Source organism: Microbacterium oleivorans (assembly GCF_013389665.1).
In the GTDB taxonomy this organism is placed as follows: Bacteria; Actinomycetota; Actinomycetes; order Actinomycetales; family Microbacteriaceae; genus Microbacterium; species Microbacterium oleivorans_C.
Genome location: NZ_CP058316.1, coordinates 1,417,836 through 1,474,734, shown reverse-complemented (window position 1 = coordinate 1,474,734; position 56,899 = coordinate 1,417,836). Strand labels below are relative to the sequence as shown.

Here is a 56,899-nt window from a genome sequence, read left to right as displayed (position 1 = left end):
CGGCGCGGGTGAAGTTCAGCGGTGCGATCGTCGTGCTGCCCGACGACGACGTCGCTCAGGCCATCGAGGAGCTCGGTCGCGTGCGCGGCCTCGTCGTGGCCGTCGTGGGGCGCTCTGCGCTGTCGACCGTGCTCCGGCGCGGCGTGGCGGGAGCACGCGAGATCGGCGGCAACGAGCTCTTCGACGTGCGTACCCGGCTGCAGCAGACGGTCCGGTTCGTCTGATTCCGCTCAGTCGATGAGTCCCCAGAGCTCGAGGGGGTGGCTCAGACGCCACCACCCGTCGGGGTCGGGGAGGTCGCCGGCGAGGGTGAGCGGTGTCGTGGCCGTTCCCAGGGGGCCCGACAGGGTCAGCTCGCCCACGGAATCACCGGCGGTCCGGTCGTCGCCGAGGTCGAACGCCGCGGCGGCCTGCGCGCCGTCGCCGTTCCAGAGGGCGACGCGCACGTCGGCCTCGGTCACGATGTCGGCCGTGGCCCCCCACGACGTCGTCGCCGTCCCCGCCAGCGTGCCCGCGGCGAGCGTCGGCGAGGCGGCGACCTCGGCCAGCGTCCGCTCGAGCAGGGCCGCCGTGGCCGCGTGCCGGGTGTCGTCGTCGGGCTGCCCGAGCACGACGGCGTAGGCGCGCACGGGCGTTCCGTCGAACACGGCATCCTGGGCGGCGACGAGGTTGAACGAACCGAACAGGCTGCCGGTCTTGACCCCGACGACAGCGGGATCGGCGAGCAGCCGATTGGTGTTCTCGACGAGGCCCGCCCCGGGGAGCTCGACCGACCGCTGCGCGACGATCTCGGCGATCACCGGGTGCCCCATCGCCACGCGGCCGAGGGCGACGACGGATGCCGGGTCGGCGAGATTGCCGGGATCGATGCCGCTCGAGTCGACGACCGTCACGCCGGCGAGCCCGTGCTCCCGCAGCCAGGCGCCGGCCGCGTCGGCGTAGACGTCCTCGTTCGGCCACAGCTCGGACACGAGCCGGTCGGCGTAGTTGTTGGCCGACCCGATGAGCACGCCCTGCAGCAGCTGGTACTGCGTGAGCGTGCCCCCCACGGGGACGTCGAGAGCCGACTGGTCGTCGGCGAGGTACGAGCGGTACTCGCGGCGATCCGCGGCGGTGAAGGCGAAAGCCGGGCCCTGCTCGCCGGCGCCGAGAGGCATCTGGTCGAGGACCACCAGGGCGGTGACCAGCTTGGTGATGCTCGCGATCGACGCGGCGTCGTCACCGGTGGACACCGTGGCGCCCAGCCCGTCGACGGCGGTGGCGCCGGCACCCTCCGCCGGCCAGGCGGGTGCGGCCGCGACCGCGGCGGGAGCCGCGACCATGGCCGGCAGCACGTCGGGAGCGACGGCGTGCAGCGGCCACAGCAGGGTCGCGGCGGCGTACCCGCCGGCCACGAGGGTCGCCACAGCCGCGACCGGCAGCGCGGTGCTCGCCCGCACCGGCGAGCGGCGGGGCCGCTCGACCAGCAGATCGGCGTGCGCCAGCGCGTACGGACCCGCCGACGCGGCGAGCTCGCGGCGAGGGCTGCGCCCCGCGACATCCTCGTCGTCGACCCATGCGAGCGCGGTGCGGGCGGGCGTGGTGCTGCGCTCGCGTGACGCACGCCGCGTGGCCGCGGGCGCGTCGGGAGAACTCACCCGCCCAACGTACCTCCCCGTCGCGACGTATACTTCATCCACAACCACGGGAGTCCGGTGAGCCGGGCTGAGAGGAAGCGACCCACGCTTCGACCGTCGAACCTGATCCGGATCATGCCGGCGCAGGGAGGAGAGAACATGAACGCTGCTGCGTCCACGACGACCGGGCCCACCGGCCACCGCCCCGCCACCACGGGCCGCTTCCGCTGGCGGGTGGTCGACATCGTCATCGCGAGCGTGATCGGCGTGGCCTGCGCCGCGGTGTTCCTGCTGTGGAACGTGGGCTACGAGGCGCCCTCGTCGCTGCTCACCCCGCTGCTGCCCGGGGTGCAGGGCCTGCTCGCCGGCCCGTGGCTCATCGCGGGCGTTCTCGGTGCGCTCATCATCCGCAAGCCGGGAGCGGCCATCTACACCGAGCTGCTCGCCGCGGTGATCTCCGCGCTCGTCGGCAACCAGTGGGGGCCGCTGACGATCGTCTCGGGCATCGTGCAGGGCCTGGGCGCCGAGCTCGTCTTCCTCCTCTTCCTCTACGCGTCGTGGCGCCTGCCCGTCGCCGTGCTCGCCGGCGCCGGGGCCGGGCTCGCCTGCGGCATCAACGACCGCGTGCTGTGGTACCCCGGTGCCGACACGCTCTTCACCTCGGTCTACATCGCCTCGACGACCGTCTCGGGTGCCGTCGTCGCGGGCCTCGGTGCCTGGCTCATCACCCGCGCCCTCGCCCGCACCGGAGCGCTCGGTCGATTCGCCGCGGGGCGCGAAGCGACCACGCGCGTCTGACGGTGACCGGACCGGGGGCGTCGCGGCCGGCCGTCCTCGAGGCGCGCGACTGGGGATGGCGCTATGCGACCCGCCGGGCCTGGGCGGTCCGCGACACGACGTTCCGCATCGAGGCCGGCGAACGGGTGCTCCTGCTCGGCGCCTCAGGCTCGGGCAAGTCGACGCTTCTGCAGGGGCTGGCCGGCGTGCTCGGCGGAGCGGACGAGGGCGAGCAGCTCGGCACGCTGCACATCGACGGCCGGCCGGCCGCGGCGGCGCGGGGGCGCACCGGGCTCGTCCTGCAGGATCCCGACAGCCAGACCATCCTCGCCCGGGTCGGTGATGACGTCGCGTTCGGGTGCGAGAATCTGGGCGTCCCGCGCGACGACATCTGGCCGCGCGTGCGTGAGGCGCTCGACGCGGTCGGACTCGAGGTCGCGCTCGATCGCGGGACCTCGGCGCTCTCGGGCGGCCAGAAGCAGCGGCTCGCGCTCGCCGGAGTCGTGGCCATGCGTCCGGGGGCGCTGCTGCTGGACGAGCCGACCGCCAACCTCGACCCCCGCGGCGTGACCGAGGTGCGCGACGCCGTGGCGCGCGTGCTGGATGCCACCGGCGCCACGCTCGTGGTGATCGAGCACCGGATCGGCGCCTGGCTACCGCTCGTGGACCGGGTCGTCGTCCTCGGCGAGGGAGGCGGGGTCGTCGCCGACGGCACTCCCGCCGCCGTGCTCGAGGCGCGCGGACCGGAGTTGGCGGCGGCGGGGGTGTGGGTGCCCGGGATCCGGCCACCGTTCCCGGCGCCCCCGGTCGCCACGCCGGGTGCGGCGCTGGTGCGGACCGAGGCGCTCGTCGTCGGTCGGGACCGACCGGCCGCGGGGCCGATCGACCTCGAGGTCCGCGCCGGCGAGGTGCTGGGCGTGGTCGGTCCGAACGGCGCGGGCAAGTCCACGCTCGGGTTGACGCTCGCCGGGCTGCTCCCGGCCCGGGCGGGCACGGTCACGGCCGCGCCCGAGCTCGCCGCCGGCGCCGCCATCGCGGGCTCGCGGTGGGGACGGGGGCGGGGACGGCGCCGTGCCGGCGCGGCCGACCGCGCCGATCCGGCCGCGTGGACCTCGACAGCGCTGCTGACCCGGATCGGGGCTGTGCTGCAGGAGCCCGAACATCAGATCCTCCGCACCACGGTGCGGCACGAGCTCGAGGTCGGTCCCCGCGCTCTCGGTCTGCCCGAGCCCGAGATCGCCGCCCGTGTCGACGACCTCCTGGGCCGGCTGCGGCTGGACCGGCTCGCCGCGGCGAATCCGTACACGCTCTCGGGAGGCGAGAAGCGCCGCCTGACCGTCGCCGCGGTCCTGGCCGCGCGGCCCCGTGTGATGGTCCTCGATGAGCCGACCTTCGGCCAGGATGCGCGCACGTGGGCCGAGCTGGTCGCGATCATCGCGGCGCTGCGCGACGGTGTCGACGACCGCGGCCCGCTCGCGATCGCGGCCATCACGCACGACGCCGCGGTCCTCGACGCCCTCGCGGCCCGCCGATTCGAGCTGCGCACCCCCACGGCGCCCGGTGGTCTCCGGGGAGTGCGACGGTGAGCGCTGTCGCACCGTCCGCCGAGCCGTCCCTGCGCCGCGGTCGCGGCGTCGCGTCGCTGAACCCGGTCGCCAAACTCGCCGCCGCGCTCCTCATCGCGCTGCCGCTGGTCGTGACGATCGATCCGGTGTCGGCCGGCGTCGCCCTCGCGCTCGAGCTCCCGCTGCTGCTCGCCGCGGGGGTGGGGGTGCGCCGCTTCTGGCTCCGTACCCTGCCGCTGTGGCTCGCCGCGCCCGCGGCCGCGGCGACGATCACGCTCTACGGCCAGCAGAGCGGCACGGTGCTGTTCTCCTGGCTGTTCGTCACCGTCAGCGAGGGGTCGCTCGCCCTCGGCCTGGCGGCGGGGCTCCGGGTGCTCGCGATCGGGCTGCCGGCCGTGGTGCTGTTCGTCACCGTCGACCCCACCGATCTCGCCGACGGCCTCGCCCAGATCCTGCGACTGCCCGCGCGCTTCGTCGTGGGCGGGCTGGCCGGCATGCGGATGCTGGGGCTGCTGGCCGAGGACTGGCGCTCGCTCGCCCTGGCGCGACGAGCCCGCGGCGTCGCCGACAGCGGACGCGTGCGCCGGGCGGCGGGCATGGCCTTCGCGCTGTTCGTGCTGGCGATCCGGCGGGGGTCGTCGCTGGCCACGGCCATGGAGTCGCGAGCGTTCGGCGCGCCCACCCCGCGGACCTGGGCGCGGCCCTCGCGCCTCGACGCCGCCGACGCGGTCCTCATGACGGCCGGACTGGCGATCTCGCTGATCGCGCTCGGAGTGTCGGTCGCCGTCGGTGCCTTCCACCCCGTCTTCGGCCCCGCCTGATCGGCGCCCCGCCTCGCCGGTCAGGCGGTGCCGGCGGTCTCCACCACGCGCCGGGCGACCGATTCCTCGACGACGAGCTCGGTGATCAGGCCGGCCGCGAGCGCGCCGCGCAGCGCGTCGATCTTCGACAGGCTCGACACCGCGCACAGCCGCCGAGGGATGCGGCGGATGGCCTCGAGGGTGGGACCGCTCGACCGTGCGTTCAGCTCGATGCCGGTCGCCGAACCGTCCAGGCGGTAGAAGACCGTCGCGCAGTCGCCGACGACGCCGTCGCGCAGCAGGGCGCGCAGGTCCTCTCCGGTGAGGTATCCGCCGGCGTACACGTGCGAGGGCACGTCGGCGTGCGGTGATCCGAGTCCGAACACGAAGACCTGCACGCGCGACTGGGCGTCGAGCACGCGGCGGATGGAGCGCTCGCGCCACAGCAGCTGCTTGGTCAGCGGGTCGTCGAAGAGCGCCGGCACCGGGAACTGCTGCACATCGGTGCCGAAGGCCTGACCGAAGCGCTCGAGGATCGCGCCGGAGTACGAGATCCCCGACGTCGACTCGTTCGCCGCCCCGTTCATCTGCACGATCTGCGAATCGTGCAGCCGCTTCGTCGGAAGGTGGCGTGCGATCGCCGAGACGGTCGCCCCCCACGCGATGCCGATGCTCGCGTCCGGGTCGAGCGTCGACGAGAGCACGTGCGCGGCAGTGCGCGCCGTGCGTTCGAGACGCTCGGCATCGGCCGCACGCGGCGGCGTGCTCACGACGTGCACCGAGATGCCGAAGCGCTCGGCGAGACGGCGCGCGACCACCGTGTTCGCCTCCTGCGGCGAATGAACGGTGATCTCGACGAGCCCGATGTCGCGAGCATGCGCGAGCAGCCGCGACACCGACGAGCGCGACAGCGACATCTCGGCGGCGATCTGGTCCATCGTGCGATCCTGCACGTAATACAGCTGAGCGGCACGCAGCGCATCCTGCGTACGTGCCTCGGCCTCGGTGTCGCCGCTCATCGCTCTCCGTCCTGCACGTTCGTGCACCGCCGCGAGGTTCCTGCACGTTCGTTCACGCACGTTGCGCATCCGTGCGGCGGCACCCAGTGTAGAGGTGACGAACCTGGAAGAGGATGCATGATGACCGAGTCGACGCCGACCACCCGATCGAACATCCAGGCCCTGCGTGCGCGGCCGCACGCCGAGGTCCTCGTCATCGGGGGCGGCATCAACGGCATCGCGACTTTCCGCGACCTGGCGCTGCAGGGCGTCGACGTCGCACTCGTCGAACGCGGCGACTACGTCAGCGGCGCCTCGTCGGCCTCGAGCCACATGATCCACGGCGGCGTGCGCTATCTCGAGAACGGCGAGTTCCGCCTGGTCCGCGAGTCGGTGACCGAGCGCAACCGTCTCGTGCGCAACGCCCCCCACTTCGTCAAGCCGCTCCCCACGACCATCCCCATCCACCGCACGTTCTCGGGCATCCTCGCCGCCCCCTTCCGGCTGCTGGTGACCCACGGCCGCGGCAAGCCCCGGGAGCGCGGGGCACTGCTGATCAAGCTCGGGCTCGTGATGTACGACACCTTCTCGCGCGACGGCGGGGCGGTGCCGCGACACAGCTTCCACGGACGCACGGTCTCGCGTCGGCAGTTCCCCGGGCTGGACGATCGCTTCCGCTACACCGCGACCTACTACGACGCCTCGATGCACGACCCCGAGCGCCTCGCGCTCGACGTCCTGCGCGACGGCATCCGCGAAGACTCCGCGCGCGCGGCGAACTACGCCCCCGTCGTGGGGGCGGACGGATCGTCGGTGACGATCCGCGACGACGTCACCGGCGAGGAGTTCGCCTTCACCGCCGACGTCGTCGTCAACACCAGCGGTCCGTGGACCGACATCACCAATGCCGCCCTCGGCTCGCCCTCACGGTTCATGGGCGGCACGAAGGGATCGCACATCGTCCTCGACAACCCGGCGCTGCTGGCGGCCACCCGCGGCAACGAGATCTTCTTCGAGGCCGCCGACGGCCGCATCGTGCTGATCTACCCGCTGAAGGGGCGCGTGATGGTCGGCACGACCGACATCGACGCCGATCCCGCCCACGAGACCGTCTGCACCGACGACGAGATCGACTACTTCTTCGGTCTGATCGCGCAGGTGTTCCCCGACCTCTCCGTCGATCGCTCGCAGATCGTCTACACCTTCTCGGGCATCCGCCCGCTGCCGCGCCACGACGACCTGGCTCCGGGGTTCGTCTCGCGCGATTACCGCATCGAACGCGACCGCCTCGCCGGCGTGCCGGTGCTCAGTCTCGTCGGCGGAAAGTGGACGACGTTCCGCGCGCTCGCCGAACACCTGACGACCGATGTGATGAGCATCCTCGGGCGCCCGCGGCGCGTGGGCACGACCGATCTCGCGATCGGCGGCGGCGCCGGGTACCCGCGCACCGACGCCCGGCGCACCACGTGGATCGAGGCGCACCGGGGCGCCCACGCGGTCGCGTTCGCCGACCGCATGCTCGAGCGCTACGGCACCTACGCGGCCGAGGTGCTCGCCGCCCTGCCCGTCGAGCAGCGCCCGCTCGAACACGTCCCCGGGTACTCGGCCGAGGAGATCGCGTTCCTCGCCGAGCGCGAGGAGGTCGTGACCCTCCTCGACCTCCTGCTCCGACGCACCCACATCGCCTTCGTCGGCGGGGTCACGACCGAGGCGCTCGTCGAGGTCGCCGACGCGGCCGCCCCGGCCCTCGGGTGGGACGCGGACGCGGTCGCGGCTCAGGTCGACGAGACCGCGGCGGCCTTGCTCGCGTCGCACCGCATCGACGTGCGTACCTCGGGTCTGGCTCCCTTGGGCGCCTGACACCGTCCGAGCGCACCGGCGAAGCCCGACGCCGGCATCCGTTCGGGCACCCTCCGTCGCGCCCTCCGGCGTGCGCGTGATCCTGCAGAAAGGTCAATGTCGACATGCAAGACGTCAACCTGGGGCTCTACTTCGTCTCCGAGCTCGTCGGGACGGCGATGCTGCTCCTTCTCGGCGGCGGCGTCGTCGCCAACGTCCTCCTCGCCAAATCCAAGGGCCAGGGCGGCGGCACCCTGATGATCAACTGGGGCTGGGGGCTGGCGGTGTTCGCCGGCGTGCTCGTCTCGTCGTACTCGGGGGCGCAGCTGAACCCCGCGGTGTCGATCGGACTGCTGGTGGGCGGCAAGATCGGCCTCGCCCCGTTCTTCGTCGCGATCGCCGCGCAGATGGTCGGAGCCTTCGTCGGCGCCGTGCTGTGCTGGCTGGTCTACCGCGACCATTTCGACGCGGAGCCCGACCCGGCCAACAAGCTCGGAGTGTTCTCGACCGGTCCGGCGATCCGCTCGTACGGGTCGAACCTCGTCACCGAGATCATCGCGACCTTCGTGCTGGTCTTCGTGATCTTCGCCTTCGCCGACTACGGCGACATCCAGATCGGCGTGCCGGGCGCCCTGGGGCCCCTCACGGCGGTCCCCGTGGCCCTGCTCGTCGTCAGCATCGGAGCCTCGCTGGGCGGTCCGACCGGATACGCCATCAACCCGGCCCGCGACCTCGGGCCGCGCATCGCGCACGCCGTGCTCCCCATCAAGGGCAAGGGCTCGAGCGACTGGTCGTATGCGTGGGTGCCCGTCGTGGGCCCGCTCATCGGCGGTACGCTCGCGGCACTCGCAGCTTCGGCCCTGCTGGGTCTCGCCGCCTGACCCGGCCCCGCAGACACACCCCTGATCCGACCCTCACAGACAAGGACGTCACACCATGACCGAGTACATCATCGCCCTCGACCAGGGCACCACCTCGAGTCGCGCGATCATCTTCGACAAGAAGGGATCGATCATCTCCGTCGGGCAGAAGGAGCACGAGCAGATCATGCCGCGGGCGGGCTGGGTCGAGCACGACCCGATCGAGATCCGCGACAACATGCGCGAGGTCATCGGCATCGCGCTCGGCCGCGCGAACCTCACCCGCCACGACATCGCCGCGATCGGCATCACCAACCAGCGTGAGACCGCTGTCGTGTGGGACAAGAACACCGGCACCCCCGTCTACAACGCGATCGTCTGGCAGGACACCCGCACGCAGTCCATCGTCAACCGCCTGGCCGGCGACGAGGGCGTCGAGCGGTACAAGGACATCGTCGGACTGCCGCTGGCGACCTACTTCTCGGGCACCAAGATCGTCTGGATCCTCGAGAACGTCGAGGGTGCCCGTGAGAAGGCCGAGGCCGGTGACCTCGTCTTCGGCACGACCGACACGTGGGTGCTGTGGAACCTCACCGGCGGCCCGAAGGGCGGCATCCACGCGACCGACGTCACGAACGCGTCGCGCACGCTCTTCATGGACCTCGAGACCCTCGAGTGGCGCGACGACATCCTCGCCGACTTCGGTGTGCCGCGCTCGATGATGCCCGAGATCCGCTCGTCGAGCGAGGTCTACGGCGAGGCGCGCGACACGTCGCTGCTGCGCGAGACGCCGGTGGCCGGCATCCTCGGCGATCAGCAGGCCGCGACGTTCGGTCAGGCGGCGTTCGACGCCGGTGAGAGCAAGAACACCTACGGCACCGGCAACTTCCTGATCTTCCAGACCGGCACCGAGATCGTGAAGTCCGAGAACGGTCTGCTCACCACCGTCGGGTACAAGCTCGGCGACGGGCCCACCCACTACGCGCTCGAGGGATCGATCGCCGTCACCGGCTCGCTCATCCAGTGGCTGCGCGATCAGCTCGGGATCATCTCGACGGCACCCGAGGTCGAGCAGCTCGCGCTGTCGGTCGAGGACAACGGCGGTGTGTACTTCGTGCCCGCCTTCTCGGGGCTGTACGCGCCGTACTGGCGTCCCGACGCGCGCGGCGCGATCGTCGGGCTCACGCGCTACGCCAACCGCGGCCACCTCTCGCGCGCCGCGCTCGAGGCGACGGCCTTCCAGACGCGTGAAGTGCTGGATGCCGTCAACGCCGACTCGGGCGTCGATCTGGCCGAGCTGAAGGTCGACGGCGGCATGATCGCCAACGACACGCTCATGCAGTTCCAGGCCGACATCCTGGGGGTCCCCGTCGTTCGGCCGGTCGTCGCCGAGACGACCGCGTTGGGTGCCGCTTACGCCGCCGGCCTCGCCGTCGGGTTCTGGAGCGACCTCGACGAGCTCCGGGCCAACTGGCAGGAGGACAAGCGCTGGACCCCGAACGACGACGCCCCGGAGCGCGAGCGCCAGCTGCGGCTGTGGAAGAAGGCCGTGACGAAGTCGATGGACTGGGTCGACGACGACGTCCGCTGACGACTGAGGCCGCCGCGTCGTGTCAGAGGGGGAGGGCGAAGCACACCGAGCGCGGCATCGTCTCGGCGTAGGGCTCATAGACGGGGATGCGGCTGAACCCCATCGACGTGTAGAGCGCGAGGGACTCGGGCTGCTGGAGCCCGGTCTGCAGGATCACGCGTTCCGCGCCGTCCCCGCGTGCCGCATCGAGCGCCGCCGACATGAGTCCGCGCGCGATGCCGAGCCCGCGGAACGCGGGCGCCACGATGAGCCGCTTGATCTCCCACTCGTCGCCGAGCCGGCGGAGGATGACGTGCCCCGCGGGGGCCTCGTCGGCGCCGGCCCGGGCGACGAGGGCGATCAGCGTCGCGACGATCTCGTCGGGGTGCGTCGCCAGCGCGCGGGCGCGGGCGCGGCGTCGCTCGTCGGGCTCGTCGCCGTGGAAGCCGTCGTAGCGAGCGCCGAGGTCGTCGTCGAGCTGTCGGCGCAGGTCACGGGCGCGGGGATCGTCGTAGGGGACGTCGATGATCCGCCAGGTCAGGTCTCGTTCCACAGCGACCGATAGTAGGCCGGATCTGGCTGTTCCGTCGCCAGGACAGGGCAGGACTCGGGGCGGCTTGGGACCGGGATCCTGCGGCTCAGCCTGTTGACGGCACGCGCGACGACCGGCCGGACGCCGGCCGCGGGCGTTCTAGGGTGGAGGGGCGAGTTCGAAGGAGAACACATGCAGATCGCCGGAGCCTCCGCCCTCATCACGGGCGGCGCCAGCGGACTGGGCGCGGCCACGGCACGCCGCCTCGCCGCCGCCGGCGCCCACGTCACGATCGTCGACCTCCCGGGATCGCCCGGGCCCGAGGTCGCAGCCGAGATCGGCGGACGGTTCGCTCCGGCCGACGTCACCGATCCGGCCGAGGTCGCCGCGGCCGTCGAGACAGCTGGCCGCAGCGCGCCTCTGCGGATCGTCGTCAACTGCGCCGGGATCGCGCCGCCCGCCAAAGTGCTCGACCGAGAAGGTCACCCGACCCCGCTGCCGGACTTCGAGCGCGTCATCCGCATCAACGTCGTCGGCACCTACAACGTCGTGGCGCAGGCTTCGGCGGCGATCGCCCGCACCGACCCGACGCAGACCGGTGCTCGCGGCGTCATCGTCAACACGGCCTCCGTCGCGGCCTTCGACGGCCAGATCGGCCAGCCCGCCTACGCCGCGTCGAAGGGGGCGGTGCACGCGATGACCCTGCCGATCGCGCGCGAGCTCGCGCGTCACGGCATCCGCGTCTGCACCATCGCCCCCGGAATCATGCAGACCCCGATGATGGCGGGGCTACCGGATGCCGCGCAGCAGTCCCTCGGCGAGCAGGTGCCGTACCCGCAGCGCCTGGGGACACCCGAGGAGTTCGCCGCCCTCGCCGCGCACATCGTCGACAACGACTACCTCAACGGCGAGACGATCCGTCTCGACGGCGCGATCAGAATGGCACCACGATGAGCGACACCTCACCTGCGACCGACACCGTCCTGCTGAGCCGCGAGGGACCCCTCGCCCGCATCACCCTGAACCGACCCATGTCGCTGAACGCCATCGACGCGGAGATGGCGGAGCGGTGGCGCGAGGTCGCGACCGATGTGGCCGCAGACGAGACGATCGGCGCCGTGATCCTGGATGCCGCGGGCCGCGCCTTCTGCGCCGGCGGCGACGTCGTGTCGATGTCGACGTCGGGGCTCGGCGGCGAGGAGGTCACCGCGATGGCGCGGGTGATCACCGACGGCATCGCGGCACTGACCGCGAGCGCCGTTCCCATCGTGGCCGCCGTGCAGGGCGCCGTCGCCGGCGGCGGGCTCGGCATCATGCTGGTCGCCGACTACATCGTCGCCGCGCCGTCGGCGGTGTTCGTCAGCAAGTACGCCAACATCGGCCTCACGCCCGACCTGGGCGTGTCGACGCTCCTGCCGGCCGCCGTCGGACAGCGGCGCGCACTGCAGCTGCTGCTGCACGACACCGCCCTCGACGCCGAGACCGCCCGCGATTGGGGCCTCGTGACCGAGGTCGTCCCCGATCCCGCGGCCCGCGCGGCGGCGATCGCCGCGTCCTGGATCGACGGCGCGACCGCCGCATTCGGGCAGGCGAAACGTCTCGTCCGCGCCGGCGCACAGCGACCGTTCGCCGACAGCCTCGACGACGAAGCGCGCACCATCGGCGGGCGCTTCGACACCGACGAGGCGCGCGTCCGCATCGACGCGTTCGCCGCTGCATCCGCTCGCCGCTCTCGACCCGAGGAGAACTCATGACCGACGCGAAGCCCCTCGCGGGCAAGACGCTGCTGATGTCGGGCGGCAGCCGCGGCATCGGGCTGGCCATCGCGCTCCGCGCCGCCCGCGACGGCGCGAACATCGCCCTGCTCGCGAAGACCGATCAGCCCCACCCGAAGCTCGAGGGCACCGTCCACACGGCCGCCGCCGAGATCGTCGAGGCGGGGGGGCCGGGCGCTGCCGATCGTCGGCGACGTGCGCGACGAGGACTCCATCACCCAGGCGGTGCTGAAGACCCACGGGGAGTTCGGCGGGATCGACATCGTGGTCAACAACGCCTCGGCGATCGACCTGTCGGGAACGCTCGAGCTCGCGACGAAGCGGTTCGACCTCATGCACGAGGTGAACGTCCGGGGGACCTTCCTGCTCTCGCGCGCCGCCCTGCCGATCCTTCAGGAGGCCGAGAACCCCCACATCCTCTCGCTCTCACCGCCGTTGAACCTCTCGCCGAGGTGGCTCGGAGCGCACACCGGCTACACGCTGGCGAAGTACGGCATGACGATGGCGACGCTCGGGATCGCCGCGGAGTTCGCCGCAGCCGGCGTGGCCGCGAACACGCTGTGGCCGCGGACGACGATCGCCACCGCCGCCGTGCGCTATTCCCTCGGCGGCGACCGGATGATGGCGGTCAGCCGCACCCCCGAGATCTACGCCGACGCCGCCTATGAGGTCCTCGTGCAGCCGGCCCGGGCGTGCTCGGGGCAGACGCTGATCGTCGAGGACGTGCTCGAGGCGGCGGGCATCACCGATTTCTCGGCGTACGCCGCCGTTCCCGGCACCCCCGACGACGCGCTCTACCCCGACATCTTCCTCGACTGAACGCCGGCGCGCGGGGCGTCCGACGGTCCGTCGGGTCAGGCGTTCAGGTCGATGAGGGTACCCACGCCCCGCGCGCGTGCGGCGCCGAGCAGCACCTCGGCGACAGCGACGTCCTGTGCGCCGATCCCGACGGAGTCGAAGAGCGTGATCTCGTCGGGGCTCGAGCGTCCGCGCACCCGGCCGGTCAGCACCTCGCCGAGCGTGCCGACGACGTCGCCCAGCGCGAGCGCGCCCTCGGCCACCGCGAGCAGCAGGTCGCCCGACTTCGTCGCGGCGGTTGCGCGGTCGTCGACCCAGACCGAGGCCCGCGCCAGAGCATCCCCGTCGACCTCGCGCTCGTCGGGCCGCGGCCGCGCCCCCACGACGTTGAGGTGCTGGCCGGGCATCAGCCACGCGCCGGCGAGGATCGGCTCGATCGACGGGGTCAAGGTGCACACCACGTCGGAGGCCTCGACGACGTCGCGCGGCGACGCCGCCGAGACGACCTCGCCGGTCCAGTCGTCGTCGCGGGCGAGGTCGGCGACGAACCTCGCCACCGTCTCGGGCGAGCGCGACCAGACGGTGAGCCGCTCGAACGGGCGGACGTCCCGCAGCGCGCGCACGTGCTCGCGGGCGAGCGCGCCGGCGCCCAGCAGGCCGAGGGAGCTGCTGTCGGAGCGCGCGAGAGCACGTGTCGCCACGGCGCTCGCGGCGGCCGTGCGCACGCGCGTGGGCACCCGCCCGTGCAGCAGCGCCACGGGTGCGCCGTCGGTGCGGTCCACGACGAGGATCATCGAGCGCTGCGTCGGCAGTCCGCGGCCGCCGTTCTCGGGCACATCGGCCAGCAGCTTCACCCCCGCCAGGCCCGCGGCATCCGAGACGGCCGCCATGAGGATGAACCGTCCCGAGTCGGCGGGGGTCGACATGGAGGTGGGGCCGGGCTGGTCGGCGCCGCCGTCGGCGATCTCGGCGAACGCGCGCTCCACCGCGGCGATCGTCGCCGGCCGGTCGACGAGCGCCTCGAGGTCGGAGGCGCCGAGGAGCAGCGTCACGCGGCGACCTCGCCGGTGAGTTCGAGGCCGTCGGCGACGACGGCACCGCGGTAGAGGACGGTGCGGTCGGGCAGACGGTCCATCACGGCCGCTGTGACCGTGTCGCCGGCCAGCAGCACGAGGTCGGCGGTGTCGCCGACCCCGACGCCGGGGCGATCGCCCGGACCGGTCAGCGCCGGCGCGTTCCCCATGACCGCCCGCCCGCCCGCGGTGGCGATCGCGACGCAGTGCTCGATGTCCTCGTCGCGGCGGAAACCGTTGGTGAACGCCAGCTGCCAGGTCCGGTCGAGCATGTCGGTGTTGCCGTAGGGAGACCAGTAGTCGCGCTGGCCGTCCTGACCCAGACCCAGCCGGATGCCGTACTCCGCGAGCAGCAGTGTCGGGAGCGCCGCCGGCGGGGCGATCGTCGCCATGGAGATGTCGAGCTCCCGGAACTGCTCGAGCAGAGGCCGCAGCTGCTCCTCGGGGAGGCGGCCCAGGCCGTAGCCGTGCGAGATGGTGACGCGGCCGCGCAGGTCGAGCGCGCGGGTGCGCTCGATGATGAGCTCGGCCGAGAATTTCGCGAGCTGGTCGGGCTCGTGCAGGTGGATGTCGATCGGCGCGTGGTGCTTCTCGGCGATCCCGAACACGATGTCGAGGTGGCGGACCGGGTCGCGGTCCAACGCGCACGGATCGATCCCGCCGACGACGTCCGCGCCGCGCGACATGGCGCTCTCGAGCACCTCCGCCGACCCCGCCTCGCGGAGGAGTCCGGCCTGGGGGAACGCGATGACCTCGACGTCGCAGCGGCCGGCGTTCGCCTCGCGCGCGGCCAGCACCGCGTCGAGGCGCTCGTGCCCGGCATCCGTGTCGACCTGCGCGTAGGTGCGCACGGCGGTCGTGCCGCGGGCGATCGCGCGCTCGAGGGTGGTCGCGACCCGCTCGCCGATCGGCGCCTCGGCGTCTCGCCAGTTGCGGCGATCGTTGAGCATCATCCCCCAGACGCCGGGCACTCCGGTGTGGGGCCGGAACGGCAGACCGACGCGCGTGGAATCGAGGTGGACGTGCACGTCGGCGAAGGACGGCACCAGGATGCGCCCGCGTCCCTCGACGAGCGTCGCCGCGTCGGTGGGAGCCGTGCCCGAGGGAGCGACGTCGGTGATGACGCCGCCCGCCACGGTCACATCGGCGCTCGGTCCGCCCCACGGGCGGACGTCGGTGAGGATGGTGCGGGTCATTCGAAGCTCGTCTCGGTGAAGTCGTACAGGCCGTCGGCGCGCGGCTCCCACCGCAGCGATCCGCCGGCGGCGAAGTTGTTGGCGGGCACGTAGAGCGGCACGAAGTACGCCTGGGCGTTGCTGTAGTCCAGCAGCTCGGCGAACACGTCCTCGCGCTCGGCGCCCTCCACGCCGCGCTGGCGTTCGGCGAGCTCGGTGGTGACCGGGTCCTGAGCGTAGTTGTTGTTGCCCGCCGGCTCGTAGAAGTCCGTCAGCGGCAGGTCGCCGTCGAGCGTGGAGGGCGCCCAGGTGTTGAGGTAGATGCCCTGCATCTCTTTGCCGCGCACCTTGAGGGTGTGGCTCTGCTGATCGGCGCCGCGCATGTCGACGGCGATACCGACGGCCTCGAGGTAGCCCTGGACGCTCTGGGCGATCTCGCTCGAGAGCGGGATCCGGCCGTCGGTGGCGTAGTCGAACGGGATGGGCGTGCCGTCGTACCCGGCTTCGGCGAGGAGTGCGCGCGCCGCGTCGGGGTCGAACGTCGGCCCCTCGACGTCGTCCGAGGAGCCCTCGACGGCGGGGGCGAGCATGGCACGGGCGGGCTCGGCGAGGCCGGCCAGGAGGGAGGTGACGATCGCCTCGCTGTCGATGGCGTGCGCCACCGCCTGGCGGACGCGGACGTCCTGCAGGGCGCCCGCGGTGGAGTTCACGCCGAGGAACACGACGCCGTTCGAGAGCGCCGAGAACACCTGCGCGTTGCCGGCCGATTCGATGCTCGACACCTGTGTGGGGCCGATCTGGGCGACGTCGAGGTCACCCGAGAGGACGCCGCTCGCGCGGGACTCGGCCGACGACACCGGCTGCAGCGAGATCGACTCGATGACGGGCGCCTCGCCCCAGTAGTCCTCGTTGCGCACGAGGTCGTACGACACGCCCGCGGCGATCTTCTCGAAGACGTAGGGGCCCGATCCGATCGGCTCGCGTGCGTAGGCGTCCGGACCCATCTCCTGGTACGTGTCCGCCGGGACGATCGAGATGAGCGAGGTGTTGCGGGGGAAGGCCGAGAAGGGCTGCTTCAGCACGAAGCGCACGGTGAGGTCGTCGACCTTCTCGACGCGGTCGATCGACGACAGATAGGCGTAGTTCTCACCCGTCGGATCGCCGAGGATGGTCTCGTACGAGAAGACGACGTCGTCGGCGTCGATCGCTTCGCCGTTGCTCGCGGTGACCTCGGGCTGCAGCGTGAACTCCCATTCGGTGAGGTCGGCGTTCGAGGTCCACTCGGTGGCGAGCTTGGGCAGCATCTCGCCGTCGGCGGCGATCTTGACCAGCTGGTCGTGGGTGTGGAAGAACACCGACAGCACCACGAGCGCCCCCGAGCGGATCGGGTCCATCGAGGTCGGGTCGGTGGGGAGGGCCGCAGTGATGGCGGTCTGCGCACCGTCGGACGACGAGCCCGACGGCTCGTCGAAGCCGCCGGCGCAGCCGGACAGCAGCAGGGCGCCCAGGGCGAGCGACGATCCGCCGGCGAGTGCGCGGCGGGAGCGGGGAGAGGTCATGGCGGGGCCTTTCAGACGGTGAGGCGGGGAATGGCGTCGAGCAGGGTGCGGGTGTAGGGATGCTGCGGGTCGGTGAACACGTCTTCGGTGGCGCCCTCCTCGACGATGCGGCCGGACTGCATCACGACGACACGGTCGGCGATGCCGCGGACGACACCGAGATCGTGCGATACGAAGAGGTAGGCCAGGCGGTGCTCGCGCTGCAGGTCGCGCAGCAGGTCGAGGACCTGCGCCTGGATCGACACGTCCAGCGCGGACACCGGCTCGTCGAGCAGCACGAGTGCCGGGTCGAGAGCGAGGGCGCGTGCGATCCCGACACGCTGGCGTTGGCCGCCCGACAGGCGTCGCGGCAGCCGTTCGTCGAACGAGGCGTCCAGACCCACCGCGTCGAGCAGCGCCCGCACGCGTTCCCGTGAGAAGGCTCCGCGCACCCGCAGCGGCTCGGCGACGGTGCGCGCGATGCTCAGACGGGGGTCGAGGGCGGACGAGGGATCCTGGAACACGATCTGGGCTCTCGCCCGGTCTGCGCCCGTGCGCCCCGAGATCGAGGGGGCCATCGGCGTGCCCGCGAAGGCGATCGATCCGGATGCCGCGGGCGTGAGGCCGAGGATCGCGCGCAGCAGCGACGACTTGCCGCATCCGGACTCGCCGACGACGGCGAGCGTCTCGCCCGCGCGTACCCGGAGCGACACTCCGTCGACCGCGCGCACCGCGCCGCCGCGGTGCCCCGCGTAGGTCACGACGAGGTCCGTGACCTCCAACGCGGTGTCGGTGCCGGTTTCGATGTGGGTTTCGGTGGGCCGCGGCTGCGCGGGCGGCCGGTGAGCCGAGGGGACCGCGGCGAGCAGGCGCCGGGTGTAGTCCTGGGTCGGGGCCGTCAGCACCGCGCGGGTGGTGCCGCGCTCGACGATGCGGCCCGAACGCATGACCGCGATCTCGTCGGTGTGCTGGGCGACCACCCCCAGGTCGTGAGTGACCAGGGCCAGTGCCGACCCGGTGCGCTCGCGCACTTCGTCGAGGAGTGCCATGACCTGTGCCTGAACCGTCACATCGAGGGCGGTGGTGGGTTCGTCGGCGATCAGCAGCAGCGGGTCGTGCGCGATGGCCATGGCGATCATCGCGCGCTGACGCATGCCGCCCGACCACTGGTGCGGCCGTGCCGCGGCGCGCTCGGCGGCGTGGCGAACGCCCACCGACTCCAGCAGCTCCACGGCGCGCCGCCGGGCGGCGGCGCGGCCGAGACGGGGGGCATGCACGCGCACGGCGGTCGCGACCTGCGCCCCGACCGGCCGCAGCGGATCGAGCGAGGACATGGGGTCCTGGAAGATCATCGCGGCGACCCGGCCACGCGCCGATCGCAGCTCGCGGTCGCTGAGGGCGGTGACGTCGCGCCCGTCGAGCAGGATCCGCCCGCCCGAGACGCGCACACCCTCGGGGAGGAGGCCCATGGCGGCCAGCATCGTCAGGCTCTTGCCCGAGCCGGACTCGCCGACGATGCCCAGGGCTTGCCCGGTGCCGATCTCGAGCGAGACGCCCGTGACGAGCGTGCGGCGCTCGCCGGTCGTGACGGTCTCGAGCGAGAGATCGTCGATGGTGAGGATGGGTGCGGTCATCGCCGGTCTCCCTTGCGCAGCAGGGCGCCGCGCGCCTCTGCGGTGAACTGCTGGCTGACGAACTGCGCCCCGGCGACGGCCAGGAACATCACGAGCCCGGGGAGCACCACCAGCCACGGGTCGGTGGCGAGGTACTTCTGGCCGTCGAAGATCATCGCGCCCCAGCTGGGAGTGGGCGGCTGCACGCCCAGGCCCAGGTACTCGAGCGAGGCCTCGATGAGCACGATGGTGGCGATGTCGGTCGCGGCGATGATGAGGGTGTGCGGCCAGACGTTCGGCACGACGTGGCGGGTGACCGTCCAGAACGTGTCGGCGCCCTGCGTGAGCGGAGCCACGACGAAGTCCTGCCGTCGCAGCGCCGCCGTGATGTTGCGTGTGACGCGGGCGTAGCCGACCCACCACGTGCAGCCGACCACGAGGATCGTGAGCCCGGCACTGGGCGAGACGACGGCGCAGATCGCGATCAGCAGGAGCACCACCGGCATCGCGAGCACGGTGTTCGACAGCACCGAGAGTCCGGCCTCGACCCGGCCGCCCGCGTAGCCCGAGACGATGCCCACGGTGGTGCCGATGAGGGCGTTGAGGACGACGATGGCCAGGGTGATGCCGAGCGTCACCGACGATGCCAGCGCGATGCGGCTGAGCAGATCGCGTCCGAGCGGGTCGGTGCCGAGCGGGTGCGCGGCATCGACGAGGGGAGGCAGGAGGGCCCGCGAGAGGTCCTGTCCCATCGGGTCGAACCCGGGCAGAAGCGGCCGGATCGCGGCGAGGGCCACGACGGCGGCGATCATGGCGAGACCGACGACGGCGGAGGGGCGCAGGCGCAGGCGCGGAGGGCGGGTCGGCGTGGTCGCGGCGACGGCGACGGGGGCGGCGGTCATGACTGTGCCGTTCGGGGATCGATGCGGGAGACGAGGACGTCGACGAGGGTGTTGACGAGGACGAACATGAGGGCGACGAACAGCAGGCCCGCCTGCACGATGGGGAAGTCCCGCTGGCTGACGGCGTCGGTGAGGAGGCTGCCGATCCCCGGCCACGCGAAGACGACCTCGACCACGACGGTGCCACCCAGCAGCCCGCCGAGGTTCAGCCCGGCCATGCCCAGGACGGGGGAGAGGGCGTTCGGCAGCATCTGGGTGAGCAGGATGGCGCTGCGCCGACGCCCCTGCGCGAAGGCGGTGCGCACGTAGTCCTGTTCGGCCTGCTCGCTGAGGGCGGCGTCGAGCAGACGGAGGTACATGACGAACTGTCCGGTCGCGAGGGTGATCACCGGCAGCACGAGGCTCGCGGGGCTGGTGCGGCCGAGGGAGGGCAGGGCTCCGAGCGCCACCGAGAAGACCAGCACCAGGAGCAGGGCGAAGAAGAAGTCGGGGATCGACTGCCGCACCGCGCCGCTCCATCCCACGACGGCGCGGAGCACCCGGCTGCCGGTGAGCTGGATGGCGAGGGCGGCGATCACGGCGAGGGCGAAGCCGATCACGAAGGCCCAGAACGCCAGCTCGACCGTCGCGGGCACCCGCTCGAGGACGAGGCCCATCGCCGACTCGTGGCGGCGGTAGGAGTCGCCGAAGTCGCCGACGAACAGTCCCGCGAGGAAGTCGAGGTACTGCACGATCACGGGGCGGTCGAAGCCGAGGCTCGCGTTGAGCGCGTCGACGTCGGCGGCGGAGGCGTTGTCGGGCAGCAGCAGCGCTCCGGGCGCTCCGGTGAGCCTGCCCAGCACGAATCCCACGGTCACCACGAGGAGGATCGTGGCGGCGGCGAGGCCGAGGCGACGAAGGAGGAAGGGGATCACGTTGAGGACGCTATGACACGACCCGACGGCAGACCCCCCGCGTAATGAACACGCAACACAACTCTTACGCCGAGGACATTTTGGAGTACCAAAACCCCCTTCTAGCCCCACTCAGGGACGCTCACCGCCGGTTTGGGCATACCAAACACGCTGCGAGACCGTCCACGCGATACCTGTCAGGATGGACGGGTGGATGACGAGACGGGTGCCGCGGGTCGCCGCATCGCGCACGCCCTGCGCGAGCGCATCATCACCGGTGAGATCGCGATGGGAGACAAGCTCGGCGAGCGCGACGTGGCCGTGCAGCTCGGGGTGTCGCGGGTGCCGGTGCGCGAGGCGCTGCAGCTGCTCGAGTCGGAGGGTTTCGTCTCCTCGTCGCATCGGCGAGCGGCGATCGTGCACACCTTCACGCTCGACGACGCCCGGGAGCTGTTCGACATGCGGATGCAGCTCGAGCCGTTCGCCGCCTCCCTCGCCGCTCGGCGGGCCGCCGCGGGCGCCGACACCACGTATCTGGTTGCTGCCCTCGAAGTCGCCCACGTGGATCACGACGAGGATGCGCCGGCGTCGACGCGCAACTCCGACCTGCACGAGGAGATCTTCGCGCTCGCCGCGCACCGGCTACTGCTCCGGATGAGCGGACTGCTCACCGGACGCACCCGCTGGCTGTTCCGCCTCACCCCCGAGCGCGACACCCAGAGCCGGTGGGACGAGCACGACGAGATCGTCGAGGCCATCCTGGCCGGACACGCCGACCTCGCGTTCGCGCTCGCCGCCGCCCACGTCGAGCGCGGACGCAGCGAGTCCATGCCGAGACTGGCCGAGATGCTCCCCGCCGAGCCGGTGCGCCGGCGCCGGCGAGCGACGGCTGCGCGCTGACGCGTCAGCCCAGCGGCTTGCGCAGGAAGACCTGGAACGTGCCGTCGTCGTGCGGCACCCGCTCGGACTCGCGGTAGCCCTCCCGCTCGTACAGACGCAGGTTCGCCTCGCTGAGCGAGCCCGTGAAGAGCTCCGCCGTTCCCGCCCCGGCATCCCGCCCCCGCGCCTCGACCGCCGCCAACAGCGCCGAGCCGATCCCGCTGCCCTGCTGATCGGGCGCGATGGCGATGCGACCCACGAGCAGCAGGTCGCCGTCGACCCGCGCCCGCACCGCGCCGACGATGCGACCGTCGTCGACCGCGACGAGGCCGAGGTTGCCGACCAGCTCGGCCTCGAGCTCCTCGAGCGTCTGCGTGAGCGGCGGCATGTCGACGGCGTCGTAGATCAGCGCCTCCTGGACGAACGCGGCGCGCTGCAGTGTCAGCACCTCGCCGGCGTCGGCCGGATCGATCGGCCGGATGCGGCCGTCCGCCGCGGGGCTGGACATCATGCGGCGTCGGCGGGATCGATGATGCCGTGGCGGACGAAGGCGTTCCAGATGCCGTCGTCGAGCACCCCGGTGGTCACCTCGCCCGCGATGGTCTGCAGTTCGGGGTCGGCTTCGGCCATGGCGATCGCGGTGCCGCACACTTCGAACATCTCGACGTCGTTCCAGCTGTCGCCGATGCCCACGGCCTCGGAGGCCTCGCGCCCGAGGTGTGCGAGCACCGCCTGGATGCCGGTTCCCTTGTTCGTGCCGCGCATCCCGACCTCACCGTTCGAGCCGGCCGGCAGGGGCATGCTGCCGGGGATGACGTGGAAGTCCTCCCCGAGCGCGCGCTGGGTCTTGTCCACCGCGTCGGGATCGGAGCTGACGAACACCGCTTTGGCGATGCGGTCGAGGTCGGCCTCTTCGACCGGAGTGAACCGGGGCGCGGCGACGACGTCCTCGGCGAGCGCGACGGTCGAGAGGTCCTCGGCGTGCCGTCGCCGGCGCTCGGCGATGAAATCGGCGATGAACGCGCGCACGCCCTCGCTGGCGTACACGCCGTCGTGGGACTGGATGAAGTAGCGCGTGCCCTGCGCATCGAAGTAGGCGATGACCTGCTCGACGGCGGCGCGTGGCATGGTCTCGGCCAGCACCGTCTCGTCACCGACCACCGCGAGGGCTCCACCGTTGGAGATGGCGCCGTCGAAGCCGATGTCGAGCACGCGGGCGTTGATGTCGCCGGCGGCGCGTCCCGTGCACAGGAGGACGAGATGCCCGCGGGCGCGCGCGGCGCGGACCGCCGCGACCGTCGAGGGGGCGATCGTCTCGCCGTGCGCGAGGATGGTGCCGTCGACGTCGAGGAAGATGATGCGAGGTTCCGACGTCACCCCTCCAGCGTAGTGCGGGGTCGCGGGGGCAGACATCCTCACGACCGGCTCGTACCAGATCGCCTTCGACAACCTCGCCGCGGTCGGCTTCGACGGCGCGCAGACCCGCCGCCTGCTGCACCTCGCGGTGCGGCTGGCGCGCGAGGGAGCAGCGGAGGCGGGGAGAGACGTCTGGGCGGCGGCATCCGTCGGCCCCTTCGGAGCCGCGCGCGCCGACGGCAGCGAGTACACCGGTGACTACGGCCTCTCCGTCGCCGAGCTCCAGCGGTGGCATCGTCGCCGGCTCGATGCGATCGTCGACGCTGAGCCCGACGTCCTGGCGTTCGAGACGATCGCCTCGCCCGCCGAGGCGGAGGCGGTGGCACGGGCGATCGACGGCGTCGGCATCCCGTCGTGGATCTCGCTCTCGGCCGCGAGCGCGGCGTTCGACGCGGCCTCGCTGCGCGAGACCCTCGCCGCGAGCGCGAGAACACCGGGGGTTCTCGCGGTCGGCGTCAACTGCTGCGCGCCCGAGACGGTGTCGTCCGCCATCGCCGACGCCGCAGCGGCGCCGTACGTCGTCTATCCGAACAGCGGCGAGACGGGGGACGCCGCAGCGCGGGTGTGGACGGGTGACCCGGGCCGGCTCCTGGCCGACCTCGACGCGTGGCTCGCGTGGGGTGCGCGCATCGTCGGGGGCTGCTGCCGCACGACGCCCGACGACATCGCCGCCATCGCTCACCGACTCAGATGAGGCCGTGACGCGCGAAGGCGTTGTGGATGCCGTCGGCGTCGATCGCCGTGGTGACTTCGTCGGCGAGTGCCTGCACGGCCGGTTCGGCGTTGCCCATCGCGATCGCCGTGCCGCAGACCTCGAACATCTCGGCGTCGTTCCAGTTGTCGCCGATGCCGATCGCATCGGCGGGGTCGACCTCGAGGTGGCGGAGCACCTCGAGGATCGCGGCTCCCTTGTTGACCCCGCGGGGGGCGATCTCGCCCGAGCTGCCGTCGGGCAGCGGGATGGTTCCCGACACGACGGCGAAATCCGGAGCGAGCTCGGACAGCAGACCCGCGACCGACTGCGCATCGGAGCCCAGGATGACGGCCTTGGCGATCTCGACGTCGGAGAAGTGCACGGCATCGTCGAACGTCTTCAGCCCGATGCTGAAGAACTCCCGGTCATCGGCGGTCGCGCCGGCCGCGCGCGCCCGTTCGGCGTGCAGCGCGCGGTCGCGTTCGAGGCGGTCGGCGAGCAGCGCGGGCAGACCCGGGCTCGCGAACAGGCGGTCGTACGACTGGAAGTACCAGTGGATGCCGCGCGCTTCGAAGCGCTCGGTGAGGCGGGCGATCTCGGCAGCCGACATCAGCCGCGACACGATCAGCTCGTCGCCGACGCTCGCGAAGGCTCCGCCGTTGGTGACCGCGCCGTCGAACCCGATGTCGAGGATGCGCCCCCGCAGCTCGGCCATGCCGCGGCCGGTGCTCAGCAGCACGAGGTGCCCGTTCTCGCGAGCACGTCGGACCGCCGTCACCGCGGATTCGGGCAGGTGGACGCCGTCGTGCAGGAGCGTGCCGTCGACATCGAGGAAGACGGCGCGGCGGCGGGGGTGGGACGTGGGCATCGGGACCTCGATGACGGGGCTGGGGCGAGGAAGGGAGAAGGGCGCGGCCGCGGGCCAGAAGGAGGGCCCCGCGACCGCGCCCGGTCGGGTTCGGCGGGACGATGCCCGCCGCCGGGGATCAGCTCGTGAGCGATGCCCCGTTGGTGCGGATGACCTCGGCGTACCAGTCGAAGGACTTCTTCTTGTGTCGATCCAGCGTGCCTGAGCCGTCGTCGTTGCGGTCGACGTAGATGAAGCCGTAGCGCTTGCTCAGCTGCGCCGTCGAGGCCGAGACGAGGTCGATGCAGCCCCACGTCGTGTACCCCATGAGGTCGACACCGTCGGCGATCGCCTCACCGACCGCCTCGAGGTGCGCCTGCAGGTAGGCGATGCGGTAGTCGTCGACGACGGTCTTCACGCCGTCGACCTCGACGAGCTGGTCCTTGGCGCCCAGGCCGTTCTCGACGATGAACAGCGGCTTCTGCCACCGGTCCCAGAACTGGTTGAGCACGAGCCGCAGCCCGACGGGGTCGATCTGCCACCCCCACTCCGATTCCTTCAGAGTCGGGTTCTTGACGCCGCCGAAGAGATTGCCCTCGCCCATGACGCGCTTCGACTCGTCGGTCGTCTCGCAGATCGAGGAGTAGTAGCTGAACGACACGAAGTCGACCGTGTTCTCCTTGAGGAGCGTCTTGTCCTCGTCGCTGATCTGCAGCTCGACACCCTGCTCGCGCAGGCTCCGCAGGTAGTAGCCGGGGTACTCGCCGCGCACGTGGATGTCGCCGAAGGCGAGGTTGACGCGCTCGGTGGTGAGCGCGGCGAACACGTCGTCGGGATCGGGCGTGAGCGGGTAGACCGGCATCGACAGCACCATGCAGCCGATCTGCGCGTCCGGGGCCAGCTCGCGGGCCACCTTGGTCGCCAGGGCGGAGGCCACGAGCTCGTGGTGGATCGCCTGGTACAGGTCGGTGGGGGAGAGCTGGTCCTTCGGGGTGTTGATGCCCCCGGACATGAAGGGGGCGTGGACGATCGAGTTGATCTCGTTGAAGGTCAGCCAGTACTTCACGCGCGCTCCGTAGCGGCTGAACAGCACACGGACGTAGCGCTCGTAGAAACCGATGAGGTCGCGGTTCACCCAGCCGTCGTAGGTCTCGGCGAGGTGCAGCGGGGTCTCGTAATGAGAGATCGTGACGAGGGGCTCGATGCCGTGCTTCTCGAGCTCGTCGAGCACGCGGTCGTAGAAGGCGAGGCCGGCCTCGTTGGGCTCGGTCTCGTCGCCCTTCGGGAAGATCCGGCTCCACGCGATCGAGAAGCGGAAGGTCTTGAACCCCATCTCGGCGAAGAGGGCGATGTCCTCCGCGTAGCGGTGGTAGAAGTCGATGCCGACCTGCTTGAGGTTGTCGTCGGTCGGACCCTCGGCGCGCGGGGTCACGATGCCGTGCGGCATGACGTCCTGGATCGAGAGGCCCTTGCCGTCTTCGAGGTAGGCGCCCTCGAGCTGGTTCGCGGCGGTCGCGCCGCCCCAGAGGAATCCGTCGGGGAAGGTGATGGTGCTCATGTCTCTCTCTCGTTTCGTGTCGGGCCCCCGCCGCGGGCGAGGGGGGAGGGAGGGGGCGCGGTCGGGTGCCGCACCCCCTCCGGTCGGGTCGTGTCGACTACTTCGCCAGAGCCGACTCGACCGAGACGCCGGTGAACAGCGCCTCGCCGTGGGCGATCGGGCCCGAGGCGCGGTCGGTCAGCTCGGGGTAGAGCTCGCCGTTGGTGACGATGACCGGGGTGGTCAGGTCGTACCCGGCGCGTTCGATCGCATCGCCGTCGAACTCCACGAGCAGGTCGCCGGCCTTGACCTCCTGGCCGGTGGTCACCTTGACGTCGAAGTGCGCACCGGCGAGCTTGACGGTGTCGATGCCGATGTGGATGAGCACCTCGGCGCCGTCGGCATGACGCAGGCCGATCGCGTGCCCGGTGGGGAAGGCGGCGGCGACGGTGGCGTCGAACGGCGCGTAGACCGCACCCGACCGCGGCTTGATGGCGACGCCGTCACCCAGGCTGCCCTCGGCGAACGCGGCGTCGGGCGTCTCGCTCAGCGGCACCACGGTGCCGTCGAGCGGGCTGAGCACGACCACGTCGTTGCCTGAGGCGGCCGCAGCGGCGGCGGGGGCGGCATCCTCGGTGGGCTCGACGAAACCGACGATCGCGGTGAGCAGGAACGGCACGACGATCGCCACGGCCAGGCCGATGATCAGCATCACCATGTTGCCGTTGCCGAACAGGGCCGGCAGCGCCAGACCCGAGGGCACCACGAAGGCGGTCGAGAAGACGCCGCCGATGGCGATGATGGCGCCACCGAGCACGCCGCCGACGATGCCGAAGGCGAACGGGCGCTTGAGGGGCAGGTTGATGCCGTAGATGGCGGGCTCGGTGATGCCGGCGAGGAAGCCCGACAGCGTCGCGGGAGCCGCGAGCGACTTCAGGTTCTTGCCCTTGGCGCGCACCCACACGCCGGCGACGGCGGCGGCCTGGGCGAGCACGGCCGCGAAGACGGGGCCGATGAGCAGGATCTGCCCGGTGGTCTGGTACTCCAGCGTGAACAGCGGAACGAGGCCCCAGTGCAGACCGAAGATCACGAAGACCTGCCAGAAGCCGCCCATGATCGCGCCGCCGGCCCAGGGGGCGTTGTCGAAGACCCAGCCGATGCCGTTGCCGAGCGCGCCGCTGAGGATCGCCGAGATCGGACCGATGACGACGAAGACGATCGGCACCGCGATGAGCACGACGATCATCGGGGTGACGAATCGGCGGATCGCGCCGGGGAGCTTGGCGTAGAGGAACTTCTCGGCGTGGCTCTGCAGCCACACGATCACGATGATCGGGATGACGCTCGAGACGTAGGTGACCATCGTGAAGGGGATGCCGAAGAACGTCAGGCCCTCGGCGCCGACGAGCGGCGTGATGGTGGGGTAGAGCAGCGCCGCCGCGATCGCGAAGGCGGTGAACTCGTTGGCCTTGAAGTAGCGCGCGGCGGTGAACGCGAGCGCCATCGGCAGGAAGTTGATCAGGCCGTCCGACAGGGCGTTGAGGACGGCGTAGGTGGAGTTGTCGGTGCCGATCCAGCCGAAGGTGACGGCGGCGGCGAGGAACGCCTTGAGCAGACCCGTGCCCGCGAGGGCCCACAGCAGCGGGGTGAAGATCGCCGAGATCATCGAGATGAAGCGGTTGAACAGGTTGCCCTTCGGTCCCTCGGCGGCCGGGGCGTCGGATCCGCCGCCGAACTTCGAGATCTTGCCGATCTCGGCATACACCTCGGGCACGTCGTTGCCGATGACGACCTGGTACTGGCCCCCGGCCTGGGCGACGGTGACGACGCCGGGCACGGCCTTGATGGTCGCGGCGTTCGCCTTCGACTCGTCCTTCAGCACGAAGCGCAGTCGGGTCGCGCAGTGCACGAGGGAGTTGACGTTCTCCTCGCCGCCGACGCCTGAGAGGACGCCGGCCGCGGTCTTCGAGTAATCCATCGGGACTGCTCGCTTTCTGCCGCAGCATCGCGGCACTCGGGTGGAGGAAGCCGCGGCATCCCTGTTTTCGGGCAACAAAAAAACCTGAACTCGTTCATCGTCGATCAAGACGATGTGAGTTCAGGTTTTGCCCGCTGCCGCGGTAACAATCCGGAGACTTCCGCAGGGCAGCGACGCCCTGCGGAAGTCACGGTACCACGGGGGGCGACTCCTCGCCAGCGCGGTTCGCTCCGACCTGCGTCGCGAGCCGCTCGACGTGGACGATGACGTACAGCAGCTCCTCATCGGTCAGCTCGGACTCGGTCGCCGCGCGCACGTACGCCTTGACCTCCTGTGCGATCTCGAACGAACGCGGATAGCTGTGCTTGGCGAACTCGAAGAACGACGTGTCGGCGCTGCGCAGCATCGTGCGCGAGACGAGTCTCTGGAGCAGGAACTGGATGTGCAGCACGAAGCGGGCGTAGTCGGGACTCTCGACATCGAGCTTCACTCCGAGCGCGTTCTCGACGGTGAGGACCACATGCTGCACCCGGCGGAACAGCAGTGCGGCGGTGCCGTTCGGCTCGTCGCGTGTCGCGTTCAGCAGATGCATGGTCAGGAACACCGCCTCCTCGGCGGGCAGCTCGCGCTCGAGCGATTCCGAGATCGCGGCGGCCATGCGCTGCGCCGCGGAGAACTCGTGCGGATGCAGCACCCGCAGCTCGGGCATGTTCGTGGCCGGGATGCGGATGCCGTTGTCGAGGCGCTCGAGCACGAACTGGATGTGGTCGATGACGGCCATCGCGAAATGCCGGTCGAGGTGATGTCCGAGGCGGCGCTCGGCCTCGTCGACGGCTCGTGTCACCGCTTCGATCACGGGATAGGGCACGTCGGTGAGCAGCTGGCGCTCGCGGTCGCCCTGATCGCCGCCGTCGAGGATGAAGGTCTTCTCGACCTTGTCGGGGTCGAGCGCATCGGAGGGCTTCAGCTGGAAGCCGAGCCCCCGGCCCATCAGCACCCGCTCCCGGCCGCGCTCGTCGAGGGTGATGACGACGTTGTTGTTCAACACCTTGTGCACGACGGTCCCGCGTGCCGGCGGGGCAGCATCGTCGATCGCCATGCGTGCATTCTAGGCGCGCCGCCGCCGGGGCTACGGTGGTGCGGTGACCCTGAGAACGCCTCCGTGCCCGAGCTGAGCGTCGCCGGATGGTCACTGCTCGCGCTGGGCGCGGTGGTCATCGGGCTTTCGAAGGCCGCGCTCCCCGGCGCGGGGACGATCGCCGTGGCCCTGTTCGCCGCGGCGCTGCCGGCGAAGCAGTCCACCGGCACCATCCTGCTGCTGCTGATCGTCGGCGACCTGTTCGCGCTGTGGGCCTATCGCCGTCACGCCGACCTGCGGGCGCTGGTGCGCCTCATCCCCGCCGTCGTCGTCGGGATGCTGCTCGGGGTGGTCTTCCTCGCGGCGGCGCCGGATGCCCTCGTGCGCCGGGTGATCGGCGTCATCCTGCTCGTGGTGATCGCCGCGACCTTGTGGCGGCGACGGGCCGCGAGCGGGTCGCCGGTCGATGCCGGAGCCCGGCCGCATCCCGCCGTCGCGGCCGTCTACGGCAGCCTCGGCGGCTTCACGACCATGGTCGCCAATGCGGCCGGTCCGATCATGTCGATGTACTTCCTGGCGCTGCGGTTCCCCGTGCAGGCGTTCCTCGGGACCGCCGCCTGGTTCTTCGCCATCGTCAACGTCTCGAAGATCCCGTTCTCCGTCGGTCTCGGGCTGATCACCCCGTCCGGGCTGGTGATCGTGGCCGTCCTGGTGCCGCTCGTGGTCGTCGGCGCGTTCGCCGGGCGGGCGATCGCGACCCGCATCCCGCAGCGGCTGTTCGAGCGCCTCGTCGTCGTGATCACGGTCATCGGCGCGCTGTACCTGCTGCTTCCGGTCTGAGCGCGGGCCCACCAGTCTTTCCGCGACCGCGCCCCGGTACCCTGGAACCCATGACCGATTCCTCTCCCGAGCGCGGGGCCGCCTCCGCCGTGCGCACGACCAAGCCGCGTCAGGTGCGTCCGGCGACCGAGGGTTGGTCGCAGCAGAAGGACGAGACCGGCCGGCCCCTGCTGCAGTTCGCCAGCCCGAAGCGCGGCAAGCCCCCGGTGCACCTCGCCGACCTCACCCCCGAGCAGCGCGTCGAGAAGGTGAAGGAACTGGGCATGCCCGGGTTCCGGGCCAAGCAGCTCGAGAAGCACTACTTCCGGCACTTCACCTCGGACCCCGCCGAGATGACCGACCTGCCGGCGGCGGGCCGGGACGAGCTCGTGGCGGGCATGCTGCCGCCCCTGTTGACGGAGGTGCGCCGACTCGAGACCGATCGCGGCGACACGATCAAGTTCCTCTGGAAGCTCCATGACGGCGCCCTCGTCGAGTCGGTGCTCATGCGTTACACCGGCCGCATCACCCTCTGCGTCTCGAGCCAGGCCGGGTGCGGCATGAACTGCCCGTTCTGCGCCACCGGCCAGGCAGGGCTGACCCGCAACATGTCGGCCGCCGAGATCGTCGAGCAGATCGTCCGCGCCAACCGGCTGATCGCCGACGGCGGCCTCGGTGATCCGCGCAAGGTCGGCCACGAGGGCGAGCGCGTCACGAACATCGTCTTCATGGGCATGGGCGAGCCGCTGGCGAACTACGCCCGGGTCATGCAGGCGGTGCGCACGATGGTCGACAAGGACCACGGCATCGGCATGAGCGCGCGCGGCATCACGATCTCGACGGTCGGTCTCGTCCCCGCGATCCAGAAGTTGACGAAGGAGGACATCCCCGTCACCTTCGCACTGTCGCTGCACGCGCCCGACGACCAGCTGCGCGACGAGCTCATCCCGGTGAACTCGCGCTGGAAGGTCGACGAGGCCCTCGACGCCGCGCGTGCGTACTTCGACGAGACCGGCCGTCGCGTGTCGATCGAGTACGCCCTGATCAAGGACATGAACGATCACGCCTGGCGGGCCGACCTGCTCGCCGAGAAGCTCAACGCCCGCGGCCGCGGCTGGGTGCATGTGAACCCGATCCCGCTGAACCCCACGCCGGGATCCATCTGGACGTCGTCCGAGCCCGAGGTGCAGGACGAGTTCGTGCGCCGCCTGAACGAGGCCGGGGTGCCCACGACGCTGCGCGACACCCGCGGCAAAGAGATCGACGGCGCCTGCGGCCAGCTCGTGGCCACCGAGGACGATCAGCGCGCCGCCGACACCGTTCCCGCCGGCTGAGCCCGCGGGACATGCGCACCGTCGGGGTGGACCTGGCGGCCGCCGACGCGGGCACCGCGGTGGCGGTCGTCGAATGGGCCGCATCGTCCGCCCGCCTGGTGTCACTGCGGCTCGGCGCCTCCGATACCGACATCGTCGACGCGGCGCGGACGGCGACGAAGATCGGAATCGACTGCGCGCTGGGCTGGCCCGACGAGTTCGTCGACTTCGTCTCGCGCCACGCCGACCCGTCCGGCGCACCGGAGGTCGACGGCGGGGCGTCATGGCGGCGCCGGCTCGCCTACCGGGAGACCGACCGGGTCGTGCGAGCCATCACGGGCCGGTGGCCGCTCAGCGTCTCGACGGACCGTCTGGGCGTCACGGCGTTGCGGTGCGCGGGTCTCGTGGCGCGGCTGCGGGCCGACGGCCGCGACGTCGACCGCGCCGGCTCGGGCGACCTGGCCGAGGTCTATCCGGGCGCGTCCCTCCGGGTCTGGGGCTTCGACACCCGCGGCTACCGCGTCGACCCCGCGGTGCGTCGGGTCCTGCTGGATGCGATGCTCGGGGCCGCGCCGTGGCTCGACCCCGGTGAGCACGCCGCGACGATGGTGCGCTCGGGCGACGCGTTCGACGCGGTCGTGGCGGCGCTCGCGACGCGCGCCTCCGCTCGCGGGGCGGTGATCCAGCCGGAACCCGACCAGCTCGCCGCTGCTCGCCGCGAGGGGTGGATCGCTCTGCCGACCGGGCCGCTCGACGACCTCGTCGCGCACGGTCAGCCGCCCACCGCGTAGCGGATCCGTCACGGGGCGCAACCCCCGGCTGCACAGGCCCGCCGAGCGGTAGCGTCATCGCATGGTTGAGTATCGCTACCTCGGCAACAGTGGATTCAAAGTCTCGGAGATCACGTACGGGAACTGGGTGACGCACGCCTCGCAGGTGGAGAACGACGCGGCGATCGCGACGGTCCACAAGGCGCTGGATCTGGGCATCACGTCGTTCGACACCGCCGACGCCTACGCCAACACGGCGGCGGAGGTCGTCCTCGGCGACGCGCTCAAGGGTCAGCCGCGCGAGTCGCTCGAGATCTTCACGAAGGTGTACTGGCCCACCGGCCGCAAGGGACCCAACGATCAGGGCCTCTCGCGCAAGCACATCTTCGACAGCATCAACGGGTCGCTGCGGCGTCTCGGGGTCGAGTACGTCGACCTCTATCAGGCGCACCGCTACGACTACGAGACCCCGCTCGAGGAGACGATGCAGGCCTTCGCCGACATCGTGCGTCAGGGCAAGGCGCTCTACATCGGGGTGAGCGAGTGGACCGCCGAACAGCTTCGCGAGGGGCACGCCCTGGCCAAGCAGCTGGGGGTCCAGCTCGTGTCGAACCAGCCGCAGTACTCCGCGCTCTGGCGCGTCATCGAGGGCAAGGTCATCCCCACCTCGCAGGAGCTCGGCATCTCGCAGATCGTGTGGTCGCCGCTGGCCCAGGGCGTTCTGACCGGCAAGTACCAGCCGGGCCAGCCCGTGCCGGAGGGGTCGCGCGCGACCGACGAGAAGAGCGGCGCGAACTTCATCAAGCGCTTCTTGAACGACGAGGTTCTCACCGCCGTCCAGAAGCTGCGGCCCATCGCCGACGAGGCGGGCCTGACGATCGCGCAGCTGTCGCTGGCCTGGGTCCTGCACAACGACAACATCGCCGCAGCCCTGGTCGGGGCCTCGCGTCCCGAGCAGCTCGAGGACACGGTCAAGGCGTCGGGTGTGAAGCTCGACGACGCGGCGTACGCGGCGATCAACGACGCCCTCGGCGGCGTCGCGGCCACCGACCCGGCCGAGACCGAGACGGTCTCGCCCAAGAGTCGCCCGGCCTGATCGTGGCGGCGACGAGCGCCGGCATCCTGCCCTACCGCGTCGCTGCGGACGGCACGGTGTCGGCGCTCGTCGCGCACATGGGCGGGCCCTATTGGGCGTCCCGGGACGAGGGCGCCTGGTCGATCGTGAAGGGCGAGTTCGATGCCGAGGGCGAGACGGCCCGGGATGCCGCCCGGCGCGAGTTCCGCGAGGAGCTGGGCCTGGACCCGCCCGGGGGCGAGTACGCCGAGCTCGGCACGTTCGCCTATGCCTCGGGCAAGCGGATCACCGTGTTCGTCGTCGACGGCGCGGGGTTCGACGTGACGCCGGCTCGGTTCGGAGAGTTCGAGATGGAATGGCCGCCGCGGTCGGGCCGTCGGGCGTCGTTCCCCGAGGTCGACCGCGTGGCGTGGCTGTCGCTCGACGACGCGCGAACGCGGCTCGTCCGCGGCCAGCGCCCGGCCCTGGACCGGCTCGCCAAGCTGCTGGGCGCGATCTAGCTCAGCGCTTCTTCTTCGGCGCCTCCGAGACGTCGAGTCGCTCGTGTCGGCCGCCCAATGACGACCACGCGCTCGCCGTGCCCTTCGCTGCGTGCTCCGCCCCGCGCACGGCCCGCTCGTCGGCCCACTCGTTGAGCACGTGGCCCCGGTGCCCGCGCACGTGCTCCAGCACGACGTCGGGCAGGCCACGGGCACGCCGGGCGTCGCGGGCGACGATGAGCTGCTCGAGGATGTCGCGGTTCTTCGTAGGAGCACCCGTGGAGGTCTTCCAGCCGCGGCGACGGTGGCCGTCCATCCACGAGGCGTAGGTGTCGATGGCGTACTTCGAATCGGCCTGCACGACGAGCTCGGGGACGTCGGGGTGGTCCTCGATCGCATGGAGCAGACCCAGCAGCTCACCGATGTTGTTCGTGCCCTCGGGGAGGGCCCCGGCGGCCCAATGCCCGTCCTCGCCGACCCATGCCCAGCCGGTCGGTCCGGGGTTGCCCTTGCAGGCGCCGTCGGTGGCCACGACATAGCGGGAGGGTGCTTCGCTCACCCTGAAACGCTAGTCGACCGCGGGCGCGGCTCGAAGCCACCGCCACCCGCACCGTCGCGCGCCGCATAAGAAGCCTCTCGTGATCGGCTTACCGCCGCTTTAGCGCGCCTGGGCACTGTGGGGTGCACGGGTCGTCCGATCCGTCGCGGTCACCGCGTCGCCGTCTTCTGGAGCGTGTCATGGTCATCAGGGTCGCCCTCTTCTCGCACGACTCGGTGGGGCTCGGCCACGTGCGTCGCAATCTCGCGATCGCCCACGCCCTCACGCGTGCCCTCCCGGCGCTGCGCGGCGAGGAGGTCACCGGCATCCTCCTCACCGGCGACGCCGGCGCGACGGCCTTCCCCGCGCCGCGTGGATGGGACTGGGTGGTGCTGCCGGGCATCACCGTCGGCGACGGCGGCTACCGCTCCCGCCACCTCGCCGCCGGCATCGACCGCGTCACCGCCATGCGCGGCGGCGCCGCCGCGGGCGTGCTGAGCGCGTTCGGCCCCGATCTGGTCATCGTCGACCGGCATCCGTTCGGCGTGCACGGCGAGCTGACGGCGGCGCTGCGCATCCTCCGCGACGAGCAGCCGTCGTGCGTCACCGTGCTGGGGCTGCGCGACGTGCTCGACCGTCCGGCGGTGGCGCGTGAGGAATTCCGGCTCCTCGGCGGAGCCGCCGCCGTCCGCGAGCTCTACGACGCCGTCTGGGTATACGGGGATCCTGCCGTGCACGACATGCGGGTGACGGGCGAGCTCCCGCGCGGCCTGCACGACCTGGTGTTCCACACCGGCTACCTCGCCAACGGGCGCAGCACGTCGATGCGGCACGAGGCGGCGCGGCCGTTCGTGCTGACCACCGTCGGCGGAGGCGCCGACGGGCTGCGGACGGCCATGACCGCCGCAGCGGCCGAGGTTCCCGAGGGACACGATCACCTGGTCGTCACCGGCCCGCAGATGCCCGAGCCCGATCGTGCGCTCGTGCGCGCTGCGGCGACCGCGGCCACCCGCGTGGTCGAGACCATCAGCGACATGCCGGATCTCGTCCATCGCGCGGCCGCCGTGGTCGGGATGGGCGGATACAACACCGTCTGCGAGGTGATGAGCAGCCCCACGCCGCTGCTCGTCGTGCCACGCGCCTCGCGCCGCGACGAGCAGCGCATCCGCGCGACCGCCCTCGCGCGGGTCGGCGCCGTCTCGTCTGCCGCGCCCGAGACCCTCGACGCCCGCACCGTCGCCGACTTCTTCGCCCGTTCGATCGGACACCGCTCGGCGCGCAGCTCCGTCGACCTCGACGGACTCGCCGCCGTCGCCCCTCTCGCCGCCCGTTCGCTGGATCGCATCCCCCAGGAGGTCATCGCCCATGCTGTCTGACATCACCGTCCCGGCTCGTCCCGCGGCGCCGCTCATCGGCTACGTGCTGAAGATGTACCCGCGCTTCTCCGAGACCTTCGTCGTCACCGAGATCCTCGCTCGCGAGGCCCAGGGCGAACGCATCGAGATCTTCGCCCTCCGGCCGACCGACGACACGCGGTTCCACGCGGAGCTCGCCCGGGTGCAGGCCCCGGTGCGCGCGATCCCGGTGCCCAAGCGGTTGAGCATCGCCTGGGCGACGCTGCGCTCGGCCGGCGCAGACCCCGAGCTGGCGGCGGCGGTCGCCCGGCACCTGTCCGAGCTCGCCGAACTCGAGCCCGACGACGCCGTCCAGGCGGTGGAGGTGGCCCGGCAGTCCCGGATGCGGGGCGTCACGCACCTGCACGCGCACTTCGGGTCGGCCGCGACGACGATCGCGCGGCTCGCGGGTCGCCTGGCCGGCATCCCGTACTCGTTCACCGCCCACGCCAAGGACATCTTCCACGAATCGGTCTCGCGCGAGGACCTGGCCCGCAAGCTCGACGATGCCGCGTTCGCGGTGACGGTCAGCGACTACAACCTCGCGCACCTGAGGGCCGAGTTCGGCGACGGTCCGCGGCTGCATCGCGTGTACAACGGGCTCGAGCTCGACCGGTTCCCGTTCGTGCCACCGGCCGCCCGCGCCGATGAGGTCCGGCTGCTCGCGGTGGGGCGCCTGGTCGAGAAGAAGGGCTTCGGGCTGCTCGTCCGAGCCGTCGAGCGGCTTCGCGCCCGCGGTGTGGCGGTGCGCCTGGACATCGTCGGTGACGGTGAGCTGGGGCCGGACCTGCGGGCGCAGATCGACGCGTCGCCCGTGCGCGATGCCGTGCGGATGCTCGGTGCCCGCTCGCAGGACGAGGTGGCGCAGTGCCTGCGCGAGGCCGACGTCTTCGTCGCTCCCTGCCTGGTCGGCGCCGACGGCAATGCCGACGGGCTGCCCACGGTGCTCCTCGAGGCCATGGCGAGCGGGGTGCCGTGCGTGTCGACGGCGGTCACCGGCATCCCCGAGATCATCCGCGACGGCGAGACGGGGGTGCTGTGCGCCCCCGGCGACGTCGCCGACCTCGCCGAGGCCCTCGCCCGGGCGTGCGCTGCGGACTTCCCGGCGGAGCCGATCGCGCGACGGGCGCGCCGGCTCATCGAGCGCGAGTTCGACGCGCGACGGCTGGCGGCCGACCTCGCCGAGCTCACCGGGGCGGTCGCGCGCGACGAGCGGAGGGCTGCCTGATGCGCGTCGCGTACCTGTGCGCAGACCCCGGGGTGCCCGTCTTCGGCACCAAGGGGGCGAGCGTGCACATCCAGGAGGTCGTGCGCGCGTTCCGGGCCCGCGGCGACGAGGTGACCGTCTACACGACCCGGCGCGGCGACCACGTGCCGGACGACCTCGCACAGCTCCGCGTGATCGAGCGCCGCGTCGCCCGCGGCGACACCGCGGCACGAGAGCGCGACATCGCCCGCGCCGCCCGCGAGCTCGCCGACGCCGCCGCCGCGGACGGCTGCGACCTGGTCTACGAGCGGTTCTCGCTGTTCAGCGACGGTGGCGCGCGGATCGCGGCCGAGACCGGCTCGCCGCTGGTGCTCGAGGTCAACGCCCCGCTCATCGAGGAGCAGCGGCTGCATCGCGAGCTCGTCGACGAGGTGGGCGTGCGCGCGCTCGCCGAGCAATCGCTGCGGGCCGCGGCGGTCGTGACCTGCGTCTCCGAACCGGTGGCCGCGTGGGCACGCGGGCTCGGCGCGGTCGACCCGGTCGTCGAGCCGAACGGCGTCAACACCGCCCGCATCCGTCCCACGACTGCGCGACGCTACGCCGGGGAGACCCCCACGGTCGGGTTCGTCGGGACGCTCAAGCACTGGCACGGCGTCGACGTGCTCCTCGACGCCGCGGCCGAACTCGCGCGACGCGGATGCGGCATCCGTCTCACCGTCATCGGCGACGGCCCCGCCGGCGCCGAGCTGCGGGAGCAGGCGACGCGCCTGGGACTGGAGGCCCGCTTCGTGGGCGCCGTCGCCCCCAGCGAGGTGCCGGCGATGCTCGGCGGGATCGACATCGGTGTCGCCCCCTACCGGGAGGCCGACGATTACTTCTCGCCGCTGAAGGTGTGCGAGTACCTCGCCGCCGGCATCCCGGTCGTCGCATCGCGGGTGGGGCAGCTGCCGCAGCTCGTCGCCCACGGTGAGACCGGCGCGCTCGTGCGCCCCGGCGATCCGGTGGCCCTCGCCGACGCCCTCGAGGCGCTTGCGGCCGACCCCGAGACGCGTGTGCGCTGGTCGGTGGCCGCCCGTCGCCGGGCGGTCGCGGCGCACGACTGGTCGGGAGTGCTGGCCCGCACCCTCGCCGCCCTCCCCGCGGAGGTGGGGGCGTGAGCCGCCGCCGGGGTCGCGCGACCGTGCCCTCGCAGCGCGCACTGGCGCGGAGCCTGCTGATCGTCAAGCCGCACCTGCGCGGCAAGGCGGGGCTGATCACCCTCGGACTCGTGGCGCTGCTCGCCGATGTCGTCTTCCGGGTGCTCGAGCCGTGGCCGCTGAAGTTCGTCGTCGATTCGGTGTCGGCGAGCCTGGGCGCGACCGCGGGTGCCGCCGCGGGCATCCCGGAGGCGACCGTGGGACTGCTCGTGGCGTGCGCGAGCCTGCTGGTGGGCCTGATCGCGCTGCGCGCGCTCGCCGCCTACGTCAGCACGGTGGCGTTCGCGCTCGTCGGTTCGCGCGTGGCGACCGAGCTGCGCGGCCGCGTCTTCGCGCATCTGCAGTCGCTCTCGCCGCGGTACCACGCCGCGACCTCGTCGGGCGATGTGGTCCAGCGCCTGGTCGGCGACATCGGGCGGCTGCAGGAGGTCGCCGTGACGGCGGGCCTGCCGCTGGTGGGCAACATCGTCACCCTGGTCGTGCTGACCGTCGTGATGTCGCTGATGGACCCGCTGCTCACCCTCGTCGTCGTGCTCGCGGCGGTGGCGTACCTCATCACCTCGCGGCGCAGCTCGCGCAAGATCACCGCGGCTTCGCGCACGACGCGCAAGGGCGAGGGGGCGCTCGCCGACACCGCGGCCGAGACGTTCGGCGCGATCCGCGTCGTGCAGGCGTACGGTCTCGAGGAGCGGTTCGGCGGCGGGTTCGCGCGCGGCAACGACAAGGCGCTCACCGAGGGCGTCCGCTCGCGCCGCCTGGCCGCCGGTCTCGAACGGCGCACCGACCTGATCGTCGGCGTCGCCACCGCGCTCGTGCTGTTCGGCGGCGGATGGCAGGTGCTCTCGGGCAGCATGACGCCGGGCGATCTGGTGGTGTTCGTCGCCTACCTGAAGCTCGCCATGCGCCCCCTCCGCGACCTCGCGAAGTTCACCGGTCGCATCGCCCGGGCCGCGGCATCGGGCGAGCGGGTCGCGGATCTGCTCGACGAGCCGGTCGAGATCGCGGATGCGCCGCACGCAGCGCCCCTCCCGCGCCTGCGCGGCGAGGTGTGGTTCGACCGGATCGACCTCGACGACGGCCGGGGACGCGCGCTCGCGCGCGACCTGACACTGCGCATCCCCGCCGGGCAGCACATCTGCATGCTGGGCCCCTCGGGCGCGGGCAAGTCCACCCTCGCCGGACTGCTGGTGCGCACGGCGGATCCGGTGGCCGGGCACGTGCGACTGGACGGGGTCAGCGTGACGCAGGCCACGGTCGCGAGCGTGCGCAGCGCCGTGTCGCTGCTGCTGCAGGAATCGGTGCTGTTCGCCGACACCGTCCGCGAGAACATCCGGCTGGGGCGCCTGGACGCCACCGACGAGGAGGTCGAGCGCGCCGCCCGCCGCGCCATGGCGCACGAGTTCGTCAGCGCCCTGCCGCAGGGGTACGACACCGTGCTGGGCAATCGGGGCGACACGCTCTCGGGCGGCCAGCGGCAGCGGATCGCGATCGCCCGCGCGCTGCTGCGCGACGCGCCGGTCGTCGTCCTCGACGAGGCCACGACGGGCCTGGACCCGCAGTCGCGGGCGCAGGTGTCGGCCTCGCTCGCCGAGCTCGCCGAGGGACGCACGGTGATCTCCATCACCCACGACGTGACGCAGGCTCTCGCCGCCGACCGTGTGGTGTGGCTCGAGGACGGCCGCATCGTCGAGGACGGCGAGCCCGGCGAGCTCATGGCGCGGTCATCGTCGCGGTTGCGTCGGTGGGTCGAGCGCGCGCGGAGCACCGAGACCCCGGTGGCGGTCGGGCCGGGAGCGGACCGATGACCCCCGCCGCCATCGCTCTGGCCCGCCTGCGCGAGCGCGACCCGCGGGTGCCCGGACTGGGCACGCTGCTCGACGCCGATGCGCTCGGCGCAGTTCTCGGGCACCCCGTGCACCTCCGGCGCGTCCGCTACAAGCCGGCGACCAGCGTGATCGCGGCCTTCGACTCGCCGCACGGCGCGGGGTGGGCGGCGGCCTACGACGGACCCGACAAGGCCCGCGTGTCGAGCGTCCCGCATCGCCGCGCAGATCCGGTGCCGGGAATCGCTCACGCCGTCACCGGGACCGCGCGGACGGACCGGGCGCTGGCCCCGGCGATGCGCGAGCTCGACCGGGCACGGCCCGGGGAGCTGACCGGGGCGCAGCTGCTGCGGCACAACCCGGGCCGGCGGCTCGTGCTCGCCGAGGCCGGCGGCGGCGCGATCGTCAAGGTCGTCGCGCGTGCTGCCGACCGGCTCCGACCGGACGCGCTGGCGGTGCTGCTCTCGGATGTCGGGGTACCCGTGCTGCCCGCGGAACGGCTGACCGACCGGGCTTGGCGCGCACCGTACTGGGGTGAGGGCGATCTGACCGTCGCGCCTTCGCCGGACGCCGCGTTCCGCGCCGGCGCGGCCCTGGCGGCCCTGCACCGGGCGCCCACCCCCGTCGCGGCTCGGCCGGTGACGGGTCCGAGTGACGCGGCGGCCGCCGCGACGGCCATCGCCGCGGTGCTGCCCGAGCTCGCCTCGCGCGCCGCGGCCCTGGCCGCGCGGCATCCCGCGGGCGGTCCCGAGCGCGTCGTGCACGGCGACTTCAGCGCCGATCAGGTGCTCGTCGGCGCGGACGGCGAGGTGAGGCTGATCGACTTCGACCGGCTGGGAACGGGAGACCCGATGCGCGATCTGGCCGGTTTCGCCGTCGAGGAGCGGATGCGTCTGGGCGCGAGCCCGCTCATCGGCGAGCTGATCGAGGGGTACCGCGCGGCCGGGGGAGAGCTCGACGATGCCCGGCTGCGCGCCTGGGTGCCGCTGTGCGCGCTCGGGCGGGCGATCGAGCCGTTCCGCCGATGCGACCCCGACTGGCCCGCGCTCGTGGACCGGGCGCTCGCCGTCGGCGAGGGGTGGACGCCGTGACGCCGGTGCCCGCCGTGGTCTCGGCGGAGGGGCGCCTCTGGCAGGTCGGTCGTGCCTGGCCGGCAGTCGACGGTGGTCACGACCTCGAGCTCTCGACACCGGGGGCGCCGGGCGTGCGCGCCGGTCGGTGGCGCGCCGGGCGGGCGGTGCTCGAGCAGCCGGCAGGCGATGCGCGGTTGCCGGCGCTGGCTGCCGTCGCAGGCGCGGGCGAGATCGTCTCGTGGCGGCGGGGCCGTCGCGCGGTGGTGCGGGAGCGTGCCGGCGGCGCGTTCGTGAAGGTCGTGCGACCGCACGCCGCTGCCGGCGTGCTGCGTGCGCACACCGAGGCGGCCGCCTTCCGCGACGGGTTCACGGTGCCGGAACCTCTTCCGGCGTCGCCGACGGACGAGCCCGGCGTCGTGCGCCTGTCGCTCGTGCCCGGGCGCACCCTGTGCGACCTGGGTGCCGACGACGCCGTCCCCGACGCGCTGGTCGACCGGGCGTGGCACGCGTGGGCCGCGGGCTGGCGGCGGGTGCTGGCGCGAAGCGCCGTCGGGATGCGGCGCCACGGTCCGCGCGACGAGGCCGCGGTCCTGCGGTCGTGGGCACTGGCCGCCGCACCGCTCGCCGACGACGCCGAGGGCCTCGCCGCGCACGCCGAGACCGTCGCCGCTCGCCTGGTCGACGGCGCCGCGCAGGATGCCGTGGTCGGGCACCGCGACCTCCACGACAAGCAGGTGCTCTTCGACGACAGCGGCGACCCCGCCGGCGCGGCCGGGCTCATCGACCTCGACACCGCGGCGGCGGTGGAACCCGCCCTCGACCTGGCGAACCTCCGGGTCCACGTGGCGTGGCGCGAGGCGCAGTCGCGTCTGAGCGCCCAGCGGGCGGCATCCGCGCGGGCTGCGATCGACGCGCTGGCCGCAGCCGTGGGCGTCGATCCCGAGCGGATGCGGGTGTACGAGGATGCGACGCGGCTGCGCCTCGGGGCGGTGTACCTCTTCCGTCCGCAGTGGCACGACACCGCGCAGGCGTGGCTGCGGGCGTCGGCCGCGTCTCAGACCAGGCGGTAGCCGACGCCGCGGACGGTCTCGATGCGGTCCGACCCCAGCTTCTGACGCAGGTAGCCGATGTAGACGTCCGCCACGTTGGAGCCCGGGTCGAAGTCGTACCCCCAGACGCGACTGAGCAGCTGCTCGCGGCTGAGCACCTGCCCGGGGTGGCGGATCAGCTCCTCCGCCAGTGCGAACTCGCGCGCCGACAGCACGACCTCCCGCCCGTCGACCGAGGCCGTGCGTTGGCGGATGTCGAGCGCGACGTCGCGATGGCGCAGCTCGGGCTGCGCCGCGGTGTTGTCGCGGCGCATGCGCAGGCGGATGCGGGCCAGCAGCTCGTCGAATCGGAACGGCTTGCCGAGGTAGTCGTCGGCGCCGCCCTCGAGGCCGGCGACGGTGTCGTGCAGCTCGACGCGGGCGGTGAGCATGATCACCGGCACATCCGACCCCGAACCGCGCAGCTGCTCCAGCACGGCGAACCCGTCGATGTCGGGCAGGTTCACATCGAGCACCACGAGGTCGAACTCGCCGCTGAGCCCCAGCGCGACGGCGTCCCCGCCCGAGGCGGTGACGCGCGTGGCGTAGCCGGCGGCGCGCAGGCCCTTGTCGATGAAGCTCGAGATGCGGGTCTCGTCGTCGACGATGAGGATGGAAGGCATCGGTCACTCCTGGGGGGAACGGGGGGATCGTGCGGCGGGACGATGCAGCGGCGGCACCGGGGGAACGATGACCTCGCGCCCGTCGACGGTGACGCGTCGGTGACCCTGCGTGCCCGGGTCACCGGGCGACGCGGCGTCGGACTGTCGCGGGATCGACACGACGAACTCCGCGCCGCCCCCCGGGGCGTCGCGCACCCAGGCCGTGCCGCCGTGCGCCCGGGCGATGACCAGGACGATGCTCAGACCGAGCCCGCTGCCCTCCGCGCCGCGACCTCCCGCGTCGCCGCGGTGGAAGCGGTCGAAGACCCGGTCGCGTTCGTCGGCGGGCACGCCCGGGCCGCGGTCGCGGACCCACAGCTCCACGGCATCCGGAGTGCGCCGGCTGCCCAGCGTGAGGTCGCCGCCACCGTGGGTGACGCCGTTCTGGGCGAGCTGCAGCACGGCCTGGGTGATGCGGGCCGGGTCGCCGGCGATGCGGGCCGCGGCGACCTCGGCCAGCGTCACCCGGGCTCCCTCCAGACCCTCGGCCTTGCGCGCGATCTGACGCAGCAGCGCGGCGGCGTCGACCGGCTGCATCGCCAGCGGCGCCGGTCCGTGGAGCGCCGCCTCGTCGGCGAGGTCCTGCACGAGGCGGCCCATGCGCGCGAGCTCGTCGATGACGAGCTCGCGCGTCTCGCGCACGTCGGAGGCGTCGCCGGCATCCATCACCTCGAGGTGGCCCGACACGATCGTCAGCGGGGTCTTGAGCTCGTGGCCGACGTCGCTGAGCAGGCGGCGCTGAGCATCGAGGGCGGCGTCCAGTCGATCGAGCATGTCGTTCATGGTCGCGGCGAGATGCGAGACGTCGTCGTTGCCGCGGACGGGAAGCCGCTCGGCGAGCGAGCGCGCCGAGACGCGGGCGGCGGTCTCGCGCATGCGTCGCAGCGGACGCAGCAGCCTCGCGGCCACGATGCCCGCGGCGCCGGCGATGAGGACGATCGCCACCGCCGCGGCGATGAGGTACACCCGCGCCGGGTCGTCGATCTCGGCCAGCTCGGCGTCGAGGTCGTACGCCGTGACGAACAGCACGGTGCCCGGCGAGGGCGAATCCGCCACGGCGATCGGGGCCGCGAGATAGCGCCAGGCCACCCCGTCGTCGGCGTACGTGCCCAGCGCGGGGTCCGTCGCGGCGACCTCGCTGACGTAGCCGACGAAGCCCGGCGCGCTCTGCAGGTCGACATCCAGCGGGACGCCGGGGATCAGCGCGGCGGTGCCGTCGATGACGCCGAGGGCGCCGGTGTTGTCGTCGGGACTGGTGCGGGTCACCACGGCCTCGAGCGCCGCCTGCGACGAGGGCCAGGGTTCGCCGCCGAGGCCGGTGGCGACCAACGCGCGGGCCGACTCGAGACTCGCGCGGAGACGCTCGTCGACGTCCGCGAGGATGCGGTCGCGCTCGACGAGGTACACCGCGACGCCGACCGAGAGCATCCCCAGCGCCGAGACGACGACGATGACCAGGACGATGCGGGTGCGCACCGTCCAGACGACCCCCGTGCGCGGAGCGGCGGCGGGGGTCATGCTGCCAGTATGCCGGGGCGCCCGCGCCCCGGTCGGCCGCATAAGGACGGTCTCATGATCGTCCGAGCTGCGGCTTATCGACGCGGGGGACGATGGATGCAGCAGCCGCGGTCCGCGCGGCGGGTCGGAGGTTCTGCGATGTCACGTCGAGTCTGGTTCGCGGTCGCCGCGATGGTCGTCGCCGCGGGCGGCGCGGTGGGTGTCACCGCCGCCGTGGCGAGCGCGTTCGAGCCGAGGACCACGACGCAGCAGGTGCTGCCCGGTGGCGCGCTGACGTCCGACCCCGGCGGCGCCGCGCTCGGTGCGGCCGACGCCGGAGTCGCCGGAGCGGGGGGCGCGGCGTCCGCGGGTGCCGCCGATCCGGGCGCCACCGATCCCGGGACGGGAGCGGGGACGACGACGCCGACCGAGCCGGCGGTTCCAGCTCCGGCAGCGCCGCAGCCCGTCGCTCCACCGGCGCCCCTGCCGGCCCCCGACTACGACGATGACGCGGACGGCGACGACGCGGATGACGATGACGGGGATGACGCCGACGACGACGGGGATGACGCCGACGACGACTGACTGTATACGTTCGGGTCAGGATGACGACGGAGCGTCCCATACGAGGGTTCTTGTGGATACAATCAAGCCATGGCATCCGATGGCGGCTCCTCCCGGGCGGGCGACCGGGCGTACGCGACGCTGCTGCGCGAGATCCAGTACGGCGAGTTGGCCCCCGGCACTGTTCTGGGCGAGGTCGAGCAGGCGGCACGCCTCGGTGTGAGCCGCACCCCGTTGCGCGAGGCGCTCCGGCGGCTGCGTGCCGACGGTCTCGTGCGCCAGGCGTCGCCGCGCGTGACGGTCGTCGCCGACGTCGACGCCGCCGACATCGTCGCGCTGTTCGCCGTACGTCGGGCGCTGGAGGAGACCGCCGCACGGCTGGCGGCCGGCCGCGGCGACCGCGCCGCCTTCGCGGACCTGCGCGACGCGTTCGCCGAGACGGGAGCGGTCACCGATCCCGACGCCTACTACGCGCGCATCGCCCGTTTCGACGCCGCGCTCGACGAGGCCGCCGCCAACGGCTACCTCGCCTCGGCGCTCGCGATCGTCCGCACGCATCTCGTGCGCGTCCGCCGCCTGGCGCGCGACAACCCGGACAGGCTCGCCGCCTCGATCGGAGAGCATCGCCTCATCGCCGCCGCGATCGCGGCCGGCGATGCCGACCTCGCCGCGCACGCGACCCACGTGCACCTGCACAACGCCCTGACCAGCATCCTCGACTCCCTGGAGGCATCCGCATGACCGTCAGTCACCCCGTCCGCGTCCACCGCAGCGACGAGAACCTCGCCCGCGAGGACCAGCTCGCCGCGAAGATCGCCGAGGTCGCCGTCGACCCCGTCGCGGTCCTGCCGGAGGTCGTCGAGATGATCATCAACCGCATCATCGACAACGCCGCCGTCGCGGCAGCCTCCCTCACTCGGGCACCGGTGAGCTCGGCGCGGGCGCAGGCGCTCGACCACCCGGTCTCACGCGGCGGGGCGGGAGCGACGGTGTTCGGGGTCGCCGACCTCTCGAGCCCCGAGTGGGCGGCGTGGGCCAACGGCGTCGCCGTCCGCGAGCTCGACTACCACGACACCTTCCTCGCGGCCGACTACTCCCACCCCGGCGACAACATCCCCCCGATCCTCGCCGTCGCCCAGCACGTGGGCGCCGACGGCGCGGCACTGGTTCGCGGCCTCGCGACGGGCTACGAGATCCAGATCGATCTCGTCCGCGCCATCTGCCTGCACAAGCACAAGATCGACCACGTCGCCCACCTCGGGCCGTCGGCCGCCGCCGGCATCGGCACGCTGCTCGGCCTCGACGCCGACACCGTCTACCAGGCGGTCGGCCAGGCGCTGCACACCACCACCGCGACCCGCCAGTCCCGCAAGGGCGAGATCTCGACGTGGAAGGCGCACGCGCCGGCCTTCGCCGGCAAGCTCGCCGTCGAGGCGGTCGACCGCGCCATGCGGGGCGAGACCAGTCCCAACCCCATCTACGAGGGCGAGGACGGCGTCATCGCCTGGCTGCTCGACGGCCCCGACGCGGCGTACGCGGTGCCGCTGCCGGCTGCGGGCGAGCCCAAGCGCGGCATCCTCGACTCGTACACGAAGGAGCACTCCGCCGAGTATCAGGCGCAGGCCTGGATCGACCTGGCCCGCAAGCTCCACCGCGACCACCCGGAGCTGGCAGACCCCGCCGCCGTCGCCGGCATCGTGCTGCACACCAGCCACCACACGCACTACGTCATCGGCTCGGGGGCGGGCGACCCGCAGAAGTACGACCCCACGGCCTCGCGTGAGACGCTCGACCACTCCATCCCGTACATCTTCGCGGTCGCGCTGCAGGACGGCGGCTGGCACCACGTCGACTCGTACACGCCCGAGCGCGCCGCCCGCCCCGACACCGTCGCCCTCTGGCAGAAGATCACCACTGCCGAGGATGCCGAGTGGACCCGCCGGTACCACTCCGAGGATCCCGCGGAGAAGGCATTCGGCGGCCGCATCGAGATCCGGCTCGCCGACGGCTCGACGATCGTCGATGAGATCGCGGTCGCCGACGCGCACCCGCTCGGTGCCCGACCGTTCGCCCGCGCCGACTATGTGCGCAAGTTCCGGATCCTCGCCGAGCCCGTGCTCGAGCCCGCCGAGATCGAGCGCTTCCTCGGGCTGGCGCAGCGCCTGCCCGAGCTCACCGCCGATGAGGTGCGCGGCCTGAACATCGTGGCGCGTGACGGTGTCATCGCCGCCGCGCCGAACCCGAGGGGACTGTTCTGATGCTGTACTCCCAGCGAACCCCCGCCGACAAACGGCGGATCCTGCGCGAGCGGCTCGCGTCCGGCGAGCTGCTGCGCTTCCCGGGTGCGTTCAATCCGCTGTCGGCCCGGCTCATCGAGCAGCGCGGGTTCGAGGGCGTCTACGTCTCGGGCGCGGTGATCGCCGCCGACCTGGGGCTCCCCGACGTCGGGCTGACGACCCTCAGCGAGGTCGCCGGCCGCGGTCAGCAGATCGCGCGGATGACGGAGCTCCCCGCCATCATCGACGCCGACACCGGCTTCGGCGAGCCGATGAACGTCGCGCGCACCATCCAGACGCTCGAGGACGCGGGCCTGGCCGGATGCCACATCGAGGACCAGGTCAACCCCAAGCGCTGCGGTCATCTGGACGGCAAGAGCGTCGTGGGCGAGGACGTCGCGGCGGGCCGCATCCGTGCCGCCGTCGACGCGCGCCGCGACGAGAACTTCCTCATCATGGCGCGCACCGACATCCGCGCGATCGAGGGGATGGACGCCGCCGTCGACCGGGCGCGCGCCCTCGTCGACGCCGGCGCCGACGCGATCTTCCCGGAGGCGATGCGCGACCTGGCGGAGTTCGAGGCAATGGCCGCGGCCGTCGACGTGCCGATCCTCGCGAACATGACGGAGTTCGGCAAGTCCGACCTCTTCACCGTCGACCAGCTGCGCGACGCGGGTGTGCGGATCGTGATCTGGCCGGTGTCGCTGCTGCGCATCGCCATGGGCTCGGCGGGGCGCGCCCTCGACGAGCTGACCTCGGCCGGCACCCTCGCGGCGAAGCTCGACGAGATGCAGCATCGCGCAGACCTGTACGACCTGGTGGACTACGAGGGGTACGCGCGGTTCGACACCTCCGTCTTCGACTTCACCCTGTCGACTCGCCAGAATGAGTCGATCGACAAGGGCTGAGACCCGCAGATTCCGACTACTCGACGGAGAGGGAACAGGATGACCGAGCACGACATCCGCAAGGGGCTCGTGGGCGTGGTCGCCGACGTCACGGCGATCTCGAAGGTGAACCCCGAGACGAACGCACTGCTCTACCGCGGCTATCCCGTGCAGGAGCTCGCCGCGACCCAGCCCGTCGACGCGGTGGCGCACCTGCTGTGGCACGGTGAGCTGCCCAGCGCCGACGAGCTCGCCGACCAGCGCGACCGCGCCCGACCGCACCGCGCGCTCCCGCCGCAGCTGCGGGAGGCGATCGACCGGATGCCGCTCGACGCGCACCCGATGGACGAGGTGCGCACGGCGGTGAGCCTGCTCGGCGCACTCGACACCGCCGGCGCGGCATCCGTCCTCGACGCGGTCGGCACGCCCGAGCGCAACCTCGAGCGGAGCCTCCGGCTGTTCGCGGTGCTGCCGGCGATCGTCGCCTACGGTCAGCGTCGCCGCCGGGGCCTCGCCCCGCTCGATCCGCGCGACGACCTCGACGATGCCGCGAACTTCCTCTGGATGACCTTCGGCGAGGAGCCGCATCCGATCGTCGCCGACGCGTTCAACCGGTCGCTGATCCTCTACGCCGAGCACTCCTTCAATGCATCGACCTTCACCGGCCGGGTGATCGCCTCGACGCTCAGCGACCTCTTCTCCGCCGTCGTCGGAGCCATCGGCGCGCTCAAGGGACCCCTTCACGGCGGGGCGAACGAGGCGGTGATGCACGTCTTCGACGAGATCGGCGATGCCGACGGCGTCGCGGCATGGCTCGACCGTGCGCTCGCCGACAAGCGCAAGATCATGGGCTTCGGGCACCGCGTGTACAAACGCGGCGACTCGCGCGTGCCGACCATGAAAGCAGCGCTCGACACGCTCGTCGAGTACTACGACCGTCCCGACGTGGCCGATCTGTACGACACGCTCGAGCGCGAGTTCACCGGGCGCAAGGGCATCTACCCGAACCTCGACTATCCGTCCGGGCCCGCCTACGCCCTGATGGGGTTCGACACGGTCACCTTCACGCCGTTGTTCGTCGCCGCCCGCGTCGTGGGGTGGACCGCGCACATCATGGAGCAGTACGCCGCCAACGCCCTGATCCGCCCCCTCTCGGCCTACGACGGGCCTGACGAGCGTCACATCGCGGGCTACGTGCCGGATGCCGCCGAGCGCGAGGCGGCGCGCCGGCCCGAGGAGGAGGCCGGCTGACCTGTGCGCCGTCCCGGCGGACCGCGCACACGAATCGACCCGCTGCACCCCGATCGGGAGCAGCGGGTCGATTCGTGTTCGGCCGTCGACGCGCGGGTGCGCGCGAGGCTCTCGGGTCAGACGGTGCGGCGGCGGCGCGCAGCGACCAGGAGGCCGCCGGCCACGAGGGCCAGCACCCCCGCGATGACGAACCCGAGCGGCACGGCGCCGCCGGTGACGGCGATCGTGCCGGCCGGCGCGGCCGCGGTGACCGTCACCTCGACCTCGATGGGCGTGAGCGACCCCGACGTCACGACCAGGCGGTGCGCGCCGGTGGCGAAGTCGCGGGGGATCGCGACGCTGAACGCGGTGCGGCCCGCGCCGTCTGCCGCCGGGATGCCCGACGCGACCAGCGGCTCGCTGAACAGCGTGGCGGCGATCTGCCGACCCGGCTCGAGCCCGGTGACCGTCACCGAGAGCGTGCCACCCTGAGCGACCGAGGCGCTGCCCAGCTCGACGATCGCCCACGGCTGCGCGGGCTGCTCGCCCTCGCCCGGCTCGCCGTCACCGGGCTCGCCTTCGCCCGGCTCGCCCGGCTCGCCGGGGCCCGGGAAGCCGGGCTGCTCGACGGGGGGCTGTTCGCCCGCGAGGTAAGCGCGGTCGGCCGGAGACGGCGAGACGGCGCCGACGGCGGTGAAGAAGTCCACCGTCGCCTGCAGGTCGACCTGGCCCGAATCGGCCACGCCCGTGCCCTGCGCGAACGTGGCGAAGTTGTCGCCGCCGCCCGCGAGGAACGAGTTGGTGACGACCCGCACCGTCGTCGTGGTGTCATCGAGCGCCAGCTCCTCACCGTTCAGCTGCATCGAGCTGATGTGCGAGCCCGTCGCGGCCGTCGGGTCGTACTCGAAGCTGAAGCCCTTCGACACGCCCATCGCGAGCTTCGGACGCGACGCGCCTTCCGGCTGCCACTGCTCCTCGAGCACCTGCTTGATCTGTGCGGGCGTCAGCTCGAGCGTCACCAGGGTGTTGGCGAAGGGCTGGACGTTGGCCACCTCGCGGTACGACATAGCACCGCCGTCCTCGCCGAACAGCAGGTCGGCGCGCAGGCCGCCCGGGTTCATGAAGGCGACCTCCGCCTCCTGCCCGCCGTACGCCGGGTTCTGCGAGGTCGCCCACAGGTAGACGTCGGCGACGGTGTTGCCGAGCGTCGAGTGCACGCCGCGGTCCTCGGCGCCCTCTGCGGTCTTGCCGCGCAGGATGTCGGCCGTGATCGAGCCGACCTGCACCTGCCCCTTCTCGTCCGCGACCTGGACGGCGGTGTCGACGACGCCCTCGGTGTCGGCGTCGGGGTAGGCGACGTACTGCCCGAGCGTGGTGTCGTACAGCGAGGTCGTGCCACCGGTGATCGACTCGAGCTCCCCGGCATCCGTCAGCTCGATGTCGAGCGTGCCGAGGGTGGTGCCGTACTGGTGGGCCTGGATCACCGGGCGGCCGCCGATCTCGCACGCGTACTCCTGGTGCGTGTGAGCCGAGACGATGGCGTCGATGTCGGACGAAGCGCCCCGGACGAGGTCGCCGAAGTCGCCGTCCTCGTTCGCGATCGCGGTGCAGTCGGAGCCCGCGGAGCCCTCGTGGGCCAGGAGCACGACGACGTCGGCGCCGTCGGAGACCGCGGCCGCGGCGGCGTCGTTGGCCGAGGCGACCTGGTCGCGGAACTCGATGCCGGCGATGCCCTGCGGGCTCACCATGCCCGCGGTCTGCTGCGTGACGGTGCCCACGAAGGCGACCATCGTGCCGTCGACCTCCTTGATCGTGTAGGGCTTGAGCGCGTGCTCGTCCGTTCCCGCGATGAAGACGTTCGCACCGAGGGCGAGGTCGCTGAAGGCGTCGGCGTCGGCGTCGCCCTCGTAACGCGGGATGACGCGGTCGGTGAGGTCGGCGAAGCCGCGGTCGAACTCGTGATTGCCGACGGCGCTGACGTCGAGCCCGGCCGTGGCGAGGGCGTCGATCGTGGGATTGTCGTCGTCGATGAACGATTCGAACGCGGACGCGCCGATGTTGTCGCCGGCCGAGACGAACAGGGTGTTCGGGTTCTGCTGGCGGTACTTCTGCACGGCGCCCGAGAGCACCGCGGCCCCCGCGACGCCGCCCGACTCCTGCACGAGGCGGCCGTGGAAGTCGTTGATCGTCAGGACGCGGATGTCGGGTTCGGTGGCGGGCGCGCCGTCCACGAGCTGCTCGATGCCGTACACGGTGGTCGTGCCCGACACCTCGTTGCCGACGACCAGCAGCGGCTGGCCGGTGGGTGAACGGTGGGCTCCGATGAACTGGATGCCCTCGGGGCCGAGGTCGCCCGCTGCGGCGGAGTCGGGGGAAGCCGAGAAGTCGCGGTTGTTGACGTAGGTGACGTAGGTCGGTGCGGACGGGTCGGTGATGTCGTAGACGATCACACCGCTGACCCGCTCGAATCCGATGAAGGCGTAGGTGCGTCCACCGACGGTCCCGATCGAGAGGTTCTCGGGCTCGGGGCCCTTGTCGTCGCTGCGGCCCTCGAAGTTCGCCTCCGTGTGGTTGGAGTTGAAGTACTCCGGAGCCACGCGGGCGAGGATCTGCTCGAACTGGTCGCCCGAGTCGAAGACGAGCGTGCCGTCGGTGCCCCAGATCGAGAACGAGCGGCCTCCGAACGAGTACAGCTCCTCGTAGCAGGTGCCGTCGGACTTCAGGCCGTTCTCGATCGAGACGTTGAGGCGACCGAGGTCGCTGTCGCCGAGCTGGGAGCTCAGCGGCGAGTCGTCGCAGACGGGCGCCAGCGCGTCGGACCCGAGGTCCTTCACGCGTGCGGCCTCGACGTAGTCGCCCCACTCGCGGGCGTCGCCCTCGTTGGCGGTGACGAGGTAGGTCGCGGCGGAACCGTCGACGGTCGCGGAGTACGACTGGATGCCGTCGGGCATGTAGATGCCGTTCAGCCCCTCGTGGGTGCGGATCGAGATCTGCTGGTCGCGGTCGCTCGCGTCGAGACCGTTGCGCGCGGCGCCGTGGTCCTTGAACCCGAGCGGAAGGACGGTGGTGACCTCCGCCTTGGCGAGGTCGACGGTCGCGATCGCGTTCGCCTCCTGGAGCGCGACGTACGCGGTGGCGCCGTCGACCGTCACGTACTCGGGCTCGAGGTTCCGGCTCACGCGGTTGGACGCGAGCGGCTCGTCGCCCTGATCGGGGGCGGCGACGTCGGGCCCGAACACGCGGACCGCGGGGTCGAGCGTCTTGGTGCCGCCCGCCTCGAACGCGCCGAACCCGGCGATGCGGACGGCCGTCTGCTCGGGAGCGGACACCGTCTTGGGCAGATTCACGACCCCGACGGATCCCTCGGGGTCGAGGGAGAAGTCGTCGGCCGGCTCGCCCTCGTTCGCGACGACCGCGTACGCGCCGTCCTTCGAGATCGTGACCATGTCGGGCAGGGCTCCGACGGTCACGGAGCCGAGGCGTGCGGAGGCGGCGTCGTCGGCGTTCGCGTCGAAGAACACCAGCGAGCCGGGGGCCGTCTTGTCCTCGGCCTCGAAAGCGACGACGCCGAGGCCGTCGTCGCGGATCGCGAGCGAGTTGGCGGTGCCCGTGTCGGAGATGGTGAACAGCTCGACAGGGGTGGTCGGGTCGGTGTTGTCGAGCACCGTCACCGAGCCCGCCTGCGCGTTCACGACGTACAGCCGGTCGCGGTAGGACTGCACGATCTCGGCGGCGGACTCGTCGAAGACGCCCGTCTCGTGCGTTCCGATCGGGGTCAGCGAGAGCGTCGCGCCCGCCGCGGAGTCGGTGATCGGGTTCGGCACGACGGCCGCGGATGCGGCGGTCAGCGGGGTGAGCGCGAGCGTGCAGGTCAGTGCGGCCGTGGCGACGGCTGCGAGCGTGCGGGGAACCGTGCGGCTCCGGGCAGGCGAAGGCATAGGTGTCCTCTGGTCGGGTGAACGGGTGCACGTCGTGCTTACCGGCCGGATGTGTCCGGGGTGTGAATGCCCGGCAACGGATCGGCGACGGGCGGAGAGGCGCGTGGCACGATGAGGACATGAGCCAGTACACGACGATCGTCACCGAGACGCGCGGGCGCGTCGGCTGGGTGACTCTGCACCGCCCCGAGGCCCTCAACGCACTCGGCTCCACCCTGGTGGCCGAGCTCGCCGACGCCGTTGTGGCGTTCGATCGCGACGACGCGATCGGGGCGATCGTCATCACCGGGTCGGAGCGCGCCTTCGCCGCGGGCGCCGACATCAAGGAGATGGCCGGCCGGAGCGTGCGCGACATGTCGGTCGACAGCCCGTTCGCCGCGCTCGAGGAGGTCTCCCGGGTGCGCACGCCCCTCGTGGCGGCCGTCGCCGGGTACGCCCTCGGCGGCGGGTGCGAGCTGGCGATGATGTGCGACATCGTCCTCGCGGCCGACACGGCCGTGTTCGGGCAGCCCGAGATCGACCTCGGCGTCATCCCCGGGATCGGCGGGACACAGCGTCTCGCGCGGGCGATCGGCTACTACAAAGCCGCGGAGATGGTGCTGACGGGGCGGCGGATGCCGGCGGACGAGGCCGAGCGCGCCGGGCTCGTGTCGCGGGTCGTTCCGGCCGCCGATCTCCTGGCCGAGGCGGGAGAGGTCGCGGATCGGATCGCGTCGCGGTCGTTGCCCGTCGTCTATGCCGCGAAGCAGGCGCTGCGTGCGTCGCAGGAGACCACGACGGCTGAGGGCCTGCGCCTGGAGCGGACGCTCTTCGCGTCGCTGTTCGCTCTCGATGATCAGACCGAGGGCATGGCGGCGTTCGTCGAGAAGCGGAAGCCGCAGTTCCGGCACCGCTGATGCGTCAGGTCGCGCCCGAGCAGTCCGGGCAGCCGAGGCGGCCTGTGCGGGCGGCGCGTTTCACGCCCCGGCAGTGGGTCGGTGTCGGCGTCGTCGTCGCGATCGGGGTCCTCGCGCTGGCCGCATCGGGCGTGGCAGCGGCTCGGTGGTTGTCGGGGCTGGACGGTGTGCGCGACTTCCTGGAGCGGTATCCGGGCGCGTATCCGCTTCCGGTGGGAGCGCCGGTGGGCATCCCGCCCTGGCTGGGGTGGCAGCACTTCTTCAACGCCTTCCTGATGGTGCTGATCATCAGCTCGGGGTGGCGGGTGCGTCGGGAGACGCGGCCGGCGGTGTTCTGGTCGCCGCGCGGGCGGCCGAAGCGCAAGACGAGCCTGACGATCTGGTTCCACCAGGCGCTCGATGTGCTGTGGCTGCTCAACGGCGCCGTGTTCGTCGTGCTGCTGTTCGCGACGGGACAATGGATGCGCATCGTCCCGACGAGCTGGGAGGTGTTCCCCAACGCGTTGTCGGCGATGGTGCAGTACGCCTCGCTCGACTGGCCGACCGAGAACGGGTGGGTGAACTACAACAGCCTCCAGCAGCTCGCCTATTTCGCGACGGTGTTCGTCGCCGCGCCGCTGGCGACGGTCAGCGGCATCCGGCTGAGCACCCTCTGGCCCCGCGGGGACCGGCTTGCGAGCCGGCTGTATCCGTTCGAGGCGGCGCGGCGCATCCACGTGACCGTGATGGTGTTCTTCGTCGTCTTCATCGTGATCCACGTGGCGCTGGTGTTCGCCACGGGGGCGTTGCGGAATCTCAACCACATGTACGCGGCGCAGGGCTCGGTCGACCCCGCCGCGCCTGCGGAGAACTGGACCGGGTTCTGGATGTTCGTCCTGTCGATCGGCGTGATCGCGGTCGCGGCGATCGCCGCGCGGCCCGCGGTGCTCGCGCCGATCGCGCGGGTGTTCGGGACCGTCACGGTTCGGTGACGGTGTGCGGTGCGCTGCGGCGCGGCGCCCGGCGCCCGGCGAGGATGGCGGCGAGGGGTGCCCGCCGCGGGCGCCCGAGGACGAGGTCGGGGAGACGCGGATGCGGGTGAGCAGGACGCACGGAGCACGATTCACCTTCGTCGTCATGGCGGCGAGCTCGATGCTGGCCATCTCGGGGTGCGCCACGTCCCCCTCGGTGGCGGGTTCGACCGATGGGTCGCCGGAGCCGGTGTCGTCGCCGACAACCGCTGCGGGCGGTGCGGTCTCGGGTGTCGGACCGACGGGGTTCCCCGGTGTCGAGTTCCCGATCCCCGCAGACGCCCGCTCCGTCGTGGTCGATTTCGTCTGCCATGGCGGCGGCTCGTTCTCCGTCGAGCTCGGCGACTCGATGATGCTCGGGCAGGCGATGCTCGGCGGCGTCTGCGACGGTGGCGCCGAGCTGTCGTGGCCGGTGACCGAGCGGACCGGGCCCACCCTCTCCGTCCACGTCGGCGACGACGTCGAGTGGGTGGCGACGCCGGCCTTCTCGACCGAGGAGTTCGCCACCGATGCCGCGACCGCCGCGGACTGCGAACGCTTCATCGACATCTTCAGCGCGCTCGCGAACGCCGACGCCGGATTCTCGACCTATCGGGCATTCGACGAGGCCGAGTGGGGCGCTCGGGTCGATGGAGCTGCCGTCGAGCTGGATGCGCTCGCCGCTTCTGCGGCGTCGGCGCTGCGCGACTCCTTCGTGGAGCTCTCGGGAGCCGTATCGGACCCGGCCCGTTCTCCCGGGGCGGTTCTCGTCGGCCCCGCGGCCGACCACATCGCGGCGATCAGCCAGGTGTGCGACGCGAACCAGACCCCGCTGCACATCCGGGCCGAGTTCGGCGGCTGACGGGGGTCGCGTTGACGCGGGGTCGCGTTGACGGGGGTCGCGTTGACGCGGGTCGGTCGAGCCGCGCAGGATGCGGAGGACGACGAGCGCAGAGGGTGGCGCCTGTCCGGCGCGGAGTCGCAGCTGAAACCGACCGGACCCCGTGCGGTCCTACCGTCGGGGTTCGCCGCAGTGGATCGAGTCAGAAGGGTGGTGGCGCGTCCGGTGGTGCACCGGCGCCTCGGCCGGGTGGCCCGGGTGGCCCGGGTGGTGGGGCGGGGTGTTCTGGTGTGAAGCAGACGGTGGGGATGGGGACGTCCTCTCGGTAGATCCGCCCGAGGGGTGAGGTCCACACCAGGACACCGCCGCCGGCCTGTTCCACCCGCCACTTGGTGAACTGCTTCATGGAGTGGTGTCGTTGGCAGAGGTGGGCGAGGTTCAAGATGTGGGTGTGGCCACCGGTGGCGTGGTCGATGGTGTGGTCGATTTCGCAGCGGATCGCGGCGCGCCGGCAGCCGGGGAAGCGGCAGTGCTGGTCGCGGGTCTGCAGCAGCCGCCGCATCGCGGGCAACGGCCGGTACGCGTTGGTCTCGACCGGGGTGCGGGTGATCGGGTCGATGAACATCCGGTCCCACGTCCCCGTCTGTGAGGCGAGTTCCCGCACGGTGTCGGCGTCGACGAGCCCGGCCCCGATGGCTTCGGCGGGGTGTTCGTCCTTCCCGGTGAGGGTGTCTGAGGTGATCACGACCTGCACTTTCGCGCGGATCGCGCCGAGCGTCCCGCGCCCGTCGGTGCCGGTGGTCGGGTCAACGACCGGTGCGCCGCCGAGGACGAGGTCGGAGAGAACGTCCGCACGGAGCTGATCCATCGTCCGAGCATCGGGCGCGGCGGCACCGCCCGCACCGTCCACCGCGCCAGCACCCGCGGCATCCACCGCCACAGCGTCCGCCCGGGCGTCCTTCACGGTCTGTGCCATCTGCGTCAACCGGTCGTAGATCCCCGCCGCGATCACCATCGGCACCGTCGCCGAGAGGTCGGCCATCCCATCCGCCCCCGGCGACAACCGCACGCACCGTCCGGCGGCGGCCTCCCGGTGACGCTCGCTGAACGATCGCGGGTGCATCCGCTCTGCCAGGTTCTGCAACGCCCCGGCCACCCGCGTCGCGATGTCCCGCTGGCACACGGCCACTGCGGCGGCGTCGAACTCCGGTCGTACCTCCTCCGGCACCGCCCGCCCGACCTTCACGACGACATCGACGTGCTCGCGGGTGACGAGGCGCTGCTCCCACGCCGCGAACATCGCCGGGTACTCATCCACCACCGTCATCGCGTGGTCGATCTCCCACTGCACCCGGCGGTCCCCACGCCGCGCGATCCCCGCCGCCTCGGCGGCGACCGACCGCAGCTCCATGTCGGAGGCCATGCCCCGGACTCCGCCGCGATGCGCCTCGCGCAGGGCCGACCGGCCCAGCTCGGCGAGGGCTCTCACCGACGCGATCTCTCCCGCATGGGCCAGGGCGAGCGCATCGACGAACCCGGCGAACGCCGCGGCATGCGGCGCCCCATTGACGTCCTCGTCGCTCCCGTCCGT

General features: G+C 72.2%; 50 protein-coding genes, 1 pseudogene and 1 riboswitch (2 of these 52 only partly in view). Of the genes and pseudogenes, 31 read left to right on the top strand and 20 right to left on the bottom strand.

Annotation, left to right across the window (positions count from 1 at the left end; genetic code table 11):
- On the top strand, nt 1–224 hold the 3' end of the coding sequence (locus HW566_RS07050; RefSeq protein WP_178011564.1) for a nuclease-related domain-containing protein. It extends 700 nt beyond the left edge of the window; only the last 224 of its 924 coding nucleotides appear in the window; the start codon falls outside the window, past its left edge; the stop codon is at nt 222–224.
- Between the two features lie 6 nt (nt 225–230).
- Here HW566_RS07050 and HW566_RS07045 read toward each other — a convergent pair whose 3' ends face one another.
- The gene (locus tag HW566_RS07045) at nt 231–1,637 is read right to left on the bottom strand and encodes a D-alanyl-D-alanine carboxypeptidase family protein (protein ID WP_256728913.1); all 1,407 of its coding nucleotides are present in this window, start codon (nt 1,635–1,637) and stop codon (nt 231–233) included.
- A 36-nt stretch (nt 1,638–1,673) separates the two neighbouring features.
- A riboswitch (TPP riboswitch) is annotated at nt 1,674–1,783 on the top strand.
- Between HW566_RS07045 and HW566_RS07040 the strand changes: the two genes are divergently transcribed.
- The 3 genes from HW566_RS07040 (at nt 1,776) to HW566_RS07030 (ending at nt 4,779) form a co-directional block, all read left to right on the top strand.
- Entirely contained in the window at nt 1,776–2,414 is a 639-nt protein-coding gene (locus tag HW566_RS07040) for an ECF transporter S component (protein ID WP_178011561.1), read from the top strand. It overlaps the preceding riboswitch by 8 nt.
- 2 nt (nt 2,415–2,416) lie before the next feature.
- Entirely contained in the window at nt 2,417–3,979 is a 1,563-nt protein-coding gene (locus HW566_RS07035; protein WP_256728912.1) for an ABC transporter ATP-binding protein, read from the top strand.
- Complete coding sequence (locus HW566_RS07030; RefSeq protein WP_256728911.1) at nt 3,976–4,779, top strand: energy-coupling factor transporter transmembrane component T family protein; 804 nt, start codon at nt 3,976–3,978, stop codon at nt 4,777–4,779. Before HW566_RS07035 ends, HW566_RS07030 begins: the two co-directional genes overlap by 4 nt.
- A gap of 20 nt (nt 4,780–4,799) precedes the next feature.
- Here HW566_RS07030 and HW566_RS07025 read toward each other — a convergent pair whose 3' ends face one another.
- Nucleotides 4,800–5,777, bottom strand: coding sequence for a sugar-binding transcriptional regulator (locus tag HW566_RS07025; protein WP_178011558.1), 978 nt, complete (start codon nt 5,775–5,777; stop codon nt 4,800–4,802).
- Between the two features lie 120 nt (nt 5,778–5,897).
- On the opposite strand from HW566_RS07025, the gene HW566_RS07020 reads away from it, so the two are divergent.
- The 3 genes from HW566_RS07020 (at nt 5,898) to glpK (ending at nt 10,046) form a co-directional block, all read left to right on the top strand.
- On the top strand, nt 5,898–7,616 hold the full coding sequence (locus HW566_RS07020) for a glycerol-3-phosphate dehydrogenase/oxidase (protein ID WP_178011556.1): 1,719 nt from the start codon (nt 5,898–5,900) through the stop codon (nt 7,614–7,616).
- Between the two features lie 104 nt (nt 7,617–7,720).
- Entirely contained in the window at nt 7,721–8,476 is a 756-nt protein-coding gene (locus HW566_RS07015; protein ID WP_178011554.1) for an MIP/aquaporin family protein, read from the top strand.
- A 55-nt stretch (nt 8,477–8,531) separates the two neighbouring features.
- A complete protein-coding gene (gene glpK, locus HW566_RS07010) occupies nt 8,532–10,046 on the top strand; it encodes a glycerol kinase GlpK (protein WP_178011553.1) in 1,515 nt (504 codons plus the stop codon).
- A gap of 22 nt (nt 10,047–10,068) precedes the next feature.
- Here glpK and HW566_RS07005 read toward each other — a convergent pair whose 3' ends face one another.
- Nucleotides 10,069–10,578 carry a GNAT family N-acetyltransferase gene (locus tag HW566_RS07005; protein WP_178011551.1) on the bottom strand — a complete coding sequence of 170 codons (510 nt, stop codon included), beginning with the start codon at nt 10,576–10,578 and terminating at the stop codon, nt 10,069–10,071.
- Between the two features lie 171 nt (nt 10,579–10,749).
- Here HW566_RS07005 and HW566_RS07000 point away from each other — a divergent pair, with 171 nt between their 5' ends.
- The 3 genes and pseudogenes from HW566_RS07000 (at nt 10,750) to HW566_RS06990 (ending at nt 13,151) form a co-directional block, all read left to right on the top strand.
- Nucleotides 10,750–11,511 (top strand): SDR family NAD(P)-dependent oxidoreductase, encoded by a 762-nt coding sequence (locus HW566_RS07000; protein WP_178011549.1) that lies wholly within the window; start codon nt 10,750–10,752, stop codon nt 11,509–11,511.
- Complete coding sequence (locus tag HW566_RS06995; RefSeq protein ID WP_178011548.1) at nt 11,508–12,311, top strand: enoyl-CoA hydratase/isomerase family protein; 804 nt, start codon at nt 11,508–11,510, stop codon at nt 12,309–12,311. Before HW566_RS07000 ends, HW566_RS06995 begins: the two co-directional genes overlap by 4 nt.
- Nucleotides 12,308–13,151, top strand: a pseudogene (locus HW566_RS06990) (SDR family oxidoreductase). Before HW566_RS06995 ends, HW566_RS06990 begins: the two are co-directional and overlap by 4 nt.
- A 35-nt stretch (nt 13,152–13,186) precedes the next feature.
- On the opposite strand, the gene HW566_RS06985 reads toward HW566_RS06990, so the two are convergent.
- The 6 genes from HW566_RS06985 to HW566_RS06960 are packed head-to-tail and all read right to left on the bottom strand — an operon-like array spanning nt 13,187 to nt 20,345.
- A complete protein-coding gene (locus tag HW566_RS06985; RefSeq protein ID WP_178011546.1) occupies nt 13,187–14,182 on the bottom strand; it encodes an ornithine cyclodeaminase family protein in 996 nt (331 codons plus the stop codon).
- On the bottom strand, nt 14,179–15,399 hold the full coding sequence (locus tag HW566_RS06980; RefSeq protein ID WP_178011544.1) for an amidohydrolase family protein: 1,221 nt from the start codon (nt 15,397–15,399) through the stop codon (nt 14,179–14,181). The genes HW566_RS06985 and HW566_RS06980 overlap by 4 nt, the downstream gene beginning before the upstream one ends.
- Nucleotides 15,396–16,937 carry an ABC transporter substrate-binding protein gene (locus HW566_RS06975; protein ID WP_178011542.1) on the bottom strand — a complete coding sequence of 514 codons (1,542 nt, stop codon included), beginning with the start codon at nt 16,935–16,937 and terminating at the stop codon, nt 15,396–15,398. Before HW566_RS06975 ends, HW566_RS06980 begins: the two co-directional genes overlap by 4 nt.
- Before the next feature lie 11 nt (nt 16,938–16,948).
- Nucleotides 16,949–18,550, bottom strand: a complete 1,602-nt coding sequence (locus HW566_RS06970; RefSeq protein WP_178011540.1) for a dipeptide ABC transporter ATP-binding protein — start codon at nt 18,548–18,550, stop codon at nt 16,949–16,951.
- Nucleotides 18,547–19,431 carry an ABC transporter permease gene (locus tag HW566_RS06965; RefSeq protein WP_178011538.1) on the bottom strand — a complete coding sequence of 295 codons (885 nt, stop codon included), beginning with the start codon at nt 19,429–19,431 and terminating at the stop codon, nt 18,547–18,549. Before HW566_RS06965 ends, HW566_RS06970 begins: the two co-directional genes overlap by 4 nt.
- Nucleotides 19,428–20,345: an ABC transporter permease gene (locus HW566_RS06960; protein ID WP_178011536.1), complete on the bottom strand. Its 918-nt coding sequence runs from the start codon at nt 20,343–20,345 to the stop codon at nt 19,428–19,430. Before HW566_RS06960 ends, HW566_RS06965 begins: the two co-directional genes overlap by 4 nt.
- 189 nt (nt 20,346–20,534) lie before the next feature.
- Between HW566_RS06960 and HW566_RS06955 the strand changes: the two genes are divergently transcribed.
- On the top strand, nt 20,535–21,224 hold the full coding sequence (locus HW566_RS06955) for a GntR family transcriptional regulator (RefSeq protein WP_178011534.1): 690 nt from the start codon (nt 20,535–20,537) through the stop codon (nt 21,222–21,224).
- Nucleotides 21,225–21,228: 4 nt separating this feature from the next.
- Here HW566_RS06955 and HW566_RS06950 read toward each other — a convergent pair whose 3' ends face one another.
- Together HW566_RS06950 and HW566_RS06945 are read right to left on the bottom strand one after the other, a co-directional pair.
- On the bottom strand, nt 21,229–21,714 hold the full coding sequence (locus HW566_RS06950; protein WP_372955791.1) for a GNAT family N-acetyltransferase: 486 nt from the start codon (nt 21,712–21,714) through the stop codon (nt 21,229–21,231).
- Complete coding sequence (locus HW566_RS06945) at nt 21,711–22,580, bottom strand: Cof-type HAD-IIB family hydrolase (protein ID WP_256728910.1); 870 nt, start codon at nt 22,578–22,580, stop codon at nt 21,711–21,713. Before HW566_RS06945 ends, HW566_RS06950 begins: the two co-directional genes overlap by 4 nt.
- A 34-nt stretch (nt 22,581–22,614) precedes the next feature.
- Here HW566_RS06945 and mmuM point away from each other — a divergent pair, with 34 nt between their 5' ends.
- Nucleotides 22,615–23,313: a homocysteine S-methyltransferase gene (gene mmuM, locus HW566_RS06940; RefSeq protein ID WP_178014757.1), complete on the top strand. Its 699-nt coding sequence runs from the start codon at nt 22,615–22,617 to the stop codon at nt 23,311–23,313.
- Here mmuM and HW566_RS06935 read toward each other — a convergent pair.
- The 4 genes from HW566_RS06935 to HW566_RS06920 form a co-directional block, all read right to left on the bottom strand.
- Nucleotides 23,306–24,181: an HAD hydrolase family protein gene (locus HW566_RS06935; RefSeq protein ID WP_178011532.1), complete on the bottom strand. Its 876-nt coding sequence runs from the start codon at nt 24,179–24,181 to the stop codon at nt 23,306–23,308. The genes mmuM and HW566_RS06935 overlap by 8 nt on opposite strands.
- Nucleotides 24,182–24,299: 118 nt before the next feature.
- Nucleotides 24,300–25,718 (bottom strand): glycoside hydrolase family 1 protein, encoded by a 1,419-nt coding sequence (locus HW566_RS06930; protein WP_178011531.1) that lies wholly within the window; start codon nt 25,716–25,718, stop codon nt 24,300–24,302.
- Nucleotides 25,719–25,815: 97 nt separating this feature from the next.
- On the bottom strand, nt 25,816–27,675 hold the full coding sequence (locus HW566_RS06925) for a beta-glucoside-specific PTS transporter subunit IIABC (protein WP_178011529.1): 1,860 nt from the start codon (nt 27,673–27,675) through the stop codon (nt 25,816–25,818).
- Between the two features lie 187 nt (nt 27,676–27,862).
- Nucleotides 27,863–28,774 (bottom strand): PRD domain-containing protein, encoded by a 912-nt coding sequence (locus HW566_RS06920; RefSeq protein ID WP_256728909.1) that lies wholly within the window; start codon nt 28,772–28,774, stop codon nt 27,863–27,865.
- Between the two features lie 63 nt (nt 28,775–28,837).
- Here HW566_RS06920 and HW566_RS06915 point away from each other — a divergent pair, with 63 nt between their 5' ends.
- From HW566_RS06915 to HW566_RS06895, 5 genes are all read left to right on the top strand, one after another.
- Nucleotides 28,838–29,593: a sulfite exporter TauE/SafE family protein gene (locus HW566_RS06915; protein ID WP_178011527.1), complete on the top strand. Its 756-nt coding sequence runs from the start codon at nt 28,838–28,840 to the stop codon at nt 29,591–29,593.
- A gap of 50 nt (nt 29,594–29,643) precedes the next feature.
- The gene (gene rlmN, locus HW566_RS06910) at nt 29,644–30,906 is read left to right on the top strand and encodes a 23S rRNA (adenine(2503)-C(2))-methyltransferase RlmN (RefSeq protein ID WP_178011525.1); all 1,263 of its coding nucleotides are present in this window, start codon (nt 29,644–29,646) and stop codon (nt 30,904–30,906) included.
- 11 nt (nt 30,907–30,917) lie between these two features.
- Nucleotides 30,918–31,676, top strand: coding sequence for a DUF429 domain-containing protein (locus HW566_RS06905; protein ID WP_178011523.1), 759 nt, complete (start codon nt 30,918–30,920; stop codon nt 31,674–31,676).
- A gap of 61 nt (nt 31,677–31,737) precedes the next feature.
- Nucleotides 31,738–32,751 carry an aldo/keto reductase family protein gene (locus HW566_RS06900; protein ID WP_178011521.1) on the top strand — a complete coding sequence of 338 codons (1,014 nt, stop codon included), beginning with the start codon at nt 31,738–31,740 and terminating at the stop codon, nt 32,749–32,751.
- A gap of 2 nt (nt 32,752–32,753) precedes the next feature.
- Nucleotides 32,754–33,230, top strand: a complete 477-nt coding sequence (locus tag HW566_RS06895; RefSeq protein ID WP_178011519.1) for an NUDIX domain-containing protein — start codon at nt 32,754–32,756, stop codon at nt 33,228–33,230.
- 1 nt (nt 33,231) lies between these two features.
- Here the strand turns inward: HW566_RS06895 and HW566_RS06890 are convergent, their stop codons facing one another.
- Nucleotides 33,232–33,768, bottom strand: coding sequence for a ribonuclease H family protein (locus HW566_RS06890; protein ID WP_178011518.1), 537 nt, complete (start codon nt 33,766–33,768; stop codon nt 33,232–33,234).
- A 179-nt stretch (nt 33,769–33,947) separates the two neighbouring features.
- Between HW566_RS06890 and HW566_RS06885 the strand changes: the two genes are divergently transcribed.
- From HW566_RS06885 to HW566_RS06860, 6 genes are read left to right on the top strand one after another with little or no spacing between them, the layout of a single operon-like run.
- Nucleotides 33,948–35,123 (top strand): glycosyltransferase family protein, encoded by a 1,176-nt coding sequence (locus tag HW566_RS06885; RefSeq protein WP_178011517.1) that lies wholly within the window; start codon nt 33,948–33,950, stop codon nt 35,121–35,123.
- A complete protein-coding gene (locus HW566_RS06880; protein ID WP_178011516.1) occupies nt 35,113–36,369 on the top strand; it encodes a glycosyltransferase in 1,257 nt (418 codons plus the stop codon). Before HW566_RS06885 ends, HW566_RS06880 begins: the two co-directional genes overlap by 11 nt.
- A complete protein-coding gene (locus tag HW566_RS06875; protein WP_178011515.1) occupies nt 36,369–37,505 on the top strand; it encodes a glycosyltransferase family 4 protein in 1,137 nt (378 codons plus the stop codon). The genes HW566_RS06880 and HW566_RS06875 overlap by 1 nt, the downstream gene beginning before the upstream one ends.
- Nucleotides 37,502–39,349, top strand: coding sequence for an ABC transporter ATP-binding protein (locus HW566_RS06870; protein WP_178011514.1), 1,848 nt, complete (start codon nt 37,502–37,504; stop codon nt 39,347–39,349). Before HW566_RS06875 ends, HW566_RS06870 begins: the two co-directional genes overlap by 4 nt.
- Nucleotides 39,346–40,458, top strand: coding sequence for a phosphotransferase family protein (locus HW566_RS06865; RefSeq protein WP_178011513.1), 1,113 nt, complete (start codon nt 39,346–39,348; stop codon nt 40,456–40,458). Before HW566_RS06870 ends, HW566_RS06865 begins: the two co-directional genes overlap by 4 nt.
- Nucleotides 40,455–41,510: a hypothetical protein gene (locus HW566_RS06860; RefSeq protein ID WP_178011512.1), complete on the top strand. Its 1,056-nt coding sequence runs from the start codon at nt 40,455–40,457 to the stop codon at nt 41,508–41,510. Before HW566_RS06865 ends, HW566_RS06860 begins: the two co-directional genes overlap by 4 nt.
- Here HW566_RS06860 and HW566_RS06855 read toward each other — a convergent pair.
- Together HW566_RS06855 and HW566_RS06850 are read right to left on the bottom strand one after the other, a co-directional pair.
- Entirely contained in the window at nt 41,495–42,151 is a 657-nt protein-coding gene (locus tag HW566_RS06855) for a response regulator transcription factor (RefSeq protein ID WP_178011511.1), read from the bottom strand. The two genes, HW566_RS06860 and HW566_RS06855, sit on opposite strands and share 16 nt — an antisense overlap.
- A 3-nt stretch (nt 42,152–42,154) precedes the next feature.
- Nucleotides 42,155–43,708, bottom strand: a complete 1,554-nt coding sequence (locus HW566_RS06850; protein ID WP_178011510.1) for a sensor histidine kinase — start codon at nt 43,706–43,708, stop codon at nt 42,155–42,157.
- A gap of 138 nt (nt 43,709–43,846) precedes the next feature.
- On the opposite strand from HW566_RS06850, the gene HW566_RS06845 reads away from it, so the two are divergent.
- The 5 genes from HW566_RS06845 to HW566_RS06825 all read left to right on the top strand — a co-directional run bounded on the left by HW566_RS06845 (nt 43,847) and on the right by HW566_RS06825 (nt 48,665).
- Nucleotides 43,847–44,272, top strand: coding sequence for a hypothetical protein (locus HW566_RS06845; protein ID WP_178011509.1), 426 nt, complete (start codon nt 43,847–43,849; stop codon nt 44,270–44,272).
- A 69-nt stretch (nt 44,273–44,341) separates the two neighbouring features.
- Nucleotides 44,342–44,992, top strand: coding sequence for a GntR family transcriptional regulator (locus HW566_RS06840; protein WP_178011508.1), 651 nt, complete (start codon nt 44,342–44,344; stop codon nt 44,990–44,992).
- Complete coding sequence (locus HW566_RS06835; RefSeq protein WP_178011507.1) at nt 44,989–46,509, top strand: MmgE/PrpD family protein; 1,521 nt, start codon at nt 44,989–44,991, stop codon at nt 46,507–46,509. Before HW566_RS06840 ends, HW566_RS06835 begins: the two co-directional genes overlap by 4 nt.
- Entirely contained in the window at nt 46,509–47,435 is a 927-nt protein-coding gene (prpB, locus tag HW566_RS06830; protein ID WP_178011506.1) for a methylisocitrate lyase, read from the top strand. The genes HW566_RS06835 and prpB overlap by 1 nt, the downstream gene beginning before the upstream one ends.
- Before the next feature lie 39 nt (nt 47,436–47,474).
- Nucleotides 47,475–48,665: a bifunctional 2-methylcitrate synthase/citrate synthase gene (locus HW566_RS06825; RefSeq protein WP_178011504.1), complete on the top strand. Its 1,191-nt coding sequence runs from the start codon at nt 47,475–47,477 to the stop codon at nt 48,663–48,665.
- A gap of 116 nt (nt 48,666–48,781) precedes the next feature.
- Here the strand turns inward: HW566_RS06825 and HW566_RS06820 are convergent, their stop codons facing one another.
- Nucleotides 48,782–52,582, bottom strand: coding sequence for a choice-of-anchor I family protein (locus HW566_RS06820; RefSeq protein ID WP_178011503.1), 3,801 nt, complete (start codon nt 52,580–52,582; stop codon nt 48,782–48,784).
- A gap of 119 nt (nt 52,583–52,701) precedes the next feature.
- Here HW566_RS06820 and HW566_RS06815 point away from each other — a divergent pair, with 119 nt between their 5' ends.
- From HW566_RS06815 to HW566_RS06805, 3 genes are all read left to right on the top strand, one after another.
- The gene (locus HW566_RS06815) at nt 52,702–53,478 is read left to right on the top strand and encodes an enoyl-CoA hydratase-related protein (protein ID WP_178011501.1); all 777 of its coding nucleotides are present in this window, start codon (nt 52,702–52,704) and stop codon (nt 53,476–53,478) included.
- Nucleotides 53,479–53,522: 44 nt separating this feature from the next.
- The gene (locus HW566_RS06810) at nt 53,523–54,449 is read left to right on the top strand and encodes a cytochrome b/b6 domain-containing protein (protein WP_256728908.1); all 927 of its coding nucleotides are present in this window, start codon (nt 53,523–53,525) and stop codon (nt 54,447–54,449) included.
- Nucleotides 54,450–54,555: 106 nt separating this feature from the next.
- Entirely contained in the window at nt 54,556–55,329 is a 774-nt protein-coding gene (locus HW566_RS06805; protein ID WP_178011497.1) for a hypothetical protein, read from the top strand.
- Between the two features lie 181 nt (nt 55,330–55,510).
- Here the strand turns inward: HW566_RS06805 and HW566_RS06800 are convergent, their stop codons facing one another.
- Nucleotides 55,511–56,899, bottom strand: partial view of an HNH endonuclease signature motif containing protein gene (locus HW566_RS06800; protein ID WP_178011495.1) — the 3' portion only. Its footprint extends 15 nt past the window's final position; the window shows 1,389 of its 1,404 coding nt (coding positions 16–1,404); its start codon lies beyond the right edge, outside the window; it ends in the stop codon at nt 55,511–55,513.

What these genes read in the sequence shown, in the direction of transcription:
- HW566_RS07040 (WP_178011561.1), top strand. Translation starts at nt 1,776, where the DNA reads ATGAACGCTGCTGCGTCCACGACGACCGGGCCCACCGGCCACCGCCCC.
- HW566_RS07025 (WP_178011558.1), bottom strand. Translation starts at nt 5,777, where the DNA reads ATGAGCGGCGACACCGAGGCCGAGGCACGTACGCAGGATGCGCTGCGT.
- HW566_RS07020 (WP_178011556.1), top strand. Translation starts at nt 5,898, where the DNA reads ATGACCGAGTCGACGCCGACCACCCGATCGAACATCCAGGCCCTGCGT.
- HW566_RS07015 (WP_178011554.1), top strand. Translation starts at nt 7,721, where the DNA reads ATGCAAGACGTCAACCTGGGGCTCTACTTCGTCTCCGAGCTCGTCGGG.
- glpK (WP_178011553.1), top strand. Translation starts at nt 8,532, where the DNA reads ATGACCGAGTACATCATCGCCCTCGACCAGGGCACCACCTCGAGTCGC.
- HW566_RS07000 (WP_178011549.1), top strand. Translation starts at nt 10,750, where the DNA reads ATGCAGATCGCCGGAGCCTCCGCCCTCATCACGGGCGGCGCCAGCGGA.
- HW566_RS06995 (WP_178011548.1), top strand. Translation starts at nt 11,508, where the DNA reads ATGAGCGACACCTCACCTGCGACCGACACCGTCCTGCTGAGCCGCGAG.
- HW566_RS06980 (WP_178011544.1), bottom strand. Translation starts at nt 15,399, where the DNA reads ATGACCCGCACCATCCTCACCGACGTCCGCCCGTGGGGCGGACCGAGC.
- HW566_RS06975 (WP_178011542.1), bottom strand. Translation starts at nt 16,937, where the DNA reads ATGACCTCTCCCCGCTCCCGCCGCGCACTCGCCGGCGGATCGTCGCTC.
- HW566_RS06970 (WP_178011540.1), bottom strand. Translation starts at nt 18,550, where the DNA reads ATGACCGCACCCATCCTCACCATCGACGATCTCTCGCTCGAGACCGTC.
- HW566_RS06965 (WP_178011538.1), bottom strand. Translation starts at nt 19,431, where the DNA reads ATGACCGCCGCCCCCGTCGCCGTCGCCGCGACCACGCCGACCCGCCCT.
- HW566_RS06950 (WP_372955791.1), bottom strand. Translation starts at nt 21,714, where the DNA reads ATGATGTCCAGCCCCGCGGCGGACGGCCGCATCCGGCCGATCGATCCG.
- HW566_RS06935 (WP_178011532.1), bottom strand. Translation starts at nt 24,181, where the DNA reads ATGCCCACGTCCCACCCCCGCCGCCGCGCCGTCTTCCTCGATGTCGAC.
- HW566_RS06930 (WP_178011531.1), bottom strand. Translation starts at nt 25,718, where the DNA reads ATGAGCACCATCACCTTCCCCGACGGATTCCTCTGGGGCGGCGCGACC.
- HW566_RS06925 (WP_178011529.1), bottom strand. Translation starts at nt 27,675, where the DNA reads ATGGATTACTCGAAGACCGCGGCCGGCGTCCTCTCAGGCGTCGGCGGC.
- HW566_RS06920 (WP_256728909.1), bottom strand. Translation starts at nt 28,774, where the DNA reads ATGGCGATCGACGATGCTGCCCCGCCGGCACGCGGGACCGTCGTGCAC.
- rlmN (WP_178011525.1), top strand. Translation starts at nt 29,644, where the DNA reads ATGACCGATTCCTCTCCCGAGCGCGGGGCCGCCTCCGCCGTGCGCACG.
- HW566_RS06905 (WP_178011523.1), top strand. Translation starts at nt 30,918, where the DNA reads ATGCGCACCGTCGGGGTGGACCTGGCGGCCGCCGACGCGGGCACCGCG.
- HW566_RS06900 (WP_178011521.1), top strand. Translation starts at nt 31,738, where the DNA reads ATGGTTGAGTATCGCTACCTCGGCAACAGTGGATTCAAAGTCTCGGAG.
- HW566_RS06885 (WP_178011517.1), top strand. Translation starts at nt 33,948, where the DNA reads ATGGTCATCAGGGTCGCCCTCTTCTCGCACGACTCGGTGGGGCTCGGC.
- HW566_RS06880 (WP_178011516.1), top strand. Translation starts at nt 35,113, where the DNA reads ATGCTGTCTGACATCACCGTCCCGGCTCGTCCCGCGGCGCCGCTCATC.
- HW566_RS06875 (WP_178011515.1), top strand. Translation starts at nt 36,369, where the DNA reads ATGCGCGTCGCGTACCTGTGCGCAGACCCCGGGGTGCCCGTCTTCGGC.
- HW566_RS06865 (WP_178011513.1), top strand. Translation starts at nt 39,346, where the DNA reads ATGACCCCCGCCGCCATCGCTCTGGCCCGCCTGCGCGAGCGCGACCCG.
- HW566_RS06855 (WP_178011511.1), bottom strand. Translation starts at nt 42,151, where the DNA reads ATGCCTTCCATCCTCATCGTCGACGACGAGACCCGCATCTCGAGCTTC.
- HW566_RS06850 (WP_178011510.1), bottom strand. Translation starts at nt 43,708, where the DNA reads ATGACCCCCGCCGCCGCTCCGCGCACGGGGGTCGTCTGGACGGTGCGC.
- HW566_RS06845 (WP_178011509.1), top strand. Translation starts at nt 43,847, where the DNA reads ATGTCACGTCGAGTCTGGTTCGCGGTCGCCGCGATGGTCGTCGCCGCG.
- HW566_RS06840 (WP_178011508.1), top strand. Translation starts at nt 44,342, where the DNA reads ATGGCATCCGATGGCGGCTCCTCCCGGGCGGGCGACCGGGCGTACGCG.
- HW566_RS06835 (WP_178011507.1), top strand. Translation starts at nt 44,989, where the DNA reads ATGACCGTCAGTCACCCCGTCCGCGTCCACCGCAGCGACGAGAACCTC.
- prpB (WP_178011506.1), top strand. Translation starts at nt 46,509, where the DNA reads ATGCTGTACTCCCAGCGAACCCCCGCCGACAAACGGCGGATCCTGCGC.
- HW566_RS06825 (WP_178011504.1), top strand. Translation starts at nt 47,475, where the DNA reads ATGACCGAGCACGACATCCGCAAGGGGCTCGTGGGCGTGGTCGCCGAC.
- HW566_RS06820 (WP_178011503.1), bottom strand. Translation starts at nt 52,582, where the DNA reads ATGCCTTCGCCTGCCCGGAGCCGCACGGTTCCCCGCACGCTCGCAGCC.
- HW566_RS06815 (WP_178011501.1), top strand. Translation starts at nt 52,702, where the DNA reads ATGAGCCAGTACACGACGATCGTCACCGAGACGCGCGGGCGCGTCGGC.